Source organism: Prauserella muralis, assembly GCF_003202285.1.
Classification (GTDB): Bacteria; Actinomycetota; Actinomycetes; order Mycobacteriales; family Pseudonocardiaceae; genus Prauserella_B; species Prauserella_B muralis.
On sequence record NZ_MASW01000004.1, the window covers coordinates 1 to 56,490 of the forward strand.

Genomic DNA, 56,490 nt, shown 5'->3' on the forward strand with positions numbered 1-56,490 from the left:
CTAGGTCGTGTCCTGTAATTCATCGTAGCCAGAGGATGATGGCGGCGATGGTGAGTTCTGCCTGGTAGTAGGCGGCGCGTTTGGCGTAGCGGGTGGCTAGGTCGCGGAACTGTTTGAGCCGGTTGAAGCAGCGTTCGACGACGTTGCGCTGCTTGTACAACTCGGCGTCGAAGGCGGGCGGGCGTCCGCCCCGTGAGCCGTGCGCGGCGCGGCGGGCGATTTGGTCGTCGCGTTCGGGGCTGACGAACCGGATCCGGCGTTGCCGCAGGGCGCGGCGGGTCGAGGGGTGCGAATAGGCCTTGTCCGCGATCACCACCTCGGGACGGCGGCGCGGGCGACCAGGCCCGGTGCGAGCGACCCGGATCCCGTCCAGCAGCGGCACCAATTGTGGATTGTCACCAGCCTGCCCCGGGGTGAGCACAACCCGCATGGGCAGCCCGCGTCCCTCGACCACGAGGTGGATCTTGGTGCTCAATCCGCCGCGGGAACGTCCGAGTCCTTCACCGTCGACCGCGATCGCCTCGACGGAGGACGTGCAGCCCCCTTTTTCCGGGCTCCCGCAGCATGCTGGTGAGCCCGGACCACCGAGGAATCGACACTGATGACCCACTCCACGTCCCCGACAGCGTCGTCTTTGACGATCACCTCGTCCAGAATCCGCTGCCAGGTACCGTCCTTGGTCCACAACCGCAGCCGCTCATGGGCGGTCTTCCACGGCCCATACCGTTCGGGCAGATCACGCCAGGGCGCGCCGGTCCGAAGCTTCCACAGAATCGCATTGATCACCTGCCGGTGATCCCGCCACCGCCGCCCCGGCCCCGACACCGCCGGCAGCAGCGGCTCAATCCGCGCCCAGGCCCGATCCGTCAACTCACCCCGACCAACCACGGACAAGATCAAACCCCATCCGCAGCTAGATCATTTACAGGACACGCCCTAGTTGCCCATCGACCGGCGGATCTGTTCGAGCCGCTCGCGGGCGGCGCGGTCGCGCTCGGCCAGCTGTTCGTCGAGCGAGGCGGCCTCCGGCGTTCCCTCCGCCAGCTCGGTCGCGCCGTCCGCGGTGGCGATGCGGCGCTCGATGCGGTCGCGCACGTAGTCGAAGTTCGGCACCCCGGCCTCGGTGTAGTCGCCCTCGGGCACGTCCGGCGCCGGGTCGCCGTTCGGGTTGGTCTCCACCCCGCCATTGTGACAGCTCCGGGCCGCCAACCTCGTGTCCCGCGTGGCCGGCACCGAGCCGAAGGGCACCGTGGGTACCCGCTACGTACCCACGGTCACCTTCGGCTCGCCACCAGGCGCCCGGTGCCGCGAACCCGGCGACCGGCACACCTAGATCGTCGGCAGAGCGAAGCTGTCCCCGGTACACTCGATCCAGCGCCGCAGCCGCGCGTGCAGGTCCGACCGCACGGCCTGATAGGCGGGATCCAGCGCGTGGTTGGCGAGCTCGTACGGGTCCTCGTCGAGGTCGAACAGCAGCCACGGCTGCCCCTCCAGGCACACGTACTTCCAGTTGTCCCTGGTCACGATGCCCCGCCACGCGCGGTCGACGCTCTGCGGATGGCCGGGCGGCACTGGCAGCGACAGGTAGGCGTCCTCGGGTGGGCCGTCCCACGTGGGCGGACGGATGCCGGGCGTGGTGGCCAGCTTGCTGTAGTCGGTGCCCTCCATCTCCGGCGGCACGGGAAGGCCGCACAGCCCGAGCGTGGTCGGCGCGATGTCGACGTGGTTGACCGGCACGTCCGGGCGGTTGGAGTTCTGGTGTTCGCGACTGGGCCCGCCGATGACGAACGGAATCCGGATCGACTCCTCCCACGGCCCGGTCTTGCGCCACTGGCCGTGGGAGCCGTGCAGGTCGCCGTGGTCGCTGAAGAACACCAGGTAGGTGTCGTCGGTCAGCCCCAGCTCGTCGAGTGCCGCGCGGATGCGGCCGACGTTGTCGTCCACGCGTTCGATGGCGGCGTAGTACCCGGCCAGATCCCGCTGCGCCCGCTCGGTGACGGGCGCGATGCCCGGCACGTTGGGCCGCAACCGCACGTCGCCGGGGGTGTGCCGGGCCATGTCTCCGCCGGGCGCGGTGTAGGGATTGTGCGGGGGCTGCACCGACAGCACCGCGAAGAACGGCTGCTCCGGCCGGTCGCGCGTCTGCTCGCCGAGCCAGTCGAGCAGGATGTCGGTGAGGCCGTCGGTCTCGTAGCCGGGCACCCGGAAACGTTCCATCCCGTCGGCGGCGTCGAGGACCGGCAGGGAACCGGGCACGCGGCCCTTGTCGGTGTGCAGCTGGCAGTCGAAGGGGCGGTTGCGGTTCTCGTAGGCCCACCAGTCGGTGAACCCTCCCCTGCGCTCCGGCGGGATCAACCGCGTCTGGTCGTTGTCCCAGCCGGTGCCGAACCCCGGCCGGTCACCGTCCAGGTGCCATTTCCCGATGTAGCACGTCCGGTATCCGGCGTCGTTGAACGCGTGCGCCACGGTGCGCGCGTCCTCGGGCAGTGGGTCCCGGAACCCCGGCACGCCGTTGTGGTGCGGGTAGCGTCCGGTGACCATCGCACCCCGGAACGGGCAGCACAGCGGCGAGCCGGACACGGCACGCGTGAAGTTCGCGCCCTCGGCCGCCAGCCGGTCCAGGTGCGGCGTGGCCACGTTGGGATCACCTGCGTACCCGGTCGCCTGCGCGCGCAGCTGGTCGGTGACGATCCAGATCACGTTCTTCGGGCCGTCCACGGTCGTCATGGTCCTCCTCGATGCGGTTTCAATCCGGTTGCGCGATGCCCCAGCGGTTCAGCTCGACGATGCGTTCGCGGGGCACCACGCCGCACCGCGCCGACCATTCCGCCCACGCGTGTGCCAGCTCGCGCACCAGCCCGGGCCGCTGCTCCGCCAGGTCGTGCAGTTCCGTGGGGTCCTCGGCGAGGTCGTAGAGCTCCCAGTCGCCCGGGTACTCGCGCACGAGCTTCCAGTCACCGCGGCGCACGGCGGCGTTGCCCAGGTGCTCGTAGAACTGGCAGCGCTCGCTGTCCGCCGGGGCTCCGCGCAGCGAGCCGAGCATGCTCTCGCCCTCCAGCGGCAGGACGTTCCGGTCGAGGCCGGGGTACTCGGCGCCGGTGATCTCCAGCAGCGTGGGCAGCACGTCGGGCAGGTAGTGCGCGGCCTCGCAGCGCGTCCCGGCCCGGTCGCCGAGCCCGCGCGGCCAGTGCACGAGGAACGGCGAGGCGATCCCGCCCTCGTGGACCCACCGCTTGTGGAACCGGAACGGCGTGTTCGACACGTGCGCCCATTCCGGGCCGCAGAAGGCGAACGTGTCCTCGCCGCCGGGCGGATGGTCCGGCTGCCGCCCCACGCGCACCGGCCTGCCGTCGGTGGTCTCCGGAGGGATGATCCTGGGCCCCCTGTCCCGCCGGTCGCTGCCGAGGCCCGGTGGCAGCTCCTCGGCGCACCCGCCGTTGTCGGACAGGAACACGAACACGGTGTCGTCGAGCTCGCCCGTGGCCCGCAGCTCCTCGACGATGCGGCCGATCCCGCGGTCCATCGCCTCCACCATCGCCGCGTACACCTCCATCCGCCGCTGCTCGTAGCCGGTGTCCGCGGCGTCCTCCCACGCGGGCACCCGGGGGTCGCGCGGCGCGGCCTCGGTCTTCTCGCCGAGCAGGCCCAGCTCGCGCATCCGGGCGATCCGGCGCTCCCGCACGACGTCCCAGCCCTCCCGGTAGCGGCCCGTGTGCCGTGCGATGTCCTCCTCCCGCGCGTGCAGCGGGAAGTGCGGCGCCGTGTAGGCGACGTAGCAGAAGAAGGGCCGGTCCCCGTAACGATCGCGATGGTCGCGGACATAGCCCACGGCCGTGTCGGTGATCGCGTCGGTGTAGTAGAAGTCCGGGTCGTCCCTCGCCTCGTGGGACACGTCCCGCTCGTCACGGTGCAGCCGCTTCGGCGCGAAGTAGTTGCCGCCACCGTCGAGGGTGCCGTAGAAGTGCTGGAAGCCACGCCGGGTCGGCCACGCCGACGAGGGCCGCGCCTTCTCGTGGGAGAGGTGCCACTTTCCGCTCAGGTAGGTGACGTAGCCGCTCGCGCCGAGCACCTCGGCGACCGTGACGCAGTTCTCGCCAAGGCTGCCGGGGTATCCGCCGGGCCCGTCGTTGCCCGTCAGCACCCCGATGCCCGTCTGGTGCGGGTGCAGCCCGGTCAGCAGCGAAGCCCGCGACGGGCAGCACCGCGCGGTGGTGGTGAACCGGGTGAGCTGCACGCCGTCGCGCGCGAGCGCGTCCAGGTTCGGCGTGGGGATCTCGCTGCCGTAGCAGCCGAGGTCCGAGTACCCGAGGTCGTCCGCGAGGACGAGGACGACGTTGGGGCGCCGCTCGGTCACTGTGTTCCTCCTCCGAGTCGCCGGGCCAGGCGTTCGAACCGGCCCGGGGGCCACGCGATGTCCGGCGCGTGCCAGGACACCGGCGTCACCGGTGTGGTCGCGGCGAGGCGCCGCTCGAGGTCGTCGGCCAGCCGCGCTCGCCCGGTGTCGCGCAGATGGCTCGCGTAGCGGGCGGGGTCGTTGTAGTAGGTCGGTCCGGTTTGGAGCGTGGTGAGCATCGGGTCGGGCAGCGCGCCGGGGTGGCCCGCGTAGGTGTTCCACCACTGCGCCAGGTGGCCCCGCATCGTGTTGGCCAGGTCCGGCTCGGCCTCCAGCAGATCCCGGGTGAGGTGCGGATCGGCGGTGACGTCGAACAGCTGCTCCCACTCGGCGCGGAACGCGCCGGGGTGGTAGGTGCGGAGATAGAGGTGGTCGCGGGTGCGCACGGCGCGCTGGTAGGTGTGCGCGCCGTGGCCGAACACCAGGTACTCGCGGGAGCCGATCCGTTCACCCTGCACAGCCGGGGCGAACGACGCGCCCTGCCAGCCGTCCGGCACCGGGATGCCGAGCAGCTCGCACAGGGTCGGCGCCAGGTCGATGTTGTACAGCAGGGAGTCGCAGCGACGCGCCTGCTCGGGCAGCGCGTCGGTGACGCCGGGCCAGTAGACCACCAGCGGAAGCCGGTGGGTGGGTTCGTTGGCGAGCCCGTGTTCGGCATAGGAGCCGTTCTCGCCGAACGACTCGCCGTGGTCGGCGCTGACGATGATCGCCGTCTCCTGCGCGATGCCCAGCTCCTCCAGCGCCTCGAGCAGCCGGCCGAAGTACCGGTCCCAGTACATGATCGCGCCGTCGAAACCGTTGATCAGGTGCTCGAAGTCGGCACGGGTCCGGATCGCGTCGGGCATCGTGTCCGGCAGCGGCGACGTTCTCGGCCCGGCGAAGTAGTGCAGGTCGAGCGCGCTGCGCGGACCGTAGACCTCGGCGTGGGCGTCGATGGCCGCCTGGTCAGGCCACGCGGGCGGCGGCCCGGACGCCGCGGCCCGCTCGGTCCATTCCCGGCCGGTGAGGTAGCCGGTGTGCGGCTCCCAGTACGTCAGGTGCAGGTACCAGTTGTCCTCGTGCGCGTGCCTGCGCAGCCAGTCGATCGCGACCCGGTTGACGTCGTGCGCCTGTTCGTCGTTGATCTCCCCGGTCGCGCGGATCATCTCGCGGAAGTTGCCGCAGAAATGGTAGGCGCGGTGCCGCTCGGCGAACATCGACACGGCGGCCGTGTGATAGCCGTGCCGTTCGAGTTGCTGGCCGAGCAGCGGCCGGTGCGGATCGGGCCCATGGCCCGCGTCGAGCCGGAACCGGGCGGCCTCGCCGAAGTGGCCGATGACGCCGTTGGTGATGCCGAACTGGCCGCTCGTCAGCGCCGTGCGCGAGGGCAGGCAGGGCGAGTCCGAGCAGTAGTAGCGGTCGAAGACGACGCCGCGCTCCGCCAGCGCCCCCAGGTTCGGGGTGGTGGGCCGCTGGTAGCCGTAAGGCTGGGTGTGGTCGGCCCGCAGCGTGTCAACATCGACGTAGATGATCCTCATCGGCGTCCCGCCAGCTCCGCCATCTCCCCGGCGAAGTGGCAGGCGGCGAGCTGACCGGCCGGGGTCTCGGTCAGCACCGGTTCCCGCTCCACGCAGACGCGCCGCTCCGGGTGCGCCAGCGGGCCGATGGGACACCGGGTCCGGAAACGGCAGCCCGACGGCGGATCCTTCGGGCTGGGCAGGTCGCCGGTGAGCACGATGCGGTCCCGCTCGCGCGCCGTGGTCTCGGGCGCCGGCGAGGACGACAGCAGCGCCGTCGTGTAGGGGTGCTGTGGGGTGGTGTAGACGGTGTCCACGGGGCCCGTCTCGACGATCTTGCCCAGGTACATGACGGCGACCCGGTCGGAGAGGTGGCGCACGACCGAGAGGTCGTGGGCGATGAACAGGTAGCCGAGGCCGAGTTCGTCGCGCAGCGATTCCAGCAGGTTGATGATCTGCGCCTGGATGGACACGTCCAGCGCGGACACCGGCTCGTCGCAGATCAGCACCTTCGGCTCGACGGCCAGCGCCCGCGCGATGCCGATGCGCTGCCGCTGCCCACCGGAGAACGCGTGCGGGTAGCGGTCCAGGTGCGTGTCGTTCAGGCCGACCCGGCGCAGGAGGGCGCTCGCCTCGGCGGCGCGCTCGGGCCTCGGCACGCCGCGCATCTCCAGTGCCTCGTCGAGGGACTGCCGGATCGTACGGCGCGGGTTGAGCGAGGCGTAGGGGTCCTGGAAGACGTACTGCACCGCCGAGCGCAGGGCACGCGCGCCCCCGGGGGTGCCCGCGGCGGCGCCGCCGACGGTGACCTCGCCTGCCGCGGGCCGGTTGATGCCGACGATCGTGCGCGCCAGCGTGGACTTGCCGCAGCCGGACTCGCCGACGAGGCCCAGTGTCTCGCCGCCCGCGACGGACAGGCTCACGCCGTCCACCGCGTACACCGGTTCGGGCCTGCCGAACAGGCCCCTGCGGCCGGAGCCGACGTCGACCCGCAGGTCCCGGACCTGAAGCAGCGGCGCGCCACCGGTACCGGCACGGGCGCCGGCCTCGCCGGGCACGGCGTCCAGCGGCGGGATCGGCACACCCCGCCCGGTGACCCAGCACGCCGCCGACTGCCCCTTCCCGCCCTGGGGTGTCAGGCCGGGCACGGCCGTGCGGCACTGGTCCTCGGCCAGTCGGCACCGGGGGTGGAACGCGCATCCCGGCGGGAGCGCGGCCGGGTCGGGTGGCATCCCGGGGATGGCGGGCAGGCGAACCTGGGCGCCGGTGTCCAGGCGCGGCATCGCCTTGAGCAGGTCGGCGGTGTAGGGATGCTCCTGGCGGGCGAAGACGACCTCGACCGGGCCCTGCTCGACGACCCGCCCGCCGTACATCACCACGACGTCGTCGCACGTTTCGGCGACCACGCCCATGTCGTGGGTGATCATCAGCACCGCGATGCCCAGTTCGTCGCGCAGCCTGCCGAGCAGGCGCAGGATCTGGGCCTGGATGGTGACGTCCAGCGCGGTGGTCGGCTCGTCCGCGATGAGCAGCGACGGCGACCCGGCCAGCGCGATGGCGATCACGACCCGCTGCCGCATCCCGCCGGAGAACTGGTGCGGATAGTCGTCGATCCGGCGCTCGGCGTCGGGAATGCCCACCTGGCGCAGCAGGTCGAGCGCGCGCGAGCGGGCCGTCCGCTTGCCGGCCCCGTGCACGATGAGCGCCTCGGCGATCTGGTAGCCCACGGTGAGCACGGGATTCAGCGCGGACTGCGGGTCCTGGAAGACCATCGCGATCTCGCTGCCACGCAGGGCGCGCATGTCCGGCTCGGACAGCGCCAGCAGGTCGCGCCCTTCGAACTGCACTTCGCCGCCGGTGATCCGGCCCGGCTCGGGAACCATGCGCAGGATCGAGCGCGCGGTCACCGACTTGCCGGAGCCGGACTCGCCGACGACCCCGAGAACCTGGCCGCGGCGCACGGTCAGGCTCACGTCGTTGACCGCCCGCACGGTGCCCGCGCCGGTGACGAACTCGGTGCGCAAGCCGCGCACGTCCAGCAACGGGCCCGCCTCGTCGTGGCCCGTCTCGGTCATGATGCCCTGCGCGATCGCGTTCATTTCCGGAGCACCGCCTTGTTCAGCGCGTTGGACAGGAGGGTGAAGGCCAGCGTGAGCAGCAGCAGCACCAGGCCGGGTCCCATGACGTAGGCCGGGTGGACCTCGAGGTAGCGGGCGCCGGTGTTGAGCATGGCGCCCAGCGACGGGATGGGCGGCTGGATGCCGAGGCCGACGATGCTCAGCCCGGCCTCGATGAAGATCGCCACCACCATGTACACGGCGGCGTTGACCACGATCGGGTCGACGATGTTCGGCAGCACGTGCCGGGTCATCACCGTCCGGCGCCGCACGCCCAGCACCCGCGCGGCCAGCACGTACTCGCGTTCCTGCTCGATCTGCAGCCCGGCCCTGGCCTGGCGGCCGAACAACGGCAGCCCGATCACCAGGATGGAGGCGAACAGCGCCAGCCAGCCCGTGCCGATCACCAGCACGACGCTCATGCCCAGCACGATCCCGGGAAAGCCGAGGATGACGTCGAGCAGCCGCTGCATCCCGGCGCCCAGCCAACGCGAGAGCACGCCGGACAGGCCCATCAGCGTGCCGATGACCGCGCTCGCCGGCACGGCGGTCAGCAGCAGGGACAGGTCGGTCCGCAGGCCGTAGACCGTGCGCGCGAGGATGTCGCGGCCCAGTTCGTCGGTGCCCATCCAGTGGGCCGCCGACGCACCGGCGAGCCCGCCGCTGCCCTGCTCGTCGTAGCCGCCGGGGAACAGCGCCGGGGCCAGCAGCGCCAGCAGGACGAGCGCGCCAAGCAGCCCGGCTCCGGCCGCCCCGCGCGGCGTGCGCAGGGCAGCGAGATAACGCCGCAATGCGCCGTCACCGCCGCGGCGCGGTGCCGCGGACTCCGGGGTGCCGCCGGTGGTGTCGATCGTCGTCATGGTCGTCACACTCCCAACCGGACACGGGGATCGAGGGTGGCCATCGCGATCTCGGTCAGCAGCTGCACGACCACGGCGATCACCACCGCGCCGACGATGAGCACCTGCACGACGTTGTAGTCCGCGCTCTGCACGCTGGTCACCGCCAGCTGCCCGAGCCCGTTCCTTGCGAAGATCATCTCGATGACGACAGCGCCGGCCAGCATCTCACCGAACCGGATGCCGATCGCCACCACCGCGGGGCCGAGGCTGTTGCGCACCACGTGCCGCACCGCGATCCGCCGCCGCCCCACACCCTTCGCCACGGCGAGGTCGACATAGTCCTGCCGCCACGCGTTGTCCATCGAGGATTGCACGAGCATCGCGATGCTGCCCGACATCGGCACCGCCAGCGCGATCGCGGGCAGGATCAGGTACTGCAGCCCGATCACCGGGTCGTCCAGGACCGCCACCTCCCCGCTGATCGGCAGCACGCGGAACGTGACGCCCAGCAGGATCACCAGCAGCAGGCCCGCCAGGAACGGCGGCATCGCCAGCAGCGTGGTGTTGGTGGCATCGGCGGTGAACCGGGACCACCGCGACCGCGCCGACCCGGCGAAGACGCCCAGCCCGATGCCGACGACGATCATCAGCAGCGTCGCCGCGACCGTCAGCTCGACCGTGCTCTCCAGCCGGGCGCCGATCAGCTCCGACACCGGGCGGCGGAACTGCAGCGACTCGCCGAGCTGACCGGTGAACAGCCCGCCCATCCAGTCGAGGTACTGCTGGATGAGGGGCCGGTCGAGTCCCATCTCGATCCGGAGTGCCGCGATCTGCTCCGGGGTGGCCTCCGGACCCGCCGCCACCGACGCCGGATCACCGGGAGCCAGCCGCGGCAACAGGAAGGCCACCACGGTGGTCGCCAGCAGGACGAACACCACCGAAGGCAAACGCCGCACCAGGAAGCGCAACATCAGTGACCTCACTTCGCGAGGTAGGCAGCCCTCATCAGACGCCCGTACCGGCCGGTGACCATGTCGCGCACCGAGCTGGTCTGGACGTCGGTGAGCGGCGTGTAGGCGTAGGGAAGGAAGACCGCGTCGTCGAGCATCTTCTGCGAAAGATCGCGCAGCCGCGACGCGGTGGCGCTCTCGTCGGGGCTGTCGATGAGAGCCTGCGCGAGGCGCTGGTACTCCGCGTCGCGGTAGCCCTGTGTGTTGCCCTCCGGGCGCAGTTCGGCCAGCGCGTCGAGCATCAGGGCGGGCGGCAGCCCCGCCGTCGCGGACCAGATGAGGTATGCCGGACCCAGCTTGCCCGCGGATCGCTGTGGCTCGAAGTCGGCGATCGACAGCTCCCGCGGCGAGGGCCGCAGGCCCACGTCCGACAGGTTCCGTGCGAGGATCTCGTAGATCTTGCGGGGGACGGGCAGATTGTGCAGGTCGATCTGGAGCGACGTGCCCCTGGCCCCGGCCTTCTCGACGAGCTGCCGCGCCTTGTCCGGCTGGTAGCTGTAGGTGCCGGCCAGGTCCTTCGGGTAGCCGGTCACGTCCTCGGACCACGGCAGGGCGGAGGTGCCCGCGAGGCCGCCCATGACCTGGTTGTTGATGCGGTCGCGGTCGATCGCGTAAGCCACCGCGTGGCGCAGGTCGACGTCGTCGAACGGCGGCTGGGTGACGTCGAAGGCGACCCCGTAGAGCAGCCCGTGGTGGGCGTTCAGCAGGTAGGTCGAGTCGTCGACGATCGTCTTGGCGTCCTCGGTGGACAGTCCGTTGGCGATCTGGACCCGGCCTGAGCGCAATGCCGCCAGTTGCGCCGTCGAGTCCTTGATCACCGTGACCTCGACGCCGTCCAGGTAGGGAAGCCCGTCCTCCCAGTACGACCCGTTGCGCTTCATCACCAGGTCGGTGCCCGCCCGATACTCCGACCACAGGAACGGGCCGGTCCCGATGACCTCCGAACCGTCCTCGAGACCACGGTAGGTCTCGCGGTCGATGATCGGTGTCACGTCGAGAATGCTGGTCACGATCTCCTGCAGCGGACGTGGCGACTCGATCGTCACGGTGTGTTTCCCGGTCGCCTTGACCTGCCAGCCCTCCATCGCGCCCTTCAGCGAGGCGAGGCCGTCGCCCGCCATCTCTCGTTCCAGGCTGAAGACGACGTCGTCGGCCGTGAAGGGCCGTCCGGAGTGGAACTTCACGCCCTCGCGCAACGTGGCCGTGAATACCCGGTTCTCCTGGGACAGCGACCAGTCGGTGGCCAGCAACGGGATTTCCTTGCCGCTGTCGTCGAGGAGCAGCAGAGGCTCAAGGACGTTACGGGACCAGAAGATGTTGCCGGGACGGCCGGTGAAGTAGGCGCCGGGGACCGGCTCCGAGGCCACGGTCGTCACGAGCGTGCCGCCGCGGACCGGTTTCGTCGCCGCGCCGCCCTGGCCTGACTCCTGCACGGCCGAGCGGCAACCGACCACCGTGGCCAGTCCGAGGGCGGAGAGGCCGCCAAGGACCGTACGACGGGACACCGCCGAGCCGAGGGGGAATCGTCGTCCTGTGGGGTACATCGGTGGACCACCTCATTCACTTACTGGTCGCGGGAGGCCCCGCGAGCTGGGACAGGGTTGTCGCTCCCCCTGGATCCGGCCTGGGTGCCGGACGGCACGTCGACCGATGTCGTGGTGTGGAGATCGGCCGAGGAGAAGCCGACGTGGACGTCGAAGGTTCCCGGTTCCACGGTCCAGTCCCCCTGCCGCGGATCCCAGTGGCAGAAGGCACGCCACGGCACCGTGACGTCGACGTCGGCCGTCTGCCCGGGTCCCGCGTGCACGGGCGCGAACCCGGCGAGCCAGCGCGCGGGCCGGTCGATGGCCGAGCCGGGGCGCGCCAGGTAGACCTGGACGACCTGCTTGCCCGCCCGGTCGCCGGTGTTGCGGACGGTGGCGGTGACCACGGTCGCGGGCCGCCCCGGGTCGCCGGTGTTGCGGACGGCCTCCGGCGGCCGCACGCCGGCGAGTTCCCAGGTGGTGTAGCCGAGGCCGTGCCCGAACGGGTACGCGGGCTCGACGCCGTCCCGTAGCCACGCGCGGTAGCCGACGTGCAGGCCCTCGCGGTAGTGCAGGCGGCCGTCGACGGGCCGCGTGTCGAGAACCGGCACGTCCTCCATCCGCCGCGGCCAGGTCATCGGCAGCCGCCCGCCCGGCTCGGCCGCGCCCGTGAGCACGTCGGCGAGCGCGGCGCCGACCTCCTGCCCGCCGAACCACGTGACGAGCACGGCGGCGACGTCGTCGCTCCACGGCAGCAGCACGGGGGCTCCGGCGTTGACCACGGCCACGGTGTTCGCGTTCTCCCCGGCCACGGCCCGCACCAGGTCGTCCTGGCCCGCGGGCAGCGACAGATGCGCGCGGTCGAAGCCCTCGCTCTCGATCTGTGAGCTCGTGCCCACGACGACGATCGCCGCGTCGGCGGCGCGAGCGGCCTGCCGCGCCCGGCTCAGCTCCTCGGCCGGGGACCGGCGGGGACGCCTCGACCGGAAGGACAGGGTGGCGCCGGAGTCCGGGATGCGTTGCCGCAGCAGCAGTCGCACCGGGCGTCCCGCCACGAGTTCGAGGTCGAAGGTGCGCATGGGCGGCGTCAGGATGTCCGCGCCCGGCCCGTCGTGCTCCGGCGCGACGTATCCGTCGTGGAGTGTCCTGCCCTCGACCTCGAACGTGATCGTGCCCGCGCCACGGAAGCCCAGCTGCCAGGTGCCGGTGAGATCCGGGCGCATCGTGGCGGTCAGCTCCACGGTGGCGGCTCCCTCGGGCACGTCGCTGCCGAACCGCACCAGCTCGCCGGTCTCCCTGCGTTCGGTCAGCACCTCGTCGCCGGACTCGGTGAGCCACCGGACCCGTGCGGCCGGCTCGCCGGCCCGCGCGTGCAGCAACGCCGGGGGCAGCGCGCCGGGGTCACCGTCGAGGTAGCTGCCCGCGGTGTAGGTCACCTCGACCTCCGGAGGCAGCGCGGAGACCAGTCCGTCGAGTGGGGACACGACGTGGGCGGGGCGCACCTCGGCGCTGCCGCCGCCCTGGATGCGCGGATTCTCGGCCAGTTCGCCGATCACCGCGACCCGGCGGATCCGCTCCACCGGGAGTGGCAGGGCCGCCCGCGCGTTGTGCAGCAGCACGGTGCCGTCGGCCGCCGCCGTGCGCAGCCGTGCGCGCACCTCGCCGCCGCCCACCGCGATCGCGGGCCGCTCGGCGGCCACGGAATCGAGCGCTCCCACGCGAGCCGCCAGTCGCAGCAGGTTCCTGATCTTGGCGTCCAATGCGGACTCCGGGACGGCGCCGTCCTCGACGGCTGTGCGCAGTGCCTCGCCCCACGGTCCGTCCGGCCCCGGCATGGCCAGATCGAGACCGGCCGCCGCGGCGGCGAGCGAGCGGGTGGCCCGCCAGTCCGACACGACCACGCCGTCGAAGCCCCACCGGGTGCGCAACGGGTCGTCGAGCAGCGCGTGTTCCGTCATCGTGGTGCCGTTGACCGCGTTGTACGCCGCCATGACCAGCCACGGCCGGGCGCTCTGCACGATGTCCTCGAACGGCGCGAGATAGACCTCGCGCAACGGGCGCTCACCGAGCCGGACGTCGGCGGAGAAGCGTTCGGTCTCGGAGTCGTTGGCCACGTAGTGCTTGACCGTCGCCGCCACGCCGTGCTCCTGCAGCGCGCCGACAAGCGCACCGCCGAGCAGGCCGGACAGCAGCGGATCCTCGGACAGGCACTCGAAGTGCCGTCCCCCGACCGGGCTGCGGTGCAGGTTGATGGTGGGCGCCAGCACCACGTCGACGTCCTTGCGCCGAGCCTCGGCCGCGAGCAGCCTGCCCACGTCCGCGGCGCGGCCGGTGTCCCAGGTCGCCGCGATCGCCGTCGGGCAGGGCAGGCAGGCCGAGGGCGCCTCGTCGTCGGACGTGAGCCCGCGCACCCCTGCCGGACCGTCCGAGAGGATCATCTCCCGCAGCCCCACGGCGGGCTCGGCGTAGGTGCGCGAGTGCGCGGCACCGGTCAGCAACCGGACCTTCCGCGCCAGGTCGAGCTTGCCGACCAGGGCGTCCAGGTGCGCCTCGAGCTGGTGGCTCATTGCGCATCCCCCTCCGGGCGCCGGAACCGGTCGAGGTAGGCGGCCAGCACCCCGGCCATGTCGAAGGTCGGGTCCAGCAGCCACTGGACCTGGAGCCCGTCCATCACGGCGTGCAACTCGGCCGCGAACGTCGCGGGATCGAGTTCCGCGGGGAGCCTGCCGAGTCGCTGGTCGCGGCGGATGCGCCCGGCCGTGGCCTCGCGCACCCGGACGTAGCGGCGCCGGAAGAACTCGTGCGCCGGGTGGCCGGGCTCGATGCTCTCGGCCGACTCCACGGCGAACAGCCGCATCGACGCCGGGTTCTCCATGTTGTGGCGGCACAGCGACAGGACCGCGTCCACCACCGAGGCCTTGCGGAACATCTCCTGGATGAACTCGGAACTGTCGGCGTCGCGCCGTTCCAGCGCCGCGACCAGGAGTTCCTCCTTGCTCCGGAAGTGGTGCAGCAGCCCCGGCTGGGAGATGCCGACGCGGGCGGCGATGTCGGCGAGTGAGACACCGCGGAATCCGCTCTCTCCGAACATCTCGGTGGCGACGGCCAGGATCTGCTCCCGCCGCTCACCCGGCGGTCGGCGGTTACGCACCGACGGCGCTTCTGTCACGGGCTCCTCCTTGCCGCTCCGTGTGGTGGCGGTTACCTTACCGAGTACTCGGTAAGGTGCAAGGGTGAGATCGCGGTCTCACGCACCGAAAAGGCCTCGACGGGCTGCCGCCTCGGCGGATTCGCGCAGGTCGCAGGACTGAACAAGGAACGGAGATAACGATGACGTCTCGGCCGAACTTCCTGGTCGTGGTGGCCGACCAGCTGCGCGCGGATGCCGTCGGGGCGTTCGGCAACGCCCGGGCCCACACCCCGCACCTCGACGCGCTCGCCGCGTCCGGGGCCGCGTTCGGCAACGCCTTCGCGCAGCACCCGGTGTGCTCGCCCAGCCGCGCGTCGTTCCTGTCCGGCTGGTATCCGCACACGGCTGGCCACCGCTCGTTCGGCACTCCCCTGCGCGCCGACGAGCCCAACTTCCTGCGCGCCTTCCGCGCGAACGGCTACCGCGTGGCGTGGGTGGGCGACCGCGGTGACACGTTCGGCCCCGGCGCGACCGAACTGGCCGCCGACGAGCACGGGTTCGCGACACGGCCGACGAGCGGCCGCTGGGCGGACGGCCGGCGGACCGAGACCGAACGGCCTGCGCTGCCGGGAGGCGACGACGACGTGTGGGACCGGTTGTTCTACCGGGGACGGGTTCTCGACGCCGACGACGTCGACTTCGACGAGGCCGCCGTGCGCACCGCCGAGCAGTGGCTCGCCCGACCGCCCGAGCAGCCCTGGGTGCTGTTCGCACCGCTGGTGGCCCCGCACTGCCCGTTTCAGGCTCAGGAGCCGTGGTTCTCCCTGCACGACCGCGACGCGCAACCCGATCACGTGTCCGGCAGTGGCCCGGAACCCGCCTACCTGCAGGGCATCCGCGACTACTACGGCACCGACCGCGTGACACCCGAGATGTGGCGTGAGGTCGCCGCCACCTACCACGGCATGGTGTCGCGTTTGGACCACCACGTGGGCAGGCTCGTCGACGCCGCCCCCGAGAACACCGTCGTGGTGTTCTTCTCCGACCACGGCGAGTACCTCGGCGACTTCGGCGTGATCGAGAAGTGGCCCTCGGCGCTGCACAGCTGCATCACGCGCGACCCGGTCATTCTCAGCGGGCCGGGTGTGCCCGAGGCCGGGATGATCGAGGACATGGTGGAGCTGATCGACGTCTTCCCCACCTTGCTCGAGCTCGCCGGGATCGACGCCGGGTACCACCATTTCGGCCGGAGCCTGCTGCCGGTGCTGCGCGATCCCGCGGCCGGTCACCGGGAGTACGCGTTCAGCGAGGGCGGTTTCCTGGCCGAGGAGGAGCCGAAGTTCGAGCGCAACGGGTTCCCCTACGACCTCAAGGGCGCGCTGCAGCACGACCGGCCGCACGCCGTCGGCAAGGCCTTCGCGGTGCGCGATCAGCGCTGGACCTACGTGTGGCGGCTGTACGAGCCCGCCGAGGTCTACGACAGGGCCGCCGACCCCGACGAGGCGCACAACCTCGCAGGCCACCCCGAGGTGGCCCACGTCGAGGCGCGGATGTCCCAGGTCCTGCTGCGCTGGCTCGCCGAGACCGCCGACATACTGCCCGAGCGGGCCGACCCCCGGCTCCCCGACGTGGATCGGCCTGTGCCCGGCGGCCCCGTCACCGCTTCCCCGCCGCCCGCCCAGCCGGGCTGAGGCGGCCCGGCTGGGCGGGCGGCGGGCCGCTCGTGCTCAGCGCCGGGGATCCGGTATCGCCCTGATCGCAAGGAACCCCGTCGGCTCGCGGGACAACGACGCGTAGCGGTCGGGGTCGAGCCGGGCCGCCTCCGGCGCGGGCCTCGGCTCGAGCAGCCGTTCGAGGAGAAAGCCCGCCTCGTGCAGTTCCTCGCAGGTCCGTTCCAGCGGAGCCAGCCAGTACCGGACGCGCCAGCCGCGGCTCCAGACCTCCTCGATCACGCGGACGTCGAAGTAGCTGCCGCCCTGCCGCAGCCAGTCGCCCGTGGGGTGGGAGCGGGACAGTACGAGCGCCCCGTCCGGCCGCAGCACCCGGCGCAGCTCCCGCAACGCGGCAACCCTGTCGTCGACGTATTCCAGCGCGAGCGCGAACAGCACCCGGTCGACCGCGCCGTCGGGCAGCCAGTCGAGCCTGTCGCCGAGGTCGTGCACGTGGAACTCCCCCGCGGGAGCCCGCTCCCTGCACAGCTCGATCATGCGCGGGCTGTGGTCGAGCCCGATCACGCGGGCACCGCGGGCCACCAGCTCCGCGGCGTAGAGACCCGGCCCGCAGGCCACGTCAAGCACGCTGCGCCCGGCCATCTCGCCGAGCAGGCTCAGGCATGCCGGCCGGTCGTAGTGCGCGTTGTGGAAGCCGTCAGCGGCATGGTCGAGGAACTCGTCGGCGAACTCGTCGTACTGCGGATGCGAACCCACCACGTCGGTCATGCCGCCAGTCTGCCGCGACGGCCTCGACGGCGGACATCATCGGCGCCCACATCGTCACCCCGGCAACCGGCCTGCGGATGCCAGCGGATCGCCGCGCTCGTCGAGAGGGGTGACCGGGGCCGGCTCGTCGCTGAAATGCCCGACGATGACCAGCCCGGACGGCGAAACCCGCAGGACGGAGTCGCCGTCCGGCATCTCCTGGCGCAGGAACGCCACCTCGGGCGCCGCGAAGCCCAGCACCGTCACGAACATCCGGCCGGAGTCGCCGAACGGGTCGGTGGACCACGCGTGAGCAACCTTGTCGGTCCGGACGCCCGAGAAGTCGCCGACCAGGAAGTCGCCCGCGCCCCAGGCGTCCTCGTGGGGCTCGTCGGGCTCGTCGTCATCGGGCTCCCCGATCGAGGTGGCGTGCGTGGAGAACCAGGCGAGCAGCTCCCCCGGCGCCGCGCCGAGCTCGGCATGACTGGCGGCGGGAAGATCGCCGCCGCCCTCGCCCAGCCAGCACCAGTCACCGTCCTCCAGCCGCGCGCCGACCTCGCTGTAGCCGAACTCGCCGTTGTGCGACCGCACCACCTGCAGCACGGCACCGAACGCGCCGTGCTGCCACGTGGCCACCGCGACGCGTTCGGCCGGGTGCGTCGGCAGGCCCGGGGAGATCGGCTGCCGCCCGCTCAGGACGTCCTGGGCGAGTCGCCACACCGTCTCGCCCATCCAGCCCTCCGTCAGTACACCTCGGCCCCCACGACCGTCCTACCCGGTGGGCCCGGCGACCACAACGGCCCGCACCGCCCGGCTCACCGGCCCCGGTCACCGCCCGCGAGCAGACCGCGGGCCCAGACGGCGTCCAGTGCCCGCGCCGGCAGGAGGGTCTTCATCGCGGCGAGGGACCGTGCGTCCGACCCGACCAGGCGGCGGCTCGGCGGACGGCGGGCCGTCAGTGCCCGCTCGATGGCGGCGGCGACGGTCGCGGCGGGCTTCGTCTGCTGCTGCAGCCTCTGGCACAGGGTGCGCTGACCTGCCAGGTGCGCGGCGTAGAGCTCGCGATGCTCCGGGCTCATCCCGTCGGCGACCTCGTCGAGCAAGCCCATCATGCCCCGCCACGGATCGGTGTCGATGCACCCTGGCTCGATCAGCACGACGCGGACACCCCACGGGCGGAGCTCGACGCGCAGACTGTCGGCCAGCGCCTCCAGCGCGAACTTCGACGCGTTGTACACAGCGGACATCGGGATGGACACCCTGCCGTTGACCGACGACACGAACACGACACGACCCCGGCTCTCCCGCAGCCGCGGCAGCACGGCGCGGGTGACGGCGAGCTGGCCGACGACGTTGACCTCGAACTGGTGGCGCACCTGCTCGAGCGGAACCGTCTCGACGGGGCCGCCGACGGCGACGCCCGCGTTGTTGACCACGGCGTCCAGCCGCGGTGGCAGCACCGCGTCCAGCGCCGCCACCTGCTCCGCAACGATGATGTCCAGCTCCACCGGCGTGATGCGCGGCGAGGACGCGGCCAGATCCTTGGCGGCGACCTCGTCGCGGACCCCGGCGAACACCTGCCATCCGGAGCGCGCGAGATGCTCGGCACTCGCGTGCCCGATGCCCCGGCCCGCGCCGGTGACGAGAACGGTCCTGTCCATCACGGTCGCCCCCCTCACGCGACCGTGACGGAGTGCCTGCGGATGACCTGCTGCAGCAGCGGCATGATCTCCGCGAACGGCCGGTCCGCCGGGACGGTGGCGGCGAGGTCGGCGAACAGCCTGCCCGCGCCGTCGCCGGTGGTGAACGCCAGGAACCGCGCCGCGGCGCCGGTGACCTCGACGGTGTAGGCCGCGCCCGCGGGCACCGCCACCGTCGCACCGGGAGCGAGCTGGTAGGACCGGCCGTCCACGTGCACGGTGAGCGCGCCGTCGAGCAGGTACAGCGCGGCCGCCCACGGCGAGCGGTGCGGCGGCGCGGGCGGCGCCTGCGGGGCCTCCACCTCGAACACCTCGTAGGCGCCGCCGGTGGCCTCGGCGCCGACCTTCACGATGTGCACGCCGTCGATCATGACGTGCCGGATGCCCTCGCCGGGCGGGGTGTACTGCACATGTGTGGTCACGGTGACTCCCGGGTCCGTAAAACGCTGCCCAGTTGGTGGACCGAGTGTCGCGGCCCCGCGCGGCCGCGGTGCGAGTACCGGACTACTCGATGTGCGCCTGCCGCAGCAGCGCCGCGAGCTCGGCGCGGTCGCCGACGCCGAGCTTGGTGCCGACCCGGTACAGGTGGCCCTCCACGGTGCGCACCGACAGCACCAGCCGTCGCGCGATGTCCCGGTTGGACAGCCCCTGTGCGGCGAGCGTGACCACCTCGCGTTCCCGCGCGGTCAGGGGCAGCGGGCTCGCCGCTGCCGCCAGCGCCGGGGTGCGCGCACCTTCGCACGCCTCGGCGAGGTGGTGGGCGCGGGCGGCGGCCACGGCGGCCGAGCCGCGCAGGCCCCGCCGGGCGCAGGCGGTGGCGGCTTGCGCGGCGGCGTCGGCCGCGGCGAGCCGGTCGCCCATCGCCTCGTAGCGGCCGGCGACCGACAGCAGCGCCGCACCGTCCTGCTCGGCCAGCGCCTGGGCATGCGCCAGCGCCGTGGGCGCTCGCGGCCCCTGCACCCGGCTCACCAGCTCGCCAAGGCGGCCACCGGCGTCGCGATCGCCGAAGCAGACGCCGATGTTCAGCGCGAGCACCTCGTAGGCCGGTGCGTCGGCGTCGCGCGCGCAGTCTGCGGCCGACCGCGCCGCGGCGATCGCCTCGCGGGTCGCCCCTTCGGCGGCGCACACCCATGCCCCGGCCAGCACGACGTCGGGTTCGTGGAACCGGTACGCCGGGTGCCGCTCCGCGTCGAGCTCGGCCAGCAGGCGCCGGGCGGCCTCGGTCTCCCCGGCCAGTGCCAGCGCCTGGGTGAGGTGCAGGCGGCAGCGGAACCGGAACTCGTGGGTGGCCACCGCCCGCAGGCCCGCCCGCGCCTCGCGCAGCCACCGGACGGCGGTGCGCACGCGGCCGGCGGCCAGTGCCGCCTGGCCCAGGAGCACGAGACCCATCAGCTGTGGCGGCCCGGGCACGTCGACGCTGTCGGCCCGCCGTTCGCGTGCGATCGGCTCGATCTCCCGGACGTTTCCGCTCAGCCGCAACGCCAGGATGTGCGAATCGCTGATGCCGAAGCGCAGCACGCCGGCATCCGACGTGCGCGCCGCCTCGTAGGCGACGGGAGCGGCGCGCCGCACGTCGTCGACGCGGCCCAGCACCGCGGCCGCGGCCATGACACCCACGGCGGCCAGTGCCCTCACCTGCCCACCGAGCAGCGGGGAGTCCAGCAGCCGCAGCCCGCTGCCGAGCGCCGTGCGCGCGCGGGCCAGGGACGCGTCCAGTGCCACGCGCATCGCGGTGAGGGCCGCCCTGGCGGAGGCGTCGGTGGTCTCGGCGAGCGCAGCGGACAGCACCGCGTCGGCGGCCGCCTCGTCGCGCATCGTCCAGAACAGGTTCCCGGTTCGCACCAGCGCCAGGTGGGCCCGTTCCGGGCCGGCACCCGCCGACGCGTGGAGTTCGCCGAACACCTGCTCGGCCTCGGGCCCCTTGCTCAGCCAGGTCAGGGCGTAGCCGAGAGCCAGCTTCGCCTCCCGGCCCGCGCCCGCGTCCACGGCCGCCCGCGCGAGCCGTTCGCACAGGCCCAGGTCGAGCAGCCGCAGCGCCTCTCTGGCCGCGGACTCGAACAGCACCGGGTCGGGGGTGAGGTCGGAGTCGAGCGTCAGCACCGCCCTGCGGACGGTGTCGCCGGAACGCCGGCCACCCGTGCCGGCGATCGAGGTCGCGATCCGCCCCCGCAGCCTGCGCGCCCTGGCGACGCCCAGTTCGGCGCGGCGCACCTCGCCGTAGAGCGGGTGGGCCAGCCGGACGGGCAGGCGGCGGCCGTCGGTGTCAAGGCGCACCAGCCCGGCCGACTCGGCGTCCTCGATCGCGTCCGGGCCGGTGAGCCGCGCCAGTGCCGCGTGCCCGAGAGGCTCGCCCAGCGCCAGCAGGTCGAGCACGTCCCGCACGGGGCGCGCCAGCTCCCCCATCCGTTCCCGGACCAGTTCGGCCAGTTCCACCGACAGCTGCGCCTGGCCCCGCCAGCACCACAGCCCCTCGACGTGGCGCAGCCGGCCCGCGGCGAGCTCACCGTCGGCCAGGTGCCGCAGCAACATCGGGTTCCCGCCGGTCAGCGACCACAGGCAATGGACGGCCGCGCTCTCCACCGGCCCCTCCAGTGCCGCCTCCAGCAGGGCCGCGGTCTCCGGCTCGGACAGGGGCCGGATCTCCAGCCGCGGGACATGCCCGTCCTTCCACAGTGCCCGCACGGCGCCGGGCACCGGTTCGCCGGAGCGCAGCGTCGCCACGACCGTCGCGACCCGGCGTACCACCAGGTGGTGCACCAGCATCGCCGACACCTCGTCCAGCAGGTGCGCATCATCCACGCCCAGCACGACCCGGGCCTGGCCGCCGGTCAGCGCGTCGGCGGCGTGCCGCAGCAGCAGGGCGGGTTCGGCAGCGAGCTCGCCGAGCAGTCCGGCGAACGCACCGAGCGGCATCGTCCTGGCCGACGCGGTGCCGTAGGCCCAGCGCACGGTCGCGCCACGCTCGCGGGCCAGCTCCAGCGCCTCGCGCGCCAGGCGGGTCTTGCCCACGCCGGCGGCGCCCGAGAGCACCACCCCGGAACCGCCCGTGGCAGGCCACCGCATCGCCGCGGCCACGTACCGCAGCTCCTCGTCCCGGCCGGACAGCGGCCAGTCGCGCGCCACCGGAGCATCGTACTCGCGAACCGGCGCAGGTCAGGCGATGCGCAGGCGCCCGATGCCACGGCGCCCGGCCGCCGCGCCGCGGACTCCAGGCGCACCTAGCGGGCGAACCGGCTCGCGAGGTCGCGGTGCCGGTGGACGGCTTTGGCGGCGTCGTCACGGGGGATGATCGCACCGGGCATCCGGCTCAGTTGCTCGACCTGCTCGGCGAAACGCCGGTGCTCCCTGGCGGCGTGTTCGCGGCAGGGCAGGCAGGTGACGCTCTCCGGGTGAGGCGAAGTCATCGCGTAGGGCACCCGCCGTCCGCAGCCGGTGGTGACGACACTCGGCGCGTCGCGGGCCACGCCCAGCACCGCGGTGAACGCGGCACGGACGGCGCCGCCCGCCTCCACGACCTTGTCCTCGACGTGGATGTGCGGGTCGCTGTCGGTCATCGGTGTCAGCGCCTTCCGCCGGAGCCCTCCGGCCACCAGGCTAGCGGCGCCCGCGCGCCGCCGGGTGTCACTGCTCGTGCAGCCACTCCTGGATCATGACGTCCGAGGCGTGCACGCACATGATCCGCAGCACGCCGGAGCCGGTGTTGGTGAAGCCGTGCCACACGCCCGCGCCGACGACGGCGGTGTCCCCCGCCCGCGCGACCAGCGTCTCGCCGCCCGCACGGATCGTCGCCTCTCCTTCGAGCACGGTCCACGTCTCGCTGTAGGGGTGCCGGTGCAGGCCGGGCCCCTGGCCCGGCGTGTTCTCGACGAGGAAGAACGAGATCCCGGACCCGTGGGGGCGCCCCTCGAACCGCAGCGTGCGGCTCTCGCCGACGCGGAGCTCGTCGGCGGGGATGGCACGGGGGCCGGGCGTCGGACGCCCGTGTTCCGTGCTGTCCGTGCCCGTTGCGTCGACTGCGTGGGCTGTGCTGGTTCTGTGGGCGGCGACCTGCATGGCTTCGCTCCTTCGGGCCGTCGATGCGGTGGTGTCCGCATCGGGTGCCGCAAGGCTCTCGCGCGGCCGCGGAACCCGGCTAATGTTTCGGCGTGGACCGAAAGTTCGTGGAGTTCCGGCTCGCGCCCGACGACATCTCCGCGCTGCGCTTCGGCGTCTCCCCCGGGCACGAGCTGTGCCACGCCGTGCGGGCGCTGCAGACGCCGGGTGCCCATCCGCTGCAGTGGGGCTGGATCCACGCGGTCCGCGACGCCGTGCCCTCCGGCGCCTTCGACCTGTTGTGTGTCCTGATCGGCAGGGACGGCTACTTTCCCGACTTCCTGACCGCGAGCCCGGCCTGGGACATGACCGCCGACGACGAGGTCGCCCGGCTGCGCGAGGCGCCACTCGGGCCGATGCGCGTCGATCTGGGCAAGATGGTCGAGCGCTCGGCAGGCGCGCGACGGGAGGCGCTGCGCCGGATGCGCGAGCGGCCCCGCTCGGCACGGGCGATGATCGCCGACGCCTGGCGGGAGTTCTGGGACGCCGCGCTCGCCCCGCACTGGCCGCAGCTGGACCGCCTGCTGCGCTCCGACATCGCCGTGCGGTCGAGGCGGATGACCAGTTCCGGCATCGCGGCGATGGTGGGCACGCTGCACGACTCGGTCGACTGGCGGGGCGACGCGGTGCGCGTGCGGACGCGCCTGCACGAGGAGATCGTCGACTGCGCGGGCAGTGGGCTCGTGCTGGTGCCGTCGGTGCTGGCCCGGCGCTGCTCGGTGCTGACCGAGCGGCCCGCGCAGCCGACGTTGTTCTACCCCGCGCACGGCGTCACCGAGACGTGGTCGCGCGACGACGGAGCCGGCGAGGCCGCGATCGCCGTGGTGCTCGGCGCGGGCCGCGCACGGCTGCTCCACGTCCTGAGCGAGCCGTTGTCGACCAGCGAGGCCGCGGCCGCGGCCGCGCTGACCGTGTCCACCGCCTCCGAGCACCTCACCGCGCTGCGGCGCGCCCGCCTCGTCGACCGGCGGCGCGACGGCGCCCGGGTGCTGCACTGGCGCAGCCCGCTGGGCGAGGCGTTGCTCGCCGCCAACGCCTGAGCCGCGCCACCCGGCGGTGCCGGTGTCCGGGCCCGCGAGCGGCAGGCCCGGACACCGTGCTCACCGGATCAGGCGAGGTCGAACCGGTCGAGGTTCATGACCTTGTTCCACGCGGAGACGAAGTCGCGCACGAACTTCTCCTTCGCGTCGTCGCACGCGTAGACCTCGGCGAGTGCCCGCAGCTCGGAGTTCGAGCCGAACACGAGGTCCACCCGGCTGCCGGTCCACTTGACCTGGCCGGTCGCGCGGTCACGGCCCTCGAAGAACTCCGACTCCTCCGACGTCGGCTTCCACTCCGTGCCCATGTCGAGCAGGTTGACGAAGAAGTCGTTGGTCAGCGAGCCGGGCTTGTCGGTGAGGACACCGTGGGCCGAGTTGTCGTAGTTCGCGCCCAGTGCCCGCAGACCGCCGACCAGCACCGTCATCTCCGGGGCGCTCAGCGTGAGCAGGTTCGCCTTGTCGACGAGCATGTACTCGGCGGGCAGCGGGGCCGCCTTGCCGACGTAGTTGCGGAACCCGTCGGCCGGGGGCTCGAGGTAGGAGAACGACTCCACGTCGGTCTGCTCCTCCGACGCGTCCATCCGCCCCGGCGTGAACGGCACCTGGATGTCGAAGCCCGCGTTCCTCGCGGCCTGCTCGACGCCCGCGCAGCCGGCCAGGACGATCAGGTCGGCCAGCGAGATCCGCTTGGTGCCGCTCTGCGCGGAGTTGAAGGACTCCTGGACACCCTCCAGCGTGCGGAGCACCTTCGCCAGCTGGTCGGGGTTGTTGACCTCCCAGCTGCGCTGCGGCTCCAGCCGGATCCGCGCGCCGTTGGCGCCACCGCGCTTGTCGCTGCCGCGGAACGACGAGGCCGCCGCCCACGCCGTGGACACGAGCTCGGACACCGACAGGCCCGAGTCGAGGACCCGGCGCTTGAGGTCCGCGATGTCCGCGTCGCCGACCAGCTCGTGGTCGACGGCGGGAATCGGGTCCTGCCAGATCAGGGTCTCGTTCGGCACCTCGGGGCCGAGGTAGCGCTGCACCGGTCCCATGTCGCGGTGGGTCAGCTTGAACCACGCGCGGGCGAAGGCGTCGGCGAACTCGTCCGGGTTCTCCATGAAGCGCCGGGAGATCGGCTCGTAGATCGGGTCGACCTTGAGCGCGAGGTCGGTGGTGAGCATGTTCGGCGCGATCTTCTTCGACGCGTCGTGGGCGTGCGGGACCGTGCCCTCACCCGCGCCGTCCTTCGGCTTCCACTGCCAGCCGCCACCGGGGCCCTGGTACAGCTCCCAGTCGTAGCCGAACAGGTTCTCGAAGAAGCCGTTGCTCCACTGGGTCGGCGTGGTGGTCCAGGTGACCTCCAGGCCGCTGGTGATCGCGTCGGCGCCCTTGCCGGTGCCGTAGGTGTTCTTCCAGCCGAAGCCCTGCTCCTCCAGCGGCGCGGCCTCCGGGTCGGCGGCGAGGTGGGAGTCGGGGGCGGCGCCGTGGGTCTTGCCGAACGTGTGCCCGCCCGCGATCAGCGCGACGGTCTCCTCGTCGTTCATCGCCATCCGGCTGAAGGTCTCGCGGATGTCGCGCGCGGCGGCGACCGGGTCCGGCTTGCCCTCGGGGCCCTCCGGGTTCACGTAGATGAGGCCCATGTGGGTGGCGCCCAGCGGGTTCTCGAGGACCCGCTTCTCGCCGCCCGAGATGCGCTTGTCGCTGCCGAGCCAGGTGGTCTCGGCACCCCAGTAGACGTCGTCCTCGGGCTCCCAGGTGTCCTCCCGGCCGCCCGCGAAGCCGAACGTCTCGAAGCCCATCGACTCCAGGGCGACGTTGCCGGCCAGGATCATCAGGTCGGCCCAGGAGAGGTTCCTGCCGTACTTCTGCTTCACCGGCCACAGCAGCCTGCGCGCCTTGTCGAGGCTCACGTTGTCCGGCCAGCTGTTCAGCGGGGCGAACCGCTGCTGCCCCGCGCCCGCGCCGCCGCGGCCGTCGCTGACCCGGTAGGTCCCGGCGCTGTGCCACGCCATGCGGATCATCAGCGGGCCGTAGTGACCGAAGTCGGCGGGCCACCAGTCCTGGGAGGTGGTCAGGACCTCCTCGATGTCCCGCTTCACGGCGGGCAGGTCGAGGCTGTTGAACGCCTTGGCGTAGTCGAAGTCGGCGTCCATCGGGTTGGACACGGGCTGGTTCTTGGCGAGGATCTTGAGGTTGAGCCGGTTCGGCCACCAGTGGGTGTTGCCGACACCCTGGGTCGGGTGCGGCAGGCGGTCGCCGTGCACGACCGGGCAGCCACCCGTGGTGGACTCGGTGGTCTCGGACATGGACATCCCTTCAGACGGTCTCGATGTGTGTCAGGAACGGGTTGCGGTGGAGCAGGCAGGGCACAGGCCCCAGTAGACGACCTCGGCCTCGTCGATGGTGAAGCCGTGTGTCTCCGACGCGGTGAGACAGGGCGCGCTGCCCACGGCGCAGTCGACATCGGCGATGGCCCCACACGACCGGCACACGACGTGATGGTGGTTGTCCCCCACCCGTGACTCGTATCGCGCCACCGAGCCGGGCGGCTGGATCCGCCGCAGCAGACCCGCCGTGGTCAGCGCACGCAGCACGTCGTAGACGGCCTGGTGAGACACCTCGCCGAGGTTGTCCCGCACGACGCCGATGATCGACTCGGTGTCGGCGTGCGGGTGATCGTGCACCGCGGACAGCACCGCCAGGCGGGGACGCGTCACCCGCAGCGAGACGCCCCGCAGCATCCGCTCGAAGTCCGTGGTCGTGGGCACGGCACGGAGTGTGCCCTATTTTCTGGAATGAATCAAGAATCTGCCGGGATCGGTCCGGCATGTCACCCGGTGCGGCGACGGTCTCACCGCGGCGAGGCCAGGGCCAGCGCGCCGCGGATGGCCAGGTCACGCGCGGGCAGCCACCGCGTCGACCGGGAGAGCCTGCCCGCCCGCAACGACGCGGCCGCCAGGCGCCGGGTGGGCGGCCGCCGGAGCCGGTCGTAGCGCCGCAGGGCGGAGGCGAGGTCGTCGGCGCCGGCCACGGCCTCGGTCAGCACGACCGCGTCGATCATCGCCTGACAGGCGCCCTGGCCGAGATCCGGGGTCATGGCGTGGGCGGCGTCCCCGAGCAGCGCGACATTGCCGGTGGTGAAGCCGGGCAACGGAGCCAGGTAGTGCAGGCCGTGCCGCAGCACGCCACCGTCCTCGATGCGCTCCAGCACCCGGGGTATCGGGTCGTGCCAGTCGCCGAAGAGCCCGCGCAGCTCGGCCAGATCCCCGGCCGGGGGCCGGTAGTCCTCGGCGGCCCGCAGGGTCGCGTACCAGTTGGCGCACCCCGGGCCCTGCGGGGTGAGGCCGAACTTCCGGCCCCGCCCCCAGGTCTCACCGCCCGCTTCGAGATCCAGCGCCACGCTGCCGCGCCACGCGACGACCCCCGAGTAGCGGAGCCCGGAGCGTGACCCGAAGAGGGCGCCACGGACCGTGCTGTGGATGCCGTCGGCGCCGATCACCAGGTCGTACTCGGCCCGCAGCGCCGCCGGATCGGCGACGGCGACGCCATAGTGCACGATGCCGGGCGGAAGCGCTCCGGCGAGCAGACCGAGCAGCACCGGCCGGGACACCAGATACACCGGGTCGCCCTGCCGCCGCTGCACCCTGCCGACGTCGATGGTGGCGATCCTCGATCCGTCGGGCCTGCGGATCGCCCCGTCGGGCTGGCGCCGTCCTGCGGCGCGGACGGCCTCGCCCAGCCCCAGCCGGTCGAGCGCCCGCAGCGCCGTGGGCCAGATGCCCAGCCCGGTACCCGTCGTGGCCGGTCCTTCCGCGCGCTCGAACACGCTGACCCGCCACCCCGCCCGGATGAGGCCGCCCGCGACGGTGAGCCCGCCGATGCCACCACCCACCACTGCCGCCGTCCTCGCCATGAGCCCACCGTACTACAGATGTAGTGCCGATGACTACACGTGTAGTGTGCCGGGCATGTCCGACCGGGAGACGCAGCTGCTCGATGCCGCGATCGACGTGCTGGGCACCCGTGGCACGCGCCACCTCACCCACCGCGCCGTGGACGCGCGGGCGGGCCTGCCCCTCGGCTCGACCTCCAACCGCTTCCGCACCCGCGAGAGCCTGCTGGCCGGTGTGCTCGGGCGCATCCTCGATCGCGAGATCGCCGCCTGGACCACACTGGGGACGGTGGATCCGGCCGACCGGGACGGCTTCACCCGCTCCGCGGGCAGGCTGGTGCGCGAGCTCAGCACCGGCGGCCGGGTCCTGACACTCGCGCGCCACGCGATCATGGTCGAGGCGGCGGCCCACCCGCCGCTGCAACGCCAGATCGCCGACGCGCAACGGCGGCTGATCGCCTGGGCCGCGCCGCTGGTCGCCGCCCTCGGCTCGGCCGACCCGGAGCGGCACCTGCGGCTGCTGCTGGCCTTGATCGACGGGCTGCTGACCAACCAGCTCGCCCATCCCGACCCGGAGTTCGACCCGGAGACCGCGATCGCCACTCTGCTGCGCGGGATGCTGGGCAGGACGGCCGGCTAGCTAGCCCGCTCAGTCCACACCGAGCAGCGCCGCGGGGGTCTTCCGCCGCAGCTCGGATGCCGTCACGCCGGGCGCGGTGTCGACCAGCCGCAGGCCGTCGGGCGTCACGTCCAGGACCGCGAGGTCGGTGATGACGCGGTCGACGACCCCGGCACCGGTCAGCGGCAGCGTGCAGCGCTCGACGATCTTGGGGCTGCCGTCCTTGGCGACGTGGTCGGTGAGCACGACGACGCGCCTGGTGCCCGCGACCAGGTCCATGGCGCCGCCCATGCCCTTGACGAGTGCGCCGGGCACGGTCCAGTTGGCGAGGTCGCCGTTGGCGCCGACCTGGAGCGCGCCGAGCAGCGCGAGGTCGAGGTGACCGCCGCGGATCATCGCGAACGAGGTGGCCGAGTCGAAGAAGCTGCCGCCGGGGTTGACGGTGACGGTCTGCTTGCCCGCGTTGATCAGGTCGGCGTCCTGCTCCCCCTCGGCAGGGAACGGCCCGAGCCCGAGGATGCCGTTCTCGCTCTGCAAGGTCACGCGGATCCCGGCAGGCACGTGGTTGGCGACCAGCGTGGGAATGCCGATGCCGAGGTTGACGTAGTCGCCGTCGCGCAGCTCACGCGCCGCGAGCGCCGCCATCTCGTCACGTGTCCAGCCCACGATCAGACCTCCGCCCTCGGCCGCACGGTCAGCTTCTCGATCCGCTTGACCCGACCGGCCGCCGCGACCAGCCGGTCCACGTACACGCCCGGGGTCAGCACCGAGTCCGGGTCGAGGAAGGCGTCGGCCACGACGATCTCGGCCTCGGCGACGCTGACGCGGCCGCACGTGGCGACGAGCGGGTTGAAGTTGCGCGCGGCGTAGCGGTAGGTCAGGTTGCCCGCGCGGTCCGCGGTGTGGGCGTGCACGAGTGCCAGGTCGGCGACGATGCCGCGCTCCCGCACGTAGGTGACGCCGTCGAACTCGGCGTGTGGCTTGCCCTCGGCGACCGGGGTGCCGACGCCGGTCCTGGTGTAGAAGGCCGGGATCCCCGCGCCGCCCGCGCGCATCCGCTCGGCGAGCGTGCCCTGCGGGACGAACTCCACCTCGAGCTCACCGTCGAGGTACTGCTGCGCGAACAGGGTGTTCTCGCCGACGTAGGAGGCCAGCACCCTGCGCACCTGGCGGTTCTCCAGCAGCAACCCGAGACCGGCGCCGTCCACCCCCATGTTGTTGGACACGATCGTCAGGTCCCGCACCCCCGAGTCGCGCACGGCCTCGATGAGATCGTGCGGGTTGCCGGACAGGCCGAACCCACCGACGGCGATGGTGATGCCGTCGGCGAGCACGCCGGTCAGCGCCTCCGCGGCGTCGCGGTGAACAGTGGGCATGCCAGTCCTCCTCAGCGTCCGTTCAGTGAGCGTCGCGGGAAGTCAAGACCGGCGCGGTGGTTCGGTCAATGCCGCGGAATATCCAGGCGTCGATCTTCTCACCCGGTGAACGTCGCCGCGAGGGGCGTTCATTCAGTGAACGTAGGATCGGTGACCATGACGTCCACCCCCGTCCACCTGACCGGGCGCATCGCGGCGGTGTTGCGCGCCCTGTCCGGGTTCCAGGATCGCGGCGCCTCCACGTCTCAGCTCGCGCGAGCCAGCGGCCTGGCCAGGCCGACCACGCACCGGCTGCTGGTGGCGCTCGCCGACGAGGGTTACGTGGACCGCGACCAGGCCACCGGCCGGTGGTTCCTCGGCCCCGAACTGTACCTGCTCGGCGAGGTCGCGGCGCAGCGTTACGACGTCACCCGGCACGCCAGGGCCAGCGTGCACCGCCTCGCCGCCGCCACCGGCGAGAGCGCGTTCTTCTCCGCACGCCGCGGCGACGAGACCGTCTGCCTGCTCCGCGAGGACGGCGACTTTCCCATCCGATCGTTCGTGCTCTACGAAGGCGCCCGCTTCCCGCTGGGCGTGGTCTCCGCCGGGCTGGTCATCCTGGCCCTGCTGCCCGACCGCGAGATCGACGACTACCTGGCGCGCACCGACCTCACCGTCCACTGGGGACCGCAGCACGGCGCGGACGCTCTCCGGGAACGGATCGCCCTCACCCGGCAGCACGGCTATGCGGTGAACCCGGGTCTGGTGGTGGAGGGCAGCTGGGGGATGGCCGCCGCCGTGTTCTCCAGCGGCGGCACCCCCGCGTGGGCGCTCACCCTCACCGGCGTCGAGTCCCGGTTCCGCGAGCACCGGCGCCGCGAACTCGGGGCCCTGCTCCTCAAGGAGGCCCACGCCCTCACCGGGACGCTGCGACGGCGCTGAGCCATCGTTCAGGCTGTGCTCGCCGCAGGCGCCGCGGCCAGCGGCTCGAGGCCGCACGAGGCCGAGAACTCCTGCGATTCGATGCCGATCGCGGTGTTGGTGCGGGTCATCAGGTTCGCGACCGCGACGGTCGTGGTCAGCTCCAGCAGCCCGGCCGCGCCGAGCGCCTCCAGCAGCCGGGCCGACAGCTCGTCGGTGACAGCCGTCGGAGTCCGGGTCATCGCCTCGGCGTACTCGAGGACGTCGCGCTCCAGCGGCGTGAAGACGTCCGACTCGCGCCAGCGGGGCACCTCGCGCGCCTTGGCCACGTCGAGCCCCTCGTTGTGCGCGTGGAAGTAGCCCAGATCCAGGCAGAACCCGCAGCCGACCTGGCTGGCCACGGCCATGTGGGCGAACGACTTCAGGTCCGCGTCGCACCGGTCCCACGTCCGCATCCGGCGGGCCATGCTGAAGCTGAAGCCCAGCACCTTGCGGTGGTGCCAGGTCACCGCGAGCGGCTCGGGCACCTCGCCCAGCAGCTTGCGGGCCATGCGCTTGACCAGAGCGCCGTAGATGCCGGTGATGGTCGCGTCGGGGATCCTTGCCATGCTGTCCTCCTCCGGTTGCGCGTACTCGGCATCCAGACTCCGGTCCCGCCCCGGCTGTGACAGTCGGCTCCGAGCGAAATTCGGTCTCTTCCGGACGCGCGTGCGGGTACAGTCACGACCATCCGCACGTCGCCAGGCCTTCGGGGAACAACGCTGTTCAGCGGGCCGGCCGCGGCCGAAAGCCCCCGTCTTCCCACGAGGTGTGTCCGATGACCGACCCTGCGCCCAGCACGACCGCGACGCCCGAGCCCCCGCCCGCGGCGCCACGGGCGGGCCTGCTGATCGGGGTGCTGGTCGTCTCGGCGTTCGTCATGATCCTCAACGAGACGATCCTCAGCGTCGCGCTGCGCCAGCTGACCGGCGACCTCGGCGTGTCCACCACCACGGTGCAATGGCTGACCAGCGGGTTCCTGTTGACCATGGCGGTGGTGATCCCCACCACGGGGTTCCTGCTCGAGCGGTTCACCCCGCGCCAGGTGTTCCTCGCCTCGCTGACCCTGTTCAGCCTGGGCACCTTGCTCAGCGCACTGGCCCCCGGCTTCGCGGTGCTGCTCGCCGGGCGCGTCGTGCAGGCCTGCGGCACGGCCGTGATGATCCCGCTGCTGATGACCTCGGTGATGCGCCTGGTGCCCGTGGAGCGGCGCGGCGCGACGATGGGCACGATCACGATCGTCATCGCCGTCGCCCCCGCCATCGGGCCGACCATCGGCGGAGCGGTGCTCGCCTCGCTGGGCTGGCGGTGGATGTTCTGGATCGTGCTGCCGCTGGCCCTCGCGGCGCTCGCCCTCGGCGCGACCTGGCTGCGCCTCGACGGCGAGACCCGCTCGGTGCCACTCGACCTGCCGTCGGTGCTGCTGTCCGCGCTCGGTTTCGGCGGCCTCCTGTTCGGCCTGACCAGTTTCGGTGAGTCCGGGGGCGGGGAGCATCTGCTGCCGCCCTGGCTGCCCATCGTCGGCGGCGCACTCGCGCTACTGGTGTTCGGCTGGCGCCAGACCCGGCTGCAACGCCGGGACCGCGCCCTGCTCGACCTGCGCCCGTTCACCTACCGCAGCTTCGTGGTGGCGCTGACCTTGGCCGGGTTGCTGTTCATGTGCCTGCTGGGCGTCGCGGCGATCCTGCTGCCGCTGTACCTGCAGACGGTGCTGCGGACCGGCACCTTCGTCAGCGGCCTCGCCGTGCTGCCGGGGGGCCTGGTTCTCGGGTTGCTCGGCCGCCCCGTCGGCGCGTTGTTCGACCGGTACGGCGCCCGGCCGCTGGTGATCCCCGGCGCCACGGCGATGGCCGTGTCGCTGTGGCTGTTCACCGCACTCGGGCCCGGCTCGCCACTCGCCGCGGTCATCGGCATCCACGTCCTGCTCATGGCCGGGCTCGGGCTCATGATGACGCCGCTGATGACCGAGTCGCTCGGCTCGCTGCCCGACCACCTCTACTCCCACGGCAGCGCCATCCTCGCCACCCTGCAACAGGTCGCGGGGGCGTTCGGCACCGCCGTGTTCGTCACGGTGGCCGCACTCGGCAGCGCCACGACGGCGCCCAGTCCCGACGCCGACGGCCTGCATTCCGCGTTCGTGGTCGCCGGCTGCGTCGGCGTGCTCGCCGTCATCACCGCCCTGTTCATCCGGCGGCGGGTGGGCGAGACCGAACCCGAGCCGGTGGCCGCCTGAGCCGAGCGGCCAGGCCTCGCCGCCGATGAGTCTCGTGCTCCGCGCCGGTCGGTCTCGGCAAGAGCCGGATGTGGAGGCCAGGAGCGCTCGTCCCGGCGTTCCGCGAGCCGGGCAGTGTGGCCGGGGTGCCTGCCCTCGGCAAGGCGCCGTACAGCCGGACCCGCTTCCCGGTCGACGCCCGCTGACCGGCGGCGGCCACCGACCGGTCAGTGGGCGTCCAGCAGCTCCCTGAGCCGCGCGGCGAACGCGGCAGGCCGGCCGGGCATGCCGTACTCGTCGCCGAGGAAGCCGCCGTGGTGACTGGGGAAGATCACCAGCTCGGTGCCGAGGCGCTCGGCGATCGCGCGGCTGGCCCGCGCGGTCAGCTGCCCCTCGGACTCCGCGCCCGCCGCCAGGTGGATCGTCGTGGGCGCCGCCGCCAGTGCGGCGAAGTCGGGCTCGTACGTCGGAACGGTCAGCATGGAGGGTCCCAGCAGCGGGTCGTCCCGGTTTCCGTCGTCGTCGGTGGGCAGTCCGAACGCGGCGGGATCCGGCGCGGGCCGCTCGGACCAGTCCCGGGGCAGCTCGCCGGTGTGGCTGGTCAGCGCGATGAACTTGGCCATGGCCGCGCCCATGCCGTCGCGCTGGTAGGTGTCGTGGATGTCGCGGCACGCCGCCTCGAGCTGCTCGCGGTCGGGCAGCACCGACACGGTGGGCGGCTCGTGGGCCACGAGGATCCGGACCTGCTCGGGGTGCGCGGCGACCAGCGCCAGTGCGTTGATCGCGCCGCCGCTGCTGCCGAAGACGTTCACCGCGGGCAGTCCCAGGTCGTTGATCACGCGATGCAGGTCGTCGGCGTGCACGTCCGGGGTGAGCGGGGTGCTGTCGGTGCGCTGGCTGCGACCGGCATGGCGCGGATCGTAGGTCACCAGTGGCCGGTCGGTGAGGTACCCGGCCAGCGTGCCGAAGCCGGCCGCGTCCATCGGCGAGCCGAGGAGGAACACGGCCCGCTCGGCGGCGCCCGGAGCGGAGAGGTCACCGCGGATGTCGTACCGCAGGCGCGCGCCCGGTACGTCCAGGACGCGGGTTTCGATGCCAGACATGGGTCTCCTTCGCGATGGTGGGCCCGGCCGCCGGCCCAGGCCGGGCCGGCGAAGGGCGACGGGTTCGTCGCCGGGCGGGGCCCGGCCCGGCCTGCGGTCAGTGGGCGACGTCGTACACGAGCTTCTGGATGCCGTTGCCGTAGGACTCGCTCTCGACGAGCCGGAGGTTCTGCTTGTCCTTGTCGGTGTCGCTGAACAGCCGCTTGCCGGCGCCGAGCAGCACCGGGAAGACCAGCAGGTGGTAGCGGTCGATCAGGCCGGCGTCGGAGAGGTTGCGGTTCAGGGTGGCGCTGCCGTGGATGATGATCGGCCCGCCGTCGGTGTCCTTGAGCGCGGCGACGTCGTCCAGGGAACGCAGGATGCTGATGTCGCCCCAGTTCGAGACCAGGTCCTGCTCCCGCAGCGTGGTCGACACGACGTACTTCGGCATCGCGTTGTACCCGGGGAACTCGTCGGTCATGTCCGGCCACACCGGCGAGAACGCCTCGTAGCTCACCCGGCCGAGCATCATCGCCGTCGCCTCGTCCTGCTCCCGGCCCTTGAGCTCGTAGGCCTTCTCGTCGAACGCGATGTCGTTGAAGGTCCAGCCCGAGTTCCGGTAGCCCGGCTCCCCGCCGGGTGCCTCGACGACGCCGTCGAGCGAGACGAAGGCGGTGGTGATCAGCGTGCGCATGTACTGCTCCTTGGTTGGTTCGACGTGGTGTCGTCAGTGCGTCGAACGAAGGATGCCGGAAACGACACCGCACGCGGAGAAGTTTCATCGATCCGAGACCGCCTGCCCCCTGCCGTCCGCGGCGAGCCCACGGTGCCCCCGGGTACCTCTGCGGTACCCAAGGGCACCCTCGGCTCGCCGCGGCGGGTTGTCCACGGACCCCCCGTTGTCCACAGGTACCCAGAACGCCCGTGTTGCCGCCTGCCGTCGTGCGCCACCGTGGCCTGGTGGACAGAGCACAGGTGGATTGGGAAGACGTGGAGCTCGCCGCGCGCCACCAGATCCTGACGTGCGCCGAGCTGGAAAGCCTCGGCGTCACCAAGCGCATGATCTGGGCGCGCGTGCGCACCGGCGGCCCGTGGCGGCGCATCCTCCCCGGCGTGGTCATGCTGCGGAACGGGACCCCCACCCGCGCGCAGGCGCTCGAGGCCGCTCTGCGGTACGCGGGCAAGGAGGCGGTCGTCACCGGCCTCGCCGCAGCCCGGCTACACGGGCTGGAGAAGTTCTCCCCCACCGAGCAGGTGCACGTCCTGGTGCCGCACCGGCACCGCCGGACGAACAAGGGATACGTGATCGTCGAACGCACCACCCGGATGCCGCCGATCGTGACCAGGGGCGGTTTCCCGACCGCCGATGTCACCAGGGCCGTTCTCGACGCGGCCCGGCGGATGGACGAGTCGGCGAGGGTTCAGGCGCTGCTCGCCGAAGCCGTCCAGCGTGGCCGCACGACGCCGGACAGACTGCGGGAGGAGCTCGAGGCGGGGTCCGACCGCGGCTCGGCACTGCCCCGCGCGGCGCTCACGGCGATCACCGAGGGCGCCCGCTCCGTCGCTGAGGGATGGGGCATGCGCGTCGCCGCCCGCTCGGGCCTGCCGCCCATGCGGTGGAACGTGCGGCTGCGCACGGGATCGGGTCTGGTCCTTCCCAGCCCGGACGGGTGGATCGACGACGTCGCGCTCGCCATGGAGGTCGACTCCCTCGAGCACCACCTCGCGCCCGACGACTATCGCCGGACGCTCGAGCGGCACAACATCATGACGGCGCACGGCATCGTGGTGGTTCACGTAGTGCCGTCCCAGCTGCGCACGGAGCCGGACAAGGTCATCGCGCACCTGCGCGAAAGCTACCGGCACGCGGCCCGGCGCCCGCGCCCCGACATCGTCGCGCAGTGGTGACCGGGCCGTCCTTACCGAGCCCACGGTGCCCCCGGGTACACACGCGGTACCCAAGGTGCCCTTCGGCACGCGTCCCCGAGCCCAACGTGCCCCTGTGGTGATCGGGCCGTCCGCACCGAGCCCACGGTGCCCCCGGGTACCTCTGCGGTACCCAAGGGCGCCCTCGGCTCGTCCTCCGGACCCGGTGCGCGCGGGGTCACGGAGCCGCGCGACGGCCCGCGCGTTCCTCGGCGGCGTCGAGCGCGGGGGCCAGCGTCTCGAGTGCGGTGCGGAGCAGGTCGGGCAGGGAGCCGGACGGCACGACGAGCCCACCGGCCGGCTGCTCCGGGGCAGGCCGCACCCACTCGTGCAGGGCGACGCGGACCGCGGCGGCCACGCCCGCGGCGAGCACGTGGCTCGTGTGCGGGGCGGTCTCACCGAGCCGCTGTGCGATCGCGGCGGCGAGGGGTTGCTCGAAGGCGGTGGCGGTGTCGACGAAGGCCTCGCGCAGTGCGGGCCGGGTCGTGATCAGCAGCAGCGCGTCGCGGTCGTGCTCGCCAGGGTCGGTGTACTGCTCCACGATCGCGTCGGCCACGGCGTCGGCGAGGCGGACGCCGGCGGGCCGGGCGGCCACCGCCGCCGCGACCCGGGCCTCCCGTTCGGCGGTGACGGCAGCGACGATCGCCTGTTCGCGGCTGGAGAAGTAGTTGTTGTAGGTCCGCGGCGCGACCCCGGCGGCCTCGGCGATGTCGTCGACCCGGACGTTCTCGGGTCCGCGTTCGAGCGCCAGCCGCAGTGCCGCCTCCCGCAACGCCGCCCGCGTGGCCTGCTTGCGCTGCTCGCGCAGCCCGGTCCTGCTCGCCATCACCGGCCCAGCATCCCAAATGAAATGCGTGTGCGCAAACTTGCGTGCACGCATGTTTTGGCGTTAGCGTCGCGTCGTCACACCCGAACGGAAGGGACCAGACCCATGCGTGCCCACGGCATCACCTACGACACGGGCTTCCTGCGCGACGGAACGAGCAGCCGCGAGCACTTCCACCCCGACGTCGTGAAGCGCGAGCTCGCCATCATCCGCGACGACCTGCACTGCACGGCCGTCCGCGTCACCGGCGGTGACCCGGAGCGGCTGGAACTGGCCGCCACCTACGCCGCCGACCTCGGCCTGGAGGTGTGGTTCTCGCCGTACCCGCTGGAGCTGGACACCGGCGAGCTGCTCGCCCTGCTCGCCGACTGCGCCGAGCGCGCCGAACGCGTCCGGCAGCGGGGAGCCGAGGTCGTGTTCGTCGCCGGCGCCGAACTCAGCGTGATGAACCGGGGCCTGCTCCCCGGCGACACCGAGAACGACCGGCTCCGGGTGCTGCTGGACCCGGACGAACGGGATCGCCTGCCGGAGCTGGTGAGCGAGTTGTCCGCGCGGGTCAACGACGTCCTGCGCCGCGCGGTGGCGCTGGTCCGCGCGCGCTTCGGCGGCCGGGTCACCTACGCGTCCATCCCGCTGGAGCGCGTCGACTGGGCGCTCTTCGACATCGTCGGCGTCGACCTGTACCGGTCGGCCGAGGTCGCCGGCCAGTTCCGCGCGGGTGTCCGCGGCCTCGTCGCGCAGGGCAAACCGGTCGCGATCACCGAGTTCGGCACCGCCGCCTACCGCGGCGCGGGCGACCGGGGCGCCCGCTGCATGGAGATCGTCGAGTACGACAGCGACAGCGGCGAACCGGCCCGGCTGGACGGCGAGTACGTGCGCGACGAGCAAGGCCAGGCCGCCTACCTGCGCGAGCTGCTGGAGGTCTTCGACGCCGAGGGCGTCGACAGCGCCTTCGCGTTCCTGTTCGCGCTGGAGAGCTTCCCGCATCGCCCCGACGGCGACCCTCGCGACGACCTCGACCTGGCCAGCCCGGGCATCGTCAGGGTCCTCGACGACCGCTGCGGCGACACCTATCCCGGCCTGCCCTGGGAACCGAAGGCCGCCTTCACCGCGCTCGCCGAGCACTACCGGCGCTGAGGCGGCCTCCCGATCCGGTCAGGCCGGTCCCGGCTTCCGCCTCACCCTCCCGGGCTGACCAGGATCTTGACGTTCTCCTCCTTGTTGGTCACCAGCTCGTCGAATCCCCGCGGCACGATGTCGTCCAGGGCGATGCGGCCGGTGATGAACTGGTACGGGTCGACCTCTCCGCCTGCGATCATCGCGATCGTCGCGGGGTGGTCGCCCGCGTAGGCGAGACTGCCGAGCACGTTCACCTCGCGAAACACCAGGTCGTTGAGCGCGACCGCGGCCTCGTGGCCCCAGATGGCGACGTTGACGCACGTCCCGCCTGCCCGCGTGGACAGGATCGCGGACTTGAGCACCGCGTCGATGCCCGCGCACTCGAACGTCACGTCGGCGCCCCGCCCTTTCGTCAGCTCCGACACGGCCGCCACGACGTCCGTGGCCGACGGATCGAGCACATGGTCGGCCCCGGCGACACCCGCCTTGGCCTTGCGGACCTCCGCCGGCTCCACCACGATGACCTGCTCGACCCCGGCCGCCCGTAGTGCGGCCGTGGTCACCAGACCGATCGGACCCGCGCCGAACACGGTGGCCGTGTGCCCCGGCCGGGCGCCGGACAGGCGCACGGCATGGTAGGCGACCGCCAGGGGTTCGACGAGCGCGCCGACGTCGGTGCCCAGCTCGCCCAGCGGATGGATCCAGCGGCGCTCGGCGACGACGAACTGGGAGAACCCGCCACCGCCGCCCGAAAGGCCGACGAACCCCAGCGTCCGGCAGACGTTGTACCGGCCCTGCTCGCACGCGTCGCAGCGCCCGCAGACGATGTAGGGCTCCACGACGACGCGGTCACCGGGACGCAGGTCTCGCACGCCCTCGCCCAGTTCCCGCACCACGCCGGCGAACTCGTGCCCGAGGGTCATCGGCACGGTCTCCCCGGTGAGGGGGTGCGGCGCGTCCCTCGGCGGCGCGAAGATGGGCCCCTCCAGGTACTCGTGCAGATCGGTGCCGCAGATGCCGCACCACTCGACCTCCACCTTCACCGTGCCCGGACGGGTCGCCGGTTCCGGGATGTCGTCGATCCGGATGTCGCCGCGACCGTGGAAGCGGGCTGCCTTCATGATGAGCCTCCTTGCTCTACAGACGGGGAATCAGGCCGGGACCGGGGCGGGGCGCGGCTCGGCGGCGGGCTCACCGGACGGCTTCGGCAGGCCGTAGGAGCCGAAGCCCACCACGTACAGCAGCGTCACCAGCGCGAACCAGTCCATGAAGCCCAGCGCGTTGCCGTGCAGGCCGCCCGCCACGGCCGGTTCGTGCAACACCGGGCCCGCGACGAACCGGTAGTAAACGACGAAGGTGACGACGGCGAGAACGAAGGTGACCACCACGCGCACGCCCAGGTTCACCGCCGGACCGAACCCGGTGGGCTTGTTGCCGAACCCGTTGGCCCACAGGATCATCCACGCCACCCAGCAGACGCCGAGCTGCGCGGGGAACTGGTGGACCGCCGCGCCGAGCTCGGCGACCGCCGACGACCCGAGGAGCAGCCTGCACACGGCCAGCAGCCCGAAGTACAGCGCCGTCCCGAGCGCGACGTTGCCCGCCACCGCCGTGACCGCGGCGCGGCTGCGGCCCCGCACCAGCCGCCAGGGCCAGTTCTGCATCGTGAGCCCAGTCACCACGATCGCGACGATGATCGAGTAGTACCAGCCGATCAGCGGGTCTACCTCGAGGATCGGCGAACCGGCCGCCGACACGGCGGGCAGGCCCAGGACGAGGTAGAGCACGATCGTCGGCAGCATGAGAAAGGCGATCTCGCAGAACCCGACCAGCGGCTGCTTCAGGCCAAGGTCGGTCCACGGCCAGTGCGACCAGTTGACGACCGCGAGCACCCACGTCGAGAATCCGAAGAGGACGAACAGTGCGGCCGTGAAGTAGCCGAGGCCGCCCTCGCGCGAGAACGCGAAGTCCGGGTCGAGGCGGCCGAGGCCCGCGGCGAAGGCTGCGGTGACCCCGATGGCGAACGCCGCCGTCGCCGCCGTGATCGCCACTCCCCTGGCCGGCTGCCGCAACCGGTCGAAGCCGCGGAACTCGAGGTTGAACCCCGCCCAGACGACGAACAGCAGGGCCCAGAACACGCCCGCGTTGAACGGCAGCGGATAGAGGTCGAACGGGCTCCACCGGGGATCGGCGAGCAGGTACCAGCCTGCGATCGCGAGGAGCAGTACGACGACGAGGTTACCGATGCCGTGCGCCAGCCAGCTGACCCGTCTCCGGGCGGGTGGGATGTCGGACATGACCTGGTTCGCTTTCTGTGCGAGGCAACGAAGAACGAGGCCCACACCGGCTCAGGACAGGTGGTGGACGTCCTGGAGGCCGTACACGGGCGTGGGCAGCCCCTCGTACCGCGCCTTGAGTTGCAGGGCGAGATACAGGGAGTAGTGCCGGGACTGGTGCAGATTCCCTCCGTGGAACCACAGCCCTTCCTGCTGCGTGGGCTTCCACATGTTGCGCTGTTCGCCCTCCCACGGGCCGGGGTCCTTGGTCGTGCCCGAGCCGAGGCCCCAGCACTTGCCGACCTTGTCCGCCATCTCCTGGCCGCACAGGTCGGCGACCCAGCCGTTCATCGAGCCGTACCCGGTCGCGTAGACCACGACATCGGCCTCCAGCTCGGTGCCGTCGGCCAGCACGACACTGGTGCGGGTGAGGTGGTCGACCTGGCCGTGCGCAAGCTTGATCTTGCCGTCGGCGACGAGCTCGGACGCTCCGACGTCGATGTAGTATCCCGAGCCGCGGCGGAGGTACTTCAGGAAGAGCCCGGACCCGTCGTCGCCCCAGTCGTGGTCGAAGCCGGCCTTCTCCAGCCGCGTGTAGAAGTCGGCGTCGCGTTCCCGGATCTTCTCGTAGATCGGGATCTGGAACTCGGGCATGATCCGGTACGGCAGCGACGCGAAGATCAGGTCGGCCTTCTCGGTCGTGATCCCCGACCGCACCGCGCGTTCGGAATAGAGGTCGCCGAGACCCAGCTCCATCAGCGAGTCCGACTTGACCACGTGCGTCGACGAGCGTTGGACCATCGTGACGTCGGCGCCGTGCTCCCACAGCGCCGCGCAGATGTCGTGCGCGGAGTTGTTCGAGCCGACCACCACCGCCCTCTTGCCGGCGTAGGCGTCGGGGCCGGGATGCTGCGACGAGTGGTGCTGCTCGCCGCCGAACACGTCCATGCCGGGAAACGACGGGACGTTCGGCTTGCCCGACATGCCGGTGGCGAACACGAGCTGGCGCGGTGTGAGCACGACCTGCTCGCCCTGGCGGTCGACGGTGACGTGCCACTGTCCGGCAGCCTCGTCCCACGAGGCCGCCGTGACCTCGGACCGCGTCCAGTACGGCACGTCCATCACCCGCGTGTACATCTCCAGCCAGTCGGCGATCTTGTCCTTCGGAGCGAACACCGGCCAGTTGTCGGGAAACGGCAGGTAGGGCAGGTGGTCGTACCAGACAGGGTCGTGCAGGCACAGGCTCTTGTACCGCCTGCGCCAGGAGTCGCCGGGACGATCGTTGCGCTCGAGCACCAGCGCGGGCACGCCGAGCTGGCGAAGCCGGGCACCCAGCGCGATGCCGCCCTGCCCGCCACCGATCACGACGACGTACGGCTGCCGCTCGTAGCCCAGCTGCGCCTGCTCCAGCGCGCGCTCCTCCGCCCACGAACGGCGCCCGGCGAACGGTCCATGATGGACGCCCGTGGGCCGCCGCTCGCCCAGCGGTTCCTCGAACCCCTTGAGCTCGCGCAGGCTCGTCAGCAACGTCCAGGCGCCGTCCTCCGTGAGCCGCAGGTGGCCCTTCGCCCGGCCGGTCGCGGTCTCGAACTCGATCCACGCCTCGGTCACGCCGTCGGCTTCGGCCGGTGGCTCGGTGGTGCGGAACCCGGACGGGTCGGTGCCGTCCAGGCACCGCGTGAGCAGGTCGGCGACCCCGTCGCGCCCCTCGACGGTCTTGAGGTTCCACGTGAACGACACCAGGTCCCGCCAGTAACTGTCGGCCGCGAACAGTGCCGCGGCCGCCTCGACGTCGCGGGCGGCGAGCGCGGCCTCGAACCTGCCCAGCCAGGCGTCGACGCGTGCCTGGGCGGTGTCCGCCAGCGCCACCGGCTCGATCGTCTGTGTCATCAACGCTCCCTGCGGTTCGGTCGTGCTGTTGTGCCGATCACACCCGCCGGCGAACGGCGCGGGCAAGGGTTGCAGCGAGTTGCACGGACCCCGTTTCCGGCTATGGCGGTCGTTGTCACCGGCCCCTATGCTTGGCTGGCTCGACGCAACGGTGCGGGAGGTGGTGAGCGTGCACAGCGCCGTCCCTCCGGGCCGGCACCTGCCCGGCTACGCCAGGGACCTGGTCCGGATGCACGAGGCCGTCATCGGCGGCAGCCGCCCGCCGCTGCGTCCCCGCGACGTGGTCTCCCGGTCGTGGTCGCGAATGTTGCGGCTCGGACTCACCGCCGACCGCAGGAACGCACGCGACTCGATCGGCGAGGACGAGGTCTCCCGACGGCGGCACGACTCACCCCTCCGCGACGTCATCGACGAACTCCGGCAGGTGATCGGGGCGATGCCCGACGCGGCGCACATGCTGCTCGTCGTCACCGACGCCGACGGCATCATCCTGTGGCGGGTGGGCACGTCGTCGGTTCGCCGCCGCGCCGACGACCTGGGGTTCGCCGAAGGCGCCGACTGGACCGAGGCGAAGGTCGGCACCAACGCGATCGGCACCGCGCTGGCCGAGGCCGCGCCGGTCGAGCTGCTCGCGGGCGAGCATTTCGAGCAGGAACAGCACCCGTGGTACTGCACAGCGTCGCCGGTCCACGATCCGCGCACGGGCGACCTGCTCGGTGTCATCGACGTCAGCGGCCCCGCCCTCACGCTGCATCCGGCGATCGGCGCCCTGGTCGAGGCGGGCCGCAGGCTCGCCGAGTCGGAGCTGTGGCGGAGTCACCAGCAGCGGCTCGACCGGCTGCGGCAGCAGGCCGAACCACTGCTCGCCGGCACCGCAGGTCCGGCCCTCGTCGTCGACGACAACGGCTGGGTCGCGCACGGCTCGGGCGTCGCCGTCGGCGACCGGATCGCCGCGCCGCAGGCCGGGCAGATCCTGGCGGTGCCCGGGCTCGGCGCCTGCCTGCCCGAACCACTGGTGGACGGCTGGCTGGTGCGCCCCTCGAGTCCGGGCCGGGCGCTGGTGCTCGACCTCGACCTTTCGCCCACCCCGCTGCTGCGGGTGCGCACCGGCGACACCGGCTGGCGCCGTCCGATCACCCGGCGGCACGCCGAGATCCTCGCGCTCCTGCACTCGGCCGGCCCGGGCGGGCTGTCCGCGGAAGCGCTGAGCCGGGCCCTGTTCGGCGACGCGGGGCATCTCGTCACGGTGCGGGCCGAGGTGTCCCGGCTCCGCCGTCTGCTCGGAGCCATCGTGGACACCCAGCCGTACCGGCTCGCCACCGGCGTGCAGCTGACGGTCCACCCCGGACAATGACAGTCCTCGGGCGGGGTGCCTGATCGGCGTGTCCGTGCTGGCCGGACTGGTCCCAGACCCTGTGTGCGCTGTGTGAGCGGGTCACGCCTCTGCGCTCACCGCTCTTGACTGTGACCGAGATGTCGGGTGTGATTGATGAAATTTGATATACAACGCCGTCCCGAGAAGAGGCGACAGACATGGAGAATCGGCGAGCTCGATGGCTGCTGGCGACGGTACTGATAATCGTGCTGCTGAACTTCCTGGTTCCGTACACCCTGCTCCGGGACGTGGACGCCTGGTACGGAAGCATGCTGTTCTGGCTGGTGTCCACGGCGATCGTGATCGGGATCAACGCGGTCGTCAGCTCCTCGTGGGAGGAGTGAGACCATGAGCGCAGCGACGATCTGGTGGGGCATCGCGATCTACGTCGTGTTCGCCAGCGTGACCGCGTACCTTTCGCGCCGCGGCGGGCACAAGAGCATGTCGGGCTACTTCCTCGGCAGCCGCAACATGGGCGGCTGGGTGTCCGCGATGAGCTACAGTGCGACCACCTACAGCGCCTTCATGCTGATCGGCCTGGCGGGCCTGGCCTACCAGGGCGGTGTCGGCGCACTCGGCTTCGAACTGATCTACCTGTGCGGCGTGACGCTGGTGCTCGTCTTCGGGCCGCGGTTCTGGCGCGCGGGCAAGACGTTCGGCTACATCACCCCGTCCGAGATGCTCGGCGGCCGCTACGAGAGCAAGGCGCTCGCCGTCGTGACCGCACTCGCGAGCTGCCTGTTCCTCATTCCCTACGCTGCCGTGCAACTGGCCGGAGTCGGCTACCTCCTGCAGGGCATGACCGGCGGCGCGATCACGTTCACCTCGGGCGCGATCCTGGCGACCGTGCTCGCCATCGTGTTCTCCCTCGCGGCGGGACTGCGCTCCGTGGCCTGGACCGACTCGTTGCAGGCGATCGTCATGGTCATCACCGCGACGGCCGTGGTGCTCATCGTCGTCAACCGGCTCGGCGGGTTCGGGGCGTTCTTCGGCACGCTCCAGCGGGACCACCCGGGGATGCTCAGCGTGCCCGGCACCGGGTTCTTCACGTTCAGCACGTTCCTCGGGCTGACCCTGCCGTGGGTGTTCTTCAGCATCTCCAACCCGCAGGTGAGCCAGCGGCTGTTCACTCCGCGCTCGATGCGGGACCTGCGGCGGATGCTGCTGGGCTTCATGGTGTTCGGCTTCATCTACACGCTGGTCGCCATCCTGTGGGGTTTCGCGGCGGCCATCCGCTTTCCCGGTCTGCAGACCGGCGACCTGGCCACGCCGACGCTGCTGTCGTCCGGGCTGGTGCCCACGGTGTTCGGGCTGCTCGTGATGATCGGCATCGTCGCGGCCGCCGTGTCCACCATCGACTCGATCCTGCTGACGCTGTCGTCGATGATCACCCGGGACGTCTACGCCACCGCGGGGAGGACGACCCCGAGCGACACCCGGCAGCTGGCACTCGGCAAGCTCGTCATCCCGGTCATCGCCGTGCTGGCCTATCTGTTCGCGCAGCTGCAGCTCGACCTGATCGCGATCCTGTCGGTGGCGGCTTCGGCGGGCCTGCTGGTCATGGTGCCGGCCATCGTCGGGTCGTTCTTCTGGCGGCGCGGCACCGCGGCGGGCGCGCTCACCAGCGTCCTCGCCGGCGGCGCGGTCGTCATCTACCTGGAGGCCACGTCGACGACGTGGCTCGGACAGGGCACCGGCGTGTGGGCCCTGCTGGTGTCGCTGGGCCTGTTCGTCGGCGTCAGCCTGGTCACGACGGCGCCCCGCGAGAAGGCCGAGCAGTTCCTGCGCATCACGAAGACGCGCCCCCGCCATGAGCAGGAGACCGGCGTGTCCCAGCCGGACCAGGCAAGCTAGCACCGAGCCGGTCGTCGTCTGGTGCGTTGGCTGGTGCGTCGTCGTCGCAGGAAGGTGTCGATGACGTGGTCGGGGTGTGCTCGGTGCTGGCTGGTGGGTCGCCTGCCGGATGGGCCGGGTGTCCAGAGTGGACTTCGCGGGCGTGGGTGGCGGATGGGGATCGTGAGATCGAGGATCGTCTCGGCGGGTGTGTGGTAGGTGCGCCCGGTGGGGGTGGTCACGATGCTGAGCCGGGTGCGGGGTACGAGCTCGACGGTCCAGCCGGGCTGGTCACGCAGATAGTGGTGGTGTTCGCACCGGGCGGCGAGGTTCGCGGGTTCGGTGGGCCCGCCTCGGTGGTGTTCGTGGTGGTGGTCGAGGTCGCTGCGGGTGGCGGGCCGGTGGCAACCCGGGTGCACGCATTCCCGGTCGCGGGCGCGGATCAACTCCCTCAGCGCGGCGTTGGGGCGGCGACCACGGGCCCCGATGCCGGTGACCACACCCTGCTCGTCGGTGATGACCTTGCGCAGCACGCTCGCCGGGTTGCTCATCATCTCGCGGGCGATCGCCGCCGGGATCGGGCCGTAGCCGTCGAGGTGGCAGCCGTGCTCGGTCATGGTCAGCGCCGTGGTGACCGGCATGTGCAGCGACACCATCGCCGCCACGGCGGGAGCCTGCGCGCCCGGGTCGTGGCCGAGCAGCAACGCGGCGGTCACGTCCGCCCGCAGCTGGTCCAGGGTGCGGGGATCACCCGTGTTGCGCTGGGTTCGGGCCAGCGCGTCGACCCTCGAGTAGGCGCTGGTCGCGACGTCGGCGGCAGCCGGGCCAGCAGCGTCGACATGCCATTCCCGCCGGGGACCAGCTCGAGCTTGCGGGCCTGCCGGGCCCGCCGCGCCCGCTGCACGACGGTGGCGGTGCCGAGTGTGTCCACCAGCCGGCGCGCGGCCCGCACGACCGGCTCCGGGTCGAGGACGCCGACCCGGCCCTGGCGCACCTTCCCGCACAGCTGCCGGTCGATCTCACCGGCGACGGTGCCGCCGACCAGCGCGGCCGCCTCGGCGACCCGGCCGGCGGTGCAGCCCTCGAACACGCCCTCGCGCAGCAACCCCAGTACCCCGGGAAGCCGGCGCAGCGCCTTCGCCCGGTCGATCCGGCTCCGGGCCTGCTGCCGGGACACCCGCAACTCCAACGCCACCTCGTCGGCGACATACCGGTCGCCGTCACGCACGACGTCCAACCGCGCCAAGGCCTCCGCCTCGAGGGCATCGGCGGCCGCTCTGCGCCGCCGCACGCGGCCAGCACCGCCACACACTCCTCAGCACTGGCCGTGCCCGGGTTCCGCGCGAACGCCGCCAGCACCGCACCGTCACGCAGCCGGGCATCCCCCGCCACCGTGCGCGCAGCGTCAGGCGGCAGGAACAGCGTTCCCGCCTCGCTCGTGTACTCGACAAACCTGGACACACCACGATCGTATCGAACACATGTTCGAACAGCAACAGGCGCGCGTGTGCCGTCGCCTGGACGGCGACTCACCCGGCACCGCGCCGGCGACCCGGCCAGCGGCGCATGGCCGGCACCCAAAGGCCGACGCGGTCGAGGCGACCACAGCCAGGTACACAGTGGACCGGCCGGCCTCGAGCACCGCATGATCGCCGGTCCGGTGGTTCGCGCGGAGATCCCTGTGCGGACGAATTGTCTGCGATGCCGACCAGGCTCGAGCCGGCATCAGCGCCTGGTCGAATACCGGGTCAGCACCACCCCGTCGGGAAACGTCCGGGTCTCCGCCAGGCTCAGGTTCACCCAGTTGTCCAGCGCCGTGAAGAACGGCGTGCCACCGCCCACCAGAACCGGATGGGTCACGATCACGTACTCGTCGATCAGCCCGGCCCGCATGGCCGCCCCGGCGAGGGTGGCACCGGCGATGTCCATCGTGCCGCCGTCGTCGGCCTTGAGCCTGGTGATCTCGGTGACCGCATCACCGGTGACCAGGCGGGCGTTGCCGTCGACCGTGCTGATCGTCGAGGAGAACACCACCTTCGGCATGTCCCGCCAGCGGCGGGCGTACTCGATCTCCGCCGGGGTGGCACCCGGCTGCTGGTCGGCGGTCGGCCAGTGGGAGCTCATCGTCTCCCACAGCCTGCGCCCGTACAGTGCCAGGCCCGTCGCGTCCACCCGGTCCGACCACCACTGGAACAGCTCGGCGCTCGGCACGCTCCAGCCGAGGTCGTCGCCGGGCGCGGCGATGTAGCCGTCCAGGCTCGTGTTCATGGCGAAGGTCAGTTTCCGCATGGTGTCAGCCTCTCGTGAGTCGATACTCAGCGGACAGACCAGCATGGCGCAGAAAACTCATCGGCAAGGCCACGCCGAGATCAACCCCGCCGACCCCCTGACGCAGGACACCCCGGCGAGGAGGCCGGTGCGGCTAGGACGTCACCACGGTGCCGCCGATGCCACTGCGCCCGGCCGGAGTGCCCACCAGTTCGACGTCGACCCCTGAACGGACGCGTTCGCCGAACACGGCGACGATCGCGTCGGTGACGCCGGAGACCAGCCCGGCCACGATCGCGTCCGCATCCGGCCGGCTGAACGCGGCCTCCTTGATGCCGAACGTCACCCGCGGCGACGGCGCCAGCGCAGGCCTGCCGCCGATGCCCCATCGGTGCGCAGGCAGGCCGACCAGTTGCACGACCGCGATCTCGCGTGCCCACTCTCCATACACGGCGACGACCGCGTCGGTCAGTGCCGCGATCAACTCGGTCTCACGACCGGCGAGGTCACTCTCGAGGACGTGAACGGTGAGGTGAGGCATGGAACCCCTAAGATGAGTTTGACAACAAAGAATCTTTGTTATCAAACGTAATGGCGAGGTTGAGACATGTCAACACCCGATCCCACGGACGACATCCGCGAGCTGTTGCTGTTGATGCCGCGGCTGGTCGGCCGCCTCAAACGGCTGCCGCTGCCCGACCAGCTGCGCTCGTTCGACCTGGCCCCGAGACACCTGTCGCTGTTGTCGCTGCTGCTGCTCGACGGTCCGCTGACCGTGTCCCAGCTGGCCGAGAAGCTGAGCGTGGCCCCGACCACCGTGAGCCTCATCGTGAGCGACCTGAACCGCAAAGGGGTGCTGGAGCGGCGCGAGGACGAGGCGGATCGGCGCCGGCGCATCGTCGACATCAGCGCCGAGAGCCGCCCGGCCATCTCCCAGTGGCTCTCCCCCGGTGCGTGCGCATGGCGTCGCGCCCTCGAACCGCTGACGGCCGCTCAGCGACGGATGGTCGTCGACACCCTGCTCGCCTACGAGGCCGCCTTCTTCGAGACAGCCGATCGACGGGGCGAACCGGGCTCGGCGTTCCGGGCACGCTAGGCGCGGCCCGCGCCTGCCTTCTTCCGGCCGCGCGTGGAACGGGAAGCGCGGGCGGCGGGCTCGGTGTGCCCGATCTCCGATTCGAGGTGCGTGGTGCCGAGAATGTGCTTCGCCGTGATCGCCGCCGCCTGCTCCGCGTCCCTGGCCGCGAGGGCATCCACCAGCTCGTCGTGCTGGCGCGCGGATTCGCGATGGCTGCGGGTGACGACGGGACCCGCGGGCATCGCCTGCCACAGCAGCCGCATCATCGACAGCAACATCGGCGACGCCGCGGACTCGTAGATCGTGAAGTGGAACTCGCGGTTGAGAGTCGCGTACCGCTCGTCGTCGTCCTCGGCGAGCGTCTTGATCTGCTCGTTGAGCCGCCGCAACGTCGCCACCTGCTCCTCGGTGATCGCGCGGGCGGCAAGGCGCGCGCCCAGCGACTCCAGCGCCGCGCGGATCTGCGCGTTGTCCTCCACCACGCCGCTGCGCGACTCCCGCACGGTGGCGCCGCGATGGGGATCGTTCACCACGAGACCCTCGGACTCCAGGCGGCGCAGCGCCTCCCGCACCGGGGTCTGGCTCACCCCGAACCGGGCGGCGAGATCGCGTTGCCGCAGCGGCTCCGACGGGGCGATCTCCCCGCTGATGATCAGCTCACGGAGCATGGCGCACACGATGTCGCTCTTGGAGGAATACTGCATGCCGGAGATTCCGCCGACGGCATTGGGGCGCACGACACGGTCTCCTCTCGCGGCTGGCGAAGCACCTCCCACAGGTTCCGTCATGGTATACCATCTGCGCTCGCCGCAGCCGGACCAGTGACCGTCCCGAGCGCGGCGAGCACCGAACCGGGATCCAGCGGCAGCCCGGTCATCGCCGGGCGTCCGATCGCGTCGCTGACCGCACTGGCCACGGCCGCACCCGCGCCGGTCAGGCCACCTTCCCCCGCCCCGCGGGCACCCAGCGGGTTCGTCGTCGCGGGCGCGTCCTCGCACAGCACGATCTCCACTGCAGGCACCTCGGACGCCGTCGGCATCAGGTAGTCCATGAAGGTGGTGCACTGCGGCTGTCCGGACTCGTCGTAGCGGAACTCCTCCAGCAGCGCGCCGCCGACACCCTGCGCCACTCCCCCACGCAGCTGCCCCTCCACCAGCGCCGGGTTGACGGCACGGCCGACCTCGTAGGCGACGAGGTACCGCAGCACCGTGACCCCGCCGCTGCCGGGGTCGACCTCCACCACACACACGTGGGCCCCGTACGGGTAGGTCATCCGGTCGACGGCGAAGCGGTGCCGCGCGGACAACCCGGCGGGCTCGCCGTCGCGCAGCCACGGGCTTCCCGGCTGCGCGGCGAGCCAGACCTCGGCAAGGTCGAGTGCCCGCGCCGTGGCGGCGCCCCGGACGCGCACCACGCCGTCGGCGAGCTCGACGTCCTCCGGTGCCGCCTCGAGCACCTCGGCGCCGAGCTCACGCACCCGCAGGGCGACGGCGCGGCCCGCGCCGCGCACCGCGCTGCCCGCGACCACCGTCGACCGGCTCGCCCACGAGCCCGTGCCGAAGGGCTGCAGCGTGGTGTCGCCGTTGACCACGTCGACCCGGTCGACCGAGACCCCGAACTCGTCGGCCACGATCTGCGCCAGCACCGTCTCGATCCCCTGCCCCAGGGACGTGCCGCCCGAGTGCACGCGCACCCGGCCGGTGCTGGTGATCTCGACGTCGGCCGTGTCGTGCGGGCCGAGACCGCTCTTCTCCAGAAACAGCGACAGCCCGAGACCCAGCAGCCTGCCCTGTGCGCGACCGCGGGCCACCAGCTCCCGCCAGCCGAGCTCGTCCACTGTGTCCAGTGCGCGGTCCAGCAGCCTCGGGTAGTCCCCGCTGTCGAGCACCAGCTCCGTGCCCAGTGTGTGCATCGCGCGCGTGTGCGGCAGCTCGCCGGGCGTCAGCAGGTTCCGGCGCCGCAGCTCGACCCGGTCCATCCCCAGCTCGGCGGCAACCAGGTCGAGCAGCTGCTCCCTGGCCGCGGTGCCCTCGAACCGGCCGGGCGCGCGGTAGGTGCCGCACGGCGTCTTGTTCGTCAAGGCCACCCGCACGCGTCCCGAGTACGCGGGGACGCGGTACGGGCCCGGCAACATCGACAGCGTCAGCTCCGGGACGATCACCCCGTGGGTGCGCACGTAGGCGCCGTTGTCGTGCCACACGTCGTCGCGCAACCCGAGGATGGTCCCGTCCCCGGCCGCGGCGACCTCCAGGCGATGCCGTTGCTGGCGCGAGTGGTTGACCGCCACCAGGTGCTCGGCGCGGTCCTCCACCCAGGACACCGGGCGGCGGAGCCTGCGGGCGAGCCACGGGACGAGGAAGTCCTCCGGGTAGAACTCGCCCCGGACGCCGAACCCGCCGCCCGCGTCCACCGCGTGCAGGTGGATGACGGATTCGTCCACATCGAGCAGCTGGGCGAGCACCCGGCGGTTGAACCCGGGCACCTTGGTGGCGCCGAAGATCTCGACGCCGCCGGTGGCGGGCACGTAGTCGACCGTCAGCGCCCGCGGTTCCAGCGGCACGCCGCTGTGGCGCTGCACCGAGAACTCCAGCCGCGCCACGTGCGCCGCCCCGGCGAAGGCGGACTCGACGTCGCCGTAGCCGAGGCCGAAGTCCGCGACGACCTCGTCGTCCCCGGACCCGGCGTCGAGCCGGGCGGGCAGCTCGTCGATCTCGAGCTCCACGAGCTCGGCGGCGTCCTCGGCGAGGTAGGCGTCCTCGGCGGCGACCACGGCGAGCGGCTCGCCCACGTAGCGCACCGTGTGCGACGCCAGCACCGGCTGCAGCCGCTCTCCCGGGTCGGTGCCCTCGACGTGCAGCCGCACCGGGATGCGCAGATCCGCGGGCAGGTCCTCGGCCGTGACCACGTCGATCACCCCGGGCTGCGCCCGTGCCGCCTCCGTCGCGATCCGGCTGACGGTGCCGTGGGCGACCGGCGAACGCACGACGCGGACGTGGGCCATGCGCGGAAACTGGACGTCGGCGCCGAACCGCGCGTGCCCGGCCAGCAGCCTGCGGTCCTCCTTGCGCGGAACCCGCCTGCCGATCTGCTCAGTCATGGGCCTTCGCTGCCTGTTCCCGCCGCCGGGCGGCCACCTCCGTGACGGCCTCGACGATGCCCTGGTATCCGGTGCAGCGGCAGAGGTTGGCCGAGACCACCTCGCGCACCTCCCCCGGATCGGCCGAGCCCCCGCCCGCCAGATAGGCCTCGGCGAGCATCAGGAACCCGGGAGTGCAGAACCCGCACTGCAGGCCGTGGTGGCGGCTGAAGGCCTGCTGCAGGTCGTTGAGCTCGTCGCCGTCGGCGAGGCCCTCGACGGTGCGGATCTCACGCCCGTCCGCCTGGACGCCGAACACCAGGCACGCCCGCACCGGCTCCCCGTCGAGCAGCACCGTGCACGCCCCGCAGATGCCGTGTTCGCAGCCCAGGTGCGTCCCGGTGAGACCGAGCTCCTGGCGGAGCGTGTCCGCGAGCGTCCGCCGCGACTCCAGCACCAGTTCGTGCTCGCGGCCGTTGACGGTCAGGGTGACCAGGTGCTGGTCCTTCATGCGGTGTCCTCCCGCTCTGTCCGGGTTCCGGTCGTGAGCACCCGCAGGATGTCGGCAGGGCGGACCGGGATGTGGTCGAGGTCGGCTTCGCAGTCCCGCAGCGCGTCGTTGAGCGCGGCCAGGACCGCGGCGGGGGCGCCGATGGTGCCTCCCTCGCCCATGCCCTTGGCTCCGGTCTCGGTGAGCTCGCACGGTGTCTGCAGGTGGTGGACCGCCACCGGCGGGATCTCGCTCGCGGTGGGAACGAGGTAGTCCATGAACGTGCCCGCCAGCGGCTGCCCCTCCGGTGAGTACGTCAGCTCCTCGTACAGGGCGGCGGCGATGCCCTGGGCCACACCTCCGCGAACCTGGCCGTCGACCACGGTCGGGTTGACGACGACCCCGCAGTCCTCGACCACCAGGTAGTCGACGACCCGCGCGTCGCCGGTGCCCGGGTCCACCTCCACGAGCGCGGCGTGCGCGGCGTTGGAGAACATCCCGGGAGGATCGGCCGCCCCGCGCGCCTCGAGCAGCTGGTCGTGGTGGCGGGACAGGGTGTGCGAGCGGAAGTGCACGGTCGCGGCGATCTCCTCGACCGCCACGCGCGCCTCGGGCACGCCACGCACCCGGGCGTAGCCGTCGGCCAGCTCGATGTCGCCGGGGCCGACCTCGAGCAGCTCACCGGCGATGGCCTTGAGCCGGCCGGCGAGCGTGCGCGCCGCGACCGCCGCGGCGCCGCCGCCGATGACCAGTGACCGGCTGCCCCAGGTGCCCCACCCGAAGCTCACGAGGTCGGTGTCGCCCTGGCGCAGCTTGACCCGCTCGGGGCGGATGCCGAGGCGGTCCGCGACGATCTGCGCGAACGTCGTCTCGTGGCCCTGGCCGTGCCCGCAGGTGCCGCTGGTGACGACGACGTCGCCGCTGGCGTCCATGCGCACATGGGACACGTCGAACCCGGGGGTCATCTGCATCCTGCGCAGCCCCATCGTGGCCGTGCCGTAGGCGGTGCGCTCGGAGAAGTTGACGAGGCCGATCCCCCGGCGCAGCCCGTCGCCGCCTGCGCGGCGTTCCCACCAGCCCGCGTCGGTGACCTCCCGCACGCAGCGCTCCAGCGCCTCGAGGTACGAGCCGGGTTCGTAGGTGATGCCGTTGGGCCCGGTGTAGGGGAACTCGTGCGGGGCGATGGTGTTGCGCCTGCGGATCTCGACGCGGTCGATGCCGAGCCTGCGGGCCGCCTTGTCCAGCAGGCGTTCCATCACCAGCACGATCTGCGGGCGGGAGACGCCGCGGTAGGGCGCCGTGGGCGGCTTGTTGGTGGCGACGCCCCTGGCCCGCGCGGCGTAGCGGCCCACCTTGTAGACGCCGGGCAGCTCGGTGGCCGCCATGAGCGGTTCGACGCCGCAGCTGAACGGGTACGCCGAGTAGGCGCCGACGCTGCAGACGATGTCCGCGTCCACCCCGACGAACCGGCCCTCGGCGTCGAAGCCCGCCCGGACGCGGTACTCCTGCTCGTGGCCGTGGAACGCGGCGGTGAGGTTCTCCTGCCGGTCCTCGGTCCAGCGCACCGGCACGCGCCACCGGGCCGCGACGGCGGCGGCGACCACCTCCTCGCGCCCGACGACGCACTTGAGGCCGAAGCCGCCGCCGACGTCGGGCGCCACGACGCGGACCTGCCGTTCGGCGATGCCGAGCGCCTGCGCCACCCCGGTGCGCACCTGATGCGGAACCTGTGTCGAGCAGTGCAGCACCAGTTGCTCGTCGCGGTCGCGCCATTCGGCGAGGCAGGCGCGCGCCTCCATCGGCGCCGCCGTCACCCGGCCGCTGCGGAACGTCTCCTCCAGCACCAGCGGCGCGCGGGCGAGCGACTCGTCGAGCAGGTCGTCGGCGAACATCTGCAGGTCGACGAGGACGCCGTCCGGCGCCTCGGGATGCACGGGGGTGCTCGCGGCGTCGGCGAGGGACAGGACCGGATCGCACTCCTCGATGTCGCACCACACGCGCTCGGCCGCGTCCTCGGCGACGTAGCGTGACTCGGCCACGACCGCGACCACCGGCTCACCGGCATAGCGGACCCGGTCGTGCGCCAGCAACGGCATGCTCGTCGGCACGAACTCGTCGCGCTCCAGCACCGCGGTCAGCGAGGGATGCCCGAGGTCCGCCGCGGTGACCACGGCGAGCACGCCCGGCACGGCCCGCGCGTCCTCGGTGCCGATCCCGGCGATCCGCCCGGCGGCGACGGGGCTGCGGACGAACGCGAGATGGTGCGCGTGCGGCCGCGGGATGTCCTCGACGAAGGTGGCCGCGCCGCGCAGCATCCGCGGATCCTCCCTGCGCGGCACGGGCGTGCCCACCCAGCGGCCTGCCTGCGGCTCTCCCGCCTGACCGCCGGTCACGACGCTCCCCCTCGGGGTCGCGGTCCTGCCGGTCCTGCCTGCGCCTCGGCGAGCGCCCGCCTGGCCAGCGTGCCGACCAGGTGCCTGCGGTAGCCATGGTCACCGTCGTCGGGTCCGGTGCCCGGCGTGACGGCCTCGGCGGCCAGGCGGGCGGCCTCCGCCCACGCCCGCTCGCCCGGCTCGGCGCCCTCCAGGTACGCCTCGGCCTCCGGCACGCGCAACGGCTCGTTGGCGACCCCGCCGAGCACCATGCTGACGTCGTGACACCGGTTGTCGGTGATGTCGAAGGCGACGGCCACCGCCGCGATCGCGAAGTCCCCCCGGCGGCGCGCGTACTCCAGCAGCGTGCCGTGCCGCCGCGGCCGCCGGAACCGCGTCTCGAGCACGAGCTCACCCGGCAGCGCCGCCGTGGTGAGGAATCCGGTGAACCACTCGTCGCTCGGCACCGTGCGCGTGCCGTGCTCACCGAGGACGACGATCTCCGCGTCGTACAACCGCGCGAGCAGGCACCACTCCGCGGTGGGGTCCGCGTGCGCGATGCTGCCGCCCACCGTTCCCCGCGAGCGGATCGGGAAGTGGCCGATCCACCGCGCGGCGCCCGGCAGCACCGAGAATCCATTGTGGACATCCGGCTCCGTGCTGAGCTCGACCGACCGGTGCCGCGTCAGCGCGCCGACACGCAGCACGTCGCCGTCGCGCCGGATGTAGTCCAGACCGGACACGGGATTGATGTCCACCAGGGCCGTCGGCCGCGCCAGCCGGAAGTTCATCATCGGCACGAGGGACTGTCCACCGGCGAGGATCTTGGCGTCCTCGCCGAGTTCGAGCAGCAGCTCGGTGACCTCTTTCGGGGTGTAGGCCCGGTGATACTCGAACGGTGCTGGTTTCACACTCGGCTTCCCTTCCGTGGTTGATATACCATATCGCAAGAATCAGGCCGCGCAAAGGGCACGAGCCCGCCAAGCCCTTCCTTGACACCGGCTCCGCGGACGATATTTGATATACCGCGAGCGAAGGGACTACACACATGGACCTCAATCTCACCGACCAGGTCGCTTTCGTCACCGGCGCGAGCAAGGGAATCGGCAAGCAGGTGGCGCTCCGCCTCGCCCAGGAGGGCTGCGACGTCGCCATCACCGCACGCGGCCAGGAGGGCCTCGACAAGACCGCCACCGAGATCCAGTCCGAGACCGGCCGCAGGATCCTCCCCCTGGCCGGGGACATGAGCCGCGACGCCGACGTGCAACGCTGCGTCGCCGAGACCCTCCGCGAGCTCGGACCGATCGACGTGCTGGTCACCTGCGCGGGCAGCTCCCCCGGTGGGCTGCTGGAGGAACTCACCGAGGAACAGTGGATGCAGAGCCTCAACCTGAAGTTCCTCGGCTACGTCCGGACGGTGCGCGCCGTGGTGCCGCACATGGTCGAACGTGGCCGCGGCTCCATCGTGCTCGTCGTCGGCAACGACGGGCTCAAGCCCAGCTTCTGGGAGATGACGGCAGGCGCCGCCAACGCCGCCGACCTCAACTTCGCGTCCTCGATCGCCGACCAGTACGGCCCCAAGGGCGTCCGCGTCAACACGGTCAACCCCGGGCCGGTGGACACCGACCGCTGGGACGGTCTGGAGAAGGCGTTCGCGAGGGACATGGGCGTCGACCAGGCGGAGGCCCGGCGCCGCGCCGAGGCGTCGATCCCGCTGGGCCGCATCACCCAGCCCGAGGAGGTCGCCGCCCTGGTCGCCTTCCTCGCCTCCGACGTCGCCGCCAGCGTGCACGGCGCGCACGTGCCGATCGACGGCGCCCAGCGCAAGGCCCTGATGGAACGCTGACGTGAGGCTCGCGCACTCGTTCGTCCTCCGGCGCCCGCCCGCCGAGGTGTTCGACGCGTTGCTCGACGTCGAACGCGTCGCGACGTGCCTGCCCGGAGCCCACATCTCCGCACGGTCGGCGGACGGCGGGTACGACGGCGAGGTCACGGTCACGCTGGGGCCGCTCACCGCCTGCTACGCGGCCACCCTGCACGTGCTCGACGCCGATCGCGAGCGGCTGCGGCTCACGATCCGGGCGAAGGGGCGCGAGTCA

The 56,490-nt window shown here is 72.1% G+C and carries 52 protein-coding genes (1 of these 52 only partly in view); 13 read left to right on the top strand and 39 right to left on the bottom strand.

Translation table 11 applies throughout. The features are described from left to right. Window positions 1-19 precede the first annotated feature (19 nt). The 11 genes from BAY60_RS20020 to BAY60_RS20070 form a co-directional block, all read right to left on the bottom strand. Window positions 20-888, bottom strand: a protein-coding gene (locus BAY60_RS20020) for an IS5 family transposase (RefSeq protein WP_425466479.1) whose coding sequence is annotated in 2 segments (ribosomal slippage) — window positions 20-535 and window positions 538-888 — 867 coding nt in all. Because the reading frame shifts where the segments join, the coding sequence is not laid out codon by codon here. Between the two features lie 48 nt (window positions 889-936). Then, a complete protein-coding gene (locus BAY60_RS20025) occupies window positions 937-1,179 on the bottom strand; it encodes a PspA/IM30 family protein (RefSeq protein WP_245992706.1) in 243 nt (80 codons plus the stop codon). A gap of 150 nt (window positions 1,180-1,329) precedes the next feature. After that, complete coding sequence (locus BAY60_RS20030) at window positions 1,330-2,727, bottom strand: sulfatase family protein (RefSeq protein WP_112282594.1); 1,398 nt, start codon at window positions 2,725-2,727, stop codon at window positions 1,330-1,332. Between the two features lie 19 nt (window positions 2,728-2,746). After that, on the bottom strand, window positions 2,747-4,354 hold the full coding sequence (locus BAY60_RS20035) for an arylsulfatase (RefSeq protein ID WP_112282595.1): 1,608 nt from the start codon (window positions 4,352-4,354) through the stop codon (window positions 2,747-2,749). Next, a complete protein-coding gene (locus BAY60_RS20040) occupies window positions 4,351-5,910 on the bottom strand; it encodes a sulfatase family protein (protein WP_112282596.1) in 1,560 nt (519 codons plus the stop codon). Before BAY60_RS20040 ends, BAY60_RS20035 begins: the two co-directional genes overlap by 4 nt. Next, complete coding sequence (locus tag BAY60_RS20045) at window positions 5,907-7,988, bottom strand: ABC transporter ATP-binding protein (protein WP_245992707.1); 2,082 nt, start codon at window positions 7,986-7,988, stop codon at window positions 5,907-5,909. Before BAY60_RS20045 ends, BAY60_RS20040 begins: the two co-directional genes overlap by 4 nt. Then, window positions 7,985-8,866 (bottom strand): ABC transporter permease, encoded by an 882-nt coding sequence (locus BAY60_RS20050; RefSeq protein ID WP_112282700.1) that lies wholly within the window; start codon window positions 8,864-8,866, stop codon window positions 7,985-7,987. The genes BAY60_RS20045 and BAY60_RS20050 overlap by 4 nt, the downstream gene beginning before the upstream one ends. Before the next feature lie 5 nt (window positions 8,867-8,871). After that, a complete protein-coding gene (locus BAY60_RS20055; RefSeq protein WP_112282701.1) occupies window positions 8,872-9,819 on the bottom strand; it encodes an ABC transporter permease in 948 nt (315 codons plus the stop codon). Between the two features lie 8 nt (window positions 9,820-9,827). Then, window positions 9,828-11,402, bottom strand: a complete 1,575-nt coding sequence (locus BAY60_RS20060; protein ID WP_112282597.1) for an ABC transporter substrate-binding protein — start codon at window positions 11,400-11,402, stop codon at window positions 9,828-9,830. Window positions 11,403-11,422: 20 nt separating this feature from the next. Beyond that, complete coding sequence (locus BAY60_RS20065) at window positions 11,423-13,948, bottom strand: beta-glucosidase family protein (protein ID WP_112282598.1); 2,526 nt, start codon at window positions 13,946-13,948, stop codon at window positions 11,423-11,425. Then, complete coding sequence (locus tag BAY60_RS20070) at window positions 13,945-14,550, bottom strand: TetR/AcrR family transcriptional regulator (RefSeq protein ID WP_146771054.1); 606 nt, start codon at window positions 14,548-14,550, stop codon at window positions 13,945-13,947. The genes BAY60_RS20065 and BAY60_RS20070 overlap by 4 nt, the downstream gene beginning before the upstream one ends. 161 nt (window positions 14,551-14,711) lie before the next feature. Here BAY60_RS20070 and BAY60_RS20075 point away from each other — a divergent pair, with 161 nt between their 5' ends. Beyond that, entirely contained in the window at window positions 14,712-16,202 is a 1,491-nt protein-coding gene (locus tag BAY60_RS20075) for a sulfatase family protein (protein ID WP_112282600.1), read from the top strand. A 36-nt stretch (window positions 16,203-16,238) separates the two neighbouring features. Here the strand turns inward: BAY60_RS20075 and BAY60_RS20080 are convergent, their stop codons facing one another. The 7 genes from BAY60_RS20080 to BAY60_RS20110 form a co-directional block, all read right to left on the bottom strand. After that, window positions 16,239-16,949, bottom strand: coding sequence for a class I SAM-dependent methyltransferase (locus tag BAY60_RS20080; RefSeq protein WP_112282601.1), 711 nt, complete (start codon window positions 16,947-16,949; stop codon window positions 16,239-16,241). A 54-nt stretch (window positions 16,950-17,003) separates the two neighbouring features. After that, a complete protein-coding gene (locus BAY60_RS20085; protein WP_112282602.1) occupies window positions 17,004-17,660 on the bottom strand; it encodes a hypothetical protein in 657 nt (218 codons plus the stop codon). An 83-nt stretch (window positions 17,661-17,743) separates the two neighbouring features. Further along, entirely contained in the window at window positions 17,744-18,589 is an 846-nt protein-coding gene (locus tag BAY60_RS20090) for an SDR family oxidoreductase (RefSeq protein WP_112282603.1), read from the bottom strand. A gap of 14 nt (window positions 18,590-18,603) precedes the next feature. Then, entirely contained in the window at window positions 18,604-19,050 is a 447-nt protein-coding gene (locus BAY60_RS20095; protein ID WP_245992708.1) for a cupin domain-containing protein, read from the bottom strand. Between the two features lie 82 nt (window positions 19,051-19,132). Beyond that, window positions 19,133-21,751, bottom strand: coding sequence for a LuxR C-terminal-related transcriptional regulator (locus BAY60_RS38365; RefSeq protein ID WP_112282604.1), 2,619 nt, complete (start codon window positions 21,749-21,751; stop codon window positions 19,133-19,135). A 95-nt stretch (window positions 21,752-21,846) separates the two neighbouring features. Beyond that, window positions 21,847-22,182 (bottom strand): hypothetical protein, encoded by a 336-nt coding sequence (locus tag BAY60_RS20105; RefSeq protein ID WP_112282605.1) that lies wholly within the window; start codon window positions 22,180-22,182, stop codon window positions 21,847-21,849. Between the two features lie 67 nt (window positions 22,183-22,249). Then, window positions 22,250-22,681 carry a cupin domain-containing protein gene (locus tag BAY60_RS20110; protein WP_112282606.1) on the bottom strand — a complete coding sequence of 144 codons (432 nt, stop codon included), beginning with the start codon at window positions 22,679-22,681 and terminating at the stop codon, window positions 22,250-22,252. 92 nt (window positions 22,682-22,773) lie between these two features. Here BAY60_RS20110 and BAY60_RS20115 point away from each other — a divergent pair, with 92 nt between their 5' ends. Continuing rightward, window positions 22,774-23,760 carry a helix-turn-helix domain-containing protein gene (locus BAY60_RS20115; protein WP_112282607.1) on the top strand — a complete coding sequence of 329 codons (987 nt, stop codon included), beginning with the start codon at window positions 22,774-22,776 and terminating at the stop codon, window positions 23,758-23,760. Between the two features lie 68 nt (window positions 23,761-23,828). On the opposite strand, the gene katG is transcribed toward BAY60_RS20115, so the two are convergent. The 3 genes from katG to BAY60_RS20130 all read right to left on the bottom strand — a co-directional run bounded on the left by katG (window position 23,829) and on the right by BAY60_RS20130 (window position 27,655). After that, window positions 23,829-26,048 carry a catalase/peroxidase HPI gene (gene katG / locus BAY60_RS20120; protein ID WP_112282703.1) on the bottom strand — a complete coding sequence of 740 codons (2,220 nt, stop codon included), beginning with the start codon at window positions 26,046-26,048 and terminating at the stop codon, window positions 23,829-23,831. 30 nt (window positions 26,049-26,078) lie between these two features. Beyond that, window positions 26,079-26,510, bottom strand: coding sequence for a Fur family transcriptional regulator (locus tag BAY60_RS20125; RefSeq protein WP_112282608.1), 432 nt, complete (start codon window positions 26,508-26,510; stop codon window positions 26,079-26,081). 83 nt (window positions 26,511-26,593) lie between these two features. Next, window positions 26,594-27,655, bottom strand: a complete 1,062-nt coding sequence (locus tag BAY60_RS20130) for an FAD-dependent monooxygenase (RefSeq protein WP_112282609.1) — start codon at window positions 27,653-27,655, stop codon at window positions 26,594-26,596. 55 nt (window positions 27,656-27,710) lie between these two features. Between BAY60_RS20130 and BAY60_RS20135 the strand changes: the two genes are divergently transcribed. Continuing rightward, entirely contained in the window at window positions 27,711-28,274 is a 564-nt protein-coding gene (locus BAY60_RS20135; RefSeq protein WP_112282610.1) for a TetR/AcrR family transcriptional regulator, read from the top strand. A gap of 9 nt (window positions 28,275-28,283) precedes the next feature. Here BAY60_RS20135 and BAY60_RS20140 read toward each other — a convergent pair whose 3' ends face one another. Both BAY60_RS20140 and BAY60_RS20145 read right to left on the bottom strand, forming a co-directional pair. Then, complete coding sequence (locus tag BAY60_RS20140) at window positions 28,284-28,919, bottom strand: CoA transferase subunit B (RefSeq protein ID WP_112282611.1); 636 nt, start codon at window positions 28,917-28,919, stop codon at window positions 28,284-28,286. 2 nt (window positions 28,920-28,921) lie between these two features. Continuing rightward, window positions 28,922-29,629 carry a CoA transferase subunit A gene (locus BAY60_RS20145; RefSeq protein WP_112282612.1) on the bottom strand — a complete coding sequence of 236 codons (708 nt, stop codon included), beginning with the start codon at window positions 29,627-29,629 and terminating at the stop codon, window positions 28,922-28,924. 156 nt (window positions 29,630-29,785) lie between these two features. Here BAY60_RS20145 and BAY60_RS20150 point away from each other — a divergent pair, with 156 nt between their 5' ends. After that, on the top strand, window positions 29,786-30,550 hold the full coding sequence (locus BAY60_RS20150; RefSeq protein WP_112282704.1) for an IclR family transcriptional regulator: 765 nt from the start codon (window positions 29,786-29,788) through the stop codon (window positions 30,548-30,550). Between the two features lie 8 nt (window positions 30,551-30,558). Here BAY60_RS20150 and BAY60_RS20155 read toward each other — a convergent pair whose 3' ends face one another. Further along, window positions 30,559-31,137, bottom strand: a complete 579-nt coding sequence (locus BAY60_RS20155) for a carboxymuconolactone decarboxylase family protein (protein ID WP_112282613.1) — start codon at window positions 31,135-31,137, stop codon at window positions 30,559-30,561. 209 nt (window positions 31,138-31,346) lie between these two features. Between BAY60_RS20155 and BAY60_RS20160 the strand changes: the two genes are divergently transcribed. Further along, a complete protein-coding gene (locus BAY60_RS20160) occupies window positions 31,347-32,801 on the top strand; it encodes an MDR family MFS transporter (protein ID WP_112282614.1) in 1,455 nt (484 codons plus the stop codon). A 206-nt stretch (window positions 32,802-33,007) separates the two neighbouring features. Here the strand turns inward: BAY60_RS20160 and BAY60_RS20165 are convergent, their stop codons facing one another. Together BAY60_RS20165 and BAY60_RS20170 are read right to left on the bottom strand one after the other, a co-directional pair. Then, complete coding sequence (locus tag BAY60_RS20165) at window positions 33,008-33,883, bottom strand: alpha/beta fold hydrolase (protein ID WP_112282615.1); 876 nt, start codon at window positions 33,881-33,883, stop codon at window positions 33,008-33,010. A gap of 97 nt (window positions 33,884-33,980) precedes the next feature. Next, window positions 33,981-34,556, bottom strand: coding sequence for a dihydrofolate reductase family protein (locus BAY60_RS20170; RefSeq protein WP_112282616.1), 576 nt, complete (start codon window positions 34,554-34,556; stop codon window positions 33,981-33,983). A 266-nt stretch (window positions 34,557-34,822) separates the two neighbouring features. Between BAY60_RS20170 and BAY60_RS20175 the strand changes: the two genes are divergently transcribed. Then, entirely contained in the window at window positions 34,823-35,770 is a 948-nt protein-coding gene (locus tag BAY60_RS20175; protein ID WP_245992709.1) for a Spi family protease inhibitor, read from the top strand. A gap of 196 nt (window positions 35,771-35,966) precedes the next feature. On the opposite strand, the gene BAY60_RS20180 is transcribed toward BAY60_RS20175, so the two are convergent. Further along, window positions 35,967-36,614, bottom strand: coding sequence for a TetR/AcrR family transcriptional regulator (locus tag BAY60_RS20180; RefSeq protein ID WP_112282617.1), 648 nt, complete (start codon window positions 36,612-36,614; stop codon window positions 35,967-35,969). A gap of 105 nt (window positions 36,615-36,719) precedes the next feature. Between BAY60_RS20180 and BAY60_RS20185 the strand changes: the two genes are divergently transcribed. After that, window positions 36,720-37,751: a glycoside hydrolase family 113 protein gene (locus BAY60_RS20185; RefSeq protein WP_112282618.1), complete on the top strand. Its 1,032-nt coding sequence runs from the start codon at window positions 36,720-36,722 to the stop codon at window positions 37,749-37,751. 41 nt (window positions 37,752-37,792) lie between these two features. On the opposite strand, the gene BAY60_RS20190 is transcribed toward BAY60_RS20185, so the two are convergent. Genes BAY60_RS20190 through BAY60_RS20200 form a run of 3 tightly spaced genes read right to left on the bottom strand, consistent with a single transcriptional unit; the run spans window position 37,793 to window position 41,899 of the window. Beyond that, window positions 37,793-38,854, bottom strand: coding sequence for a 2,3-butanediol dehydrogenase (locus tag BAY60_RS20190; protein WP_112282619.1), 1,062 nt, complete (start codon window positions 38,852-38,854; stop codon window positions 37,793-37,795). 30 nt (window positions 38,855-38,884) lie between these two features. Continuing rightward, the gene (locus BAY60_RS20195) at window positions 38,885-40,030 is read right to left on the bottom strand and encodes a hypothetical protein (RefSeq protein ID WP_112282620.1); all 1,146 of its coding nucleotides are present in this window, start codon (window positions 40,028-40,030) and stop codon (window positions 38,885-38,887) included. Window positions 40,031-40,081: 51 nt separating this feature from the next. Beyond that, entirely contained in the window at window positions 40,082-41,899 is a 1,818-nt protein-coding gene (locus tag BAY60_RS20200; RefSeq protein ID WP_112282621.1) for a flavin-containing monooxygenase, read from the bottom strand. Window positions 41,900-42,062: 163 nt separating this feature from the next. On the opposite strand from BAY60_RS20200, the gene BAY60_RS20205 reads away from it, so the two are divergent. The 3 genes from BAY60_RS20205 (at window position 42,063) to BAY60_RS20210 (ending at window position 45,128) form a co-directional block, all read left to right on the top strand. Beyond that, complete coding sequence (locus BAY60_RS20205) at window positions 42,063-43,253, top strand: helix-turn-helix domain-containing protein (protein ID WP_112282706.1); 1,191 nt, start codon at window positions 42,063-42,065, stop codon at window positions 43,251-43,253. A 179-nt stretch (window positions 43,254-43,432) separates the two neighbouring features. Then, window positions 43,433-43,618, top strand: a complete 186-nt coding sequence (locus tag BAY60_RS36840) for a hypothetical protein (RefSeq protein WP_146771055.1) — start codon at window positions 43,433-43,435, stop codon at window positions 43,616-43,618. A 4-nt stretch (window positions 43,619-43,622) separates the two neighbouring features. Then, the gene (locus BAY60_RS20210) at window positions 43,623-45,128 is read left to right on the top strand and encodes a sodium:solute symporter family protein (protein WP_112282622.1); all 1,506 of its coding nucleotides are present in this window, start codon (window positions 43,623-43,625) and stop codon (window positions 45,126-45,128) included. Here BAY60_RS20210 and BAY60_RS38370 read toward each other — a convergent pair. The 4 genes from BAY60_RS38370 to BAY60_RS20230 all read right to left on the bottom strand — a co-directional run bounded on the left by BAY60_RS38370 (window position 45,125) and on the right by BAY60_RS20230 (window position 47,916). After that, entirely contained in the window at window positions 45,125-45,883 is a 759-nt protein-coding gene (locus BAY60_RS38370; RefSeq protein ID WP_281272749.1) for an HNH endonuclease, read from the bottom strand. The two genes, BAY60_RS20210 and BAY60_RS38370, sit on opposite strands and share 4 nt — an antisense overlap. Then, a complete protein-coding gene (locus tag BAY60_RS38375) occupies window positions 45,820-46,398 on the bottom strand; it encodes a DUF222 domain-containing protein (RefSeq protein WP_170160485.1) in 579 nt (192 codons plus the stop codon). Before BAY60_RS38375 ends, BAY60_RS38370 begins: the two co-directional genes overlap by 64 nt. Window positions 46,399-46,832: 434 nt before the next feature. Next, window positions 46,833-47,396, bottom strand: a complete 564-nt coding sequence (locus tag BAY60_RS20225) for a dihydrofolate reductase family protein (protein WP_112282625.1) — start codon at window positions 47,394-47,396, stop codon at window positions 46,833-46,835. A 133-nt stretch (window positions 47,397-47,529) separates the two neighbouring features. Further along, a complete protein-coding gene (locus BAY60_RS20230; protein WP_112282626.1) occupies window positions 47,530-47,916 on the bottom strand; it encodes a tautomerase family protein in 387 nt (128 codons plus the stop codon). Between the two features lie 66 nt (window positions 47,917-47,982). On the opposite strand from BAY60_RS20230, the gene BAY60_RS20235 reads away from it, so the two are divergent. After that, the gene (locus tag BAY60_RS20235) at window positions 47,983-48,471 is read left to right on the top strand and encodes a MarR family winged helix-turn-helix transcriptional regulator (RefSeq protein ID WP_112282627.1); all 489 of its coding nucleotides are present in this window, start codon (window positions 47,983-47,985) and stop codon (window positions 48,469-48,471) included. Here the strand turns inward: BAY60_RS20235 and BAY60_RS20240 are convergent. Genes BAY60_RS20240 through BAY60_RS20260 form a run of 5 tightly spaced genes read right to left on the bottom strand, consistent with a single transcriptional unit; the run spans window position 48,468 to window position 55,302 of the window. Then, the gene (locus tag BAY60_RS20240) at window positions 48,468-49,190 is read right to left on the bottom strand and encodes a GntR family transcriptional regulator (protein WP_245992710.1); all 723 of its coding nucleotides are present in this window, start codon (window positions 49,188-49,190) and stop codon (window positions 48,468-48,470) included. The genes BAY60_RS20235 and BAY60_RS20240 overlap by 4 nt on opposite strands. A gap of 47 nt (window positions 49,191-49,237) precedes the next feature. Further along, a complete protein-coding gene (locus BAY60_RS20245; protein WP_112282628.1) occupies window positions 49,238-51,550 on the bottom strand; it encodes a xanthine dehydrogenase family protein molybdopterin-binding subunit in 2,313 nt (770 codons plus the stop codon). Further along, window positions 51,543-52,040: a (2Fe-2S)-binding protein gene (locus BAY60_RS20250; protein WP_112282629.1), complete on the bottom strand. Its 498-nt coding sequence runs from the start codon at window positions 52,038-52,040 to the stop codon at window positions 51,543-51,545. The genes BAY60_RS20245 and BAY60_RS20250 overlap by 8 nt, the downstream gene beginning before the upstream one ends. Then, entirely contained in the window at window positions 52,037-54,412 is a 2,376-nt protein-coding gene (locus BAY60_RS20255; protein WP_245992711.1) for a xanthine dehydrogenase family protein molybdopterin-binding subunit, read from the bottom strand. Before BAY60_RS20255 ends, BAY60_RS20250 begins: the two co-directional genes overlap by 4 nt. Next, complete coding sequence (locus tag BAY60_RS20260) at window positions 54,409-55,302, bottom strand: FAD binding domain-containing protein (RefSeq protein WP_112282630.1); 894 nt, start codon at window positions 55,300-55,302, stop codon at window positions 54,409-54,411. The genes BAY60_RS20255 and BAY60_RS20260 overlap by 4 nt, the downstream gene beginning before the upstream one ends. 137 nt (window positions 55,303-55,439) lie before the next feature. Between BAY60_RS20260 and BAY60_RS20265 the strand changes: the two genes are divergently transcribed. Next, window positions 55,440-56,237: an SDR family NAD(P)-dependent oxidoreductase gene (locus BAY60_RS20265; RefSeq protein WP_112282631.1), complete on the top strand. Its 798-nt coding sequence runs from the start codon at window positions 55,440-55,442 to the stop codon at window positions 56,235-56,237. Window position 56,238: 1 nt separating this feature from the next. Further along, on the top strand, window positions 56,239-56,490 hold the start of the coding sequence (locus BAY60_RS20270) for an SRPBCC family protein (RefSeq protein ID WP_112282632.1). The gene runs 375 nt beyond the window's last position; only the first 252 of its 627 coding nucleotides appear in the window; its start codon is at window positions 56,239-56,241; the stop codon falls past the right edge of the window.

Coding starts and splice junctions, on each gene's coding strand:
- BAY60_RS20030 (WP_112282594.1), bottom strand. CDS start 2,727: ATGACGACCGTGGACGGCCCGAAGAACGTGATCTGGATCGTCACCGAC.
- BAY60_RS20040 (WP_112282596.1), bottom strand. CDS start 5,910: ATGAGGATCATCTACGTCGATGTTGACACGCTGCGGGCCGACCACACC.
- BAY60_RS20045 (WP_245992707.1), bottom strand. CDS start 7,988: ATGAACGCGATCGCGCAGGGCATCATGACCGAGACGGGCCACGACGAG.
- BAY60_RS20050 (WP_112282700.1), bottom strand. CDS start 8,866: ATGACGACGATCGACACCACCGGCGGCACCCCGGAGTCCGCGGCACCG.
- BAY60_RS20055 (WP_112282701.1), bottom strand. CDS start 9,819: ATGTTGCGCTTCCTGGTGCGGCGTTTGCCTTCGGTGGTGTTCGTCCTG.
- BAY60_RS20060 (WP_112282597.1), bottom strand. CDS start 11,402: ATGTACCCCACAGGACGACGATTCCCCCTCGGCTCGGCGGTGTCCCGT.
- BAY60_RS20065 (WP_112282598.1), bottom strand. CDS start 13,948: ATGAGCCACCAGCTCGAGGCGCACCTGGACGCCCTGGTCGGCAAGCTC.
- BAY60_RS20075 (WP_112282600.1), top strand. CDS start 14,712: ATGACGTCTCGGCCGAACTTCCTGGTCGTGGTGGCCGACCAGCTGCGC.
- BAY60_RS20080 (WP_112282601.1), bottom strand. CDS start 16,949: ATGACCGACGTGGTGGGTTCGCATCCGCAGTACGACGAGTTCGCCGAC.
- BAY60_RS20085 (WP_112282602.1), bottom strand. CDS start 17,660: ATGGGCGAGACGGTGTGGCGACTCGCCCAGGACGTCCTGAGCGGGCGG.
- BAY60_RS20090 (WP_112282603.1), bottom strand. CDS start 18,589: ATGGACAGGACCGTTCTCGTCACCGGCGCGGGCCGGGGCATCGGGCAC.
- BAY60_RS20105 (WP_112282605.1), bottom strand. CDS start 22,182: ATGACCGACAGCGACCCGCACATCCACGTCGAGGACAAGGTCGTGGAG.
- BAY60_RS20110 (WP_112282606.1), bottom strand. CDS start 22,681: ATGCAGGTCGCCGCCCACAGAACCAGCACAGCCCACGCAGTCGACGCA.
- katG (WP_112282703.1), bottom strand. CDS start 26,048: ATGTCCGAGACCACCGAGTCCACCACGGGTGGCTGCCCGGTCGTGCAC.
- BAY60_RS20130 (WP_112282609.1), bottom strand. CDS start 27,655: ATGGCGAGGACGGCGGCAGTGGTGGGTGGTGGCATCGGCGGGCTCACC.
- BAY60_RS20135 (WP_112282610.1), top strand. CDS start 27,711: ATGTCCGACCGGGAGACGCAGCTGCTCGATGCCGCGATCGACGTGCTG.
- BAY60_RS20145 (WP_112282612.1), bottom strand. CDS start 29,629: ATGCCCACTGTTCACCGCGACGCCGCGGAGGCGCTGACCGGCGTGCTC.
- BAY60_RS20150 (WP_112282704.1), top strand. CDS start 29,786: ATGACGTCCACCCCCGTCCACCTGACCGGGCGCATCGCGGCGGTGTTG.
- BAY60_RS20155 (WP_112282613.1), bottom strand. CDS start 31,137: ATGGCAAGGATCCCCGACGCGACCATCACCGGCATCTACGGCGCTCTG.
- BAY60_RS20160 (WP_112282614.1), top strand. CDS start 31,347: ATGACCGACCCTGCGCCCAGCACGACCGCGACGCCCGAGCCCCCGCCC.
- BAY60_RS20165 (WP_112282615.1), bottom strand. CDS start 33,883: ATGTCTGGCATCGAAACCCGCGTCCTGGACGTACCGGGCGCGCGCCTG.
- BAY60_RS20170 (WP_112282616.1), bottom strand. CDS start 34,556: ATGCGCACGCTGATCACCACCGCCTTCGTCTCGCTCGACGGCGTCGTC.
- BAY60_RS20180 (WP_112282617.1), bottom strand. CDS start 36,614: ATGGCGAGCAGGACCGGGCTGCGCGAGCAGCGCAAGCAGGCCACGCGG.
- BAY60_RS20185 (WP_112282618.1), top strand. CDS start 36,720: ATGCGTGCCCACGGCATCACCTACGACACGGGCTTCCTGCGCGACGGA.
- BAY60_RS20190 (WP_112282619.1), bottom strand. CDS start 38,854: ATGAAGGCAGCCCGCTTCCACGGTCGCGGCGACATCCGGATCGACGAC.
- BAY60_RS20195 (WP_112282620.1), bottom strand. CDS start 40,030: ATGTCCGACATCCCACCCGCCCGGAGACGGGTCAGCTGGCTGGCGCAC.
- BAY60_RS20200 (WP_112282621.1), bottom strand. CDS start 41,899: ATGACACAGACGATCGAGCCGGTGGCGCTGGCGGACACCGCCCAGGCA.
- BAY60_RS36840 (WP_146771055.1), top strand. CDS start 43,433: ATGGAGAATCGGCGAGCTCGATGGCTGCTGGCGACGGTACTGATAATC.
- BAY60_RS20210 (WP_112282622.1), top strand. CDS start 43,623: ATGAGCGCAGCGACGATCTGGTGGGGCATCGCGATCTACGTCGTGTTC.
- BAY60_RS20225 (WP_112282625.1), bottom strand. CDS start 47,396: ATGCGGAAACTGACCTTCGCCATGAACACGAGCCTGGACGGCTACATC.
- BAY60_RS20230 (WP_112282626.1), bottom strand. CDS start 47,916: ATGCCTCACCTCACCGTTCACGTCCTCGAGAGTGACCTCGCCGGTCGT.
- BAY60_RS20235 (WP_112282627.1), top strand. CDS start 47,983: ATGTCAACACCCGATCCCACGGACGACATCCGCGAGCTGTTGCTGTTG.
- BAY60_RS20245 (WP_112282628.1), bottom strand. CDS start 51,550: ATGACTGAGCAGATCGGCAGGCGGGTTCCGCGCAAGGAGGACCGCAGG.
- BAY60_RS20250 (WP_112282629.1), bottom strand. CDS start 52,040: ATGAAGGACCAGCACCTGGTCACCCTGACCGTCAACGGCCGCGAGCAC.
- BAY60_RS20265 (WP_112282631.1), top strand. CDS start 55,440: ATGGACCTCAATCTCACCGACCAGGTCGCTTTCGTCACCGGCGCGAGC.